60 protein-coding genes (2 of these 60 only partly in view) are annotated in these 55404 nt (G+C 74.9%); 22 read left to right on the plus strand and 38 right to left on the minus strand.

What is annotated here, in order from left to right; all coding sequences use genetic code 11:
• A protein-coding gene (locus AWH51_RS12480) for a proline dehydrogenase family protein (protein ID WP_063072391.1) crosses the window boundary here: on the minus strand, positions 1 to 203 show its start. The gene continues 3448 nt to the left of window position 1, outside the view; the window shows 203 of its 3651 coding nt (coding positions 1-203); it begins with the start codon at positions 201 to 203; its stop codon lies beyond the left edge, outside the window.
• Between the two features lie 175 nt (positions 204 to 378).
• On the opposite strand from AWH51_RS12480, the gene AWH51_RS12485 reads away from it, so the two are divergent.
• Complete coding sequence (locus tag AWH51_RS12485; RefSeq protein WP_063072392.1) at positions 379 to 1281, plus strand: LysR substrate-binding domain-containing protein; 903 nt, start codon at positions 379 to 381, stop codon at positions 1279 to 1281.
• An 83-nt stretch (positions 1282 to 1364) separates the two neighbouring features.
• Here the strand turns inward: AWH51_RS12485 and AWH51_RS12490 are convergent, their stop codons facing one another.
• The 4 genes from AWH51_RS12490 to AWH51_RS12505 form a co-directional block, all read right to left on the minus strand.
• Positions 1365 to 2234 carry a copper resistance CopC family protein gene (locus AWH51_RS12490; RefSeq protein WP_081235111.1) on the minus strand — a complete coding sequence of 290 codons (870 nt, stop codon included), beginning with the start codon at positions 2232 to 2234 and terminating at the stop codon, positions 1365 to 1367.
• A complete protein-coding gene (locus AWH51_RS12495) occupies positions 2231 to 2995 on the minus strand; it encodes a YcnI family protein (protein WP_063072393.1) in 765 nt (254 codons plus the stop codon). Before AWH51_RS12495 ends, AWH51_RS12490 begins: the two co-directional genes overlap by 4 nt.
• 141 nt (positions 2996 to 3136) lie before the next feature.
• The gene (locus AWH51_RS12500) at positions 3137 to 3784 is read right to left on the minus strand and encodes a hypothetical protein (protein WP_063072394.1); all 648 of its coding nucleotides are present in this window, start codon (positions 3782 to 3784) and stop codon (positions 3137 to 3139) included.
• A 72-nt stretch (positions 3785 to 3856) separates the two neighbouring features.
• Complete coding sequence (locus AWH51_RS12505; protein WP_063072395.1) at positions 3857 to 5422, minus strand: glycoside hydrolase family 68 protein; 1566 nt, start codon at positions 5420 to 5422, stop codon at positions 3857 to 3859.
• A gap of 265 nt (positions 5423 to 5687) precedes the next feature.
• Between AWH51_RS12505 and AWH51_RS12510 the strand changes: the two genes are divergently transcribed.
• The gene (locus AWH51_RS12510; RefSeq protein WP_063072396.1) at positions 5688 to 7376 is read left to right on the plus strand and encodes a glycoside hydrolase family 32 protein; all 1689 of its coding nucleotides are present in this window, start codon (positions 5688 to 5690) and stop codon (positions 7374 to 7376) included.
• 25 nt (positions 7377 to 7401) lie between these two features.
• On the opposite strand, the gene AWH51_RS12515 is transcribed toward AWH51_RS12510, so the two are convergent.
• Positions 7402 to 7905, minus strand: coding sequence for a MarR family winged helix-turn-helix transcriptional regulator (locus AWH51_RS12515; RefSeq protein WP_063072397.1), 504 nt, complete (start codon positions 7903 to 7905; stop codon positions 7402 to 7404).
• A 49-nt stretch (positions 7906 to 7954) separates the two neighbouring features.
• On the opposite strand from AWH51_RS12515, the gene AWH51_RS12520 reads away from it, so the two are divergent.
• Positions 7955 to 8200, plus strand: a complete 246-nt coding sequence (locus AWH51_RS12520) for a hypothetical protein (protein ID WP_063072398.1) — start codon at positions 7955 to 7957, stop codon at positions 8198 to 8200.
• A gap of 49 nt (positions 8201 to 8249) precedes the next feature.
• Here the strand turns inward: AWH51_RS12520 and AWH51_RS12525 are convergent, their stop codons facing one another.
• Positions 8250 to 8702, minus strand: a complete 453-nt coding sequence (locus AWH51_RS12525) for a VOC family protein (RefSeq protein WP_063072399.1) — start codon at positions 8700 to 8702, stop codon at positions 8250 to 8252.
• Between the two features lie 64 nt (positions 8703 to 8766).
• Positions 8767 to 9720, minus strand: a complete 954-nt coding sequence (locus AWH51_RS12530; RefSeq protein WP_063072400.1) for an aldose 1-epimerase family protein — start codon at positions 9718 to 9720, stop codon at positions 8767 to 8769.
• A gap of 75 nt (positions 9721 to 9795) precedes the next feature.
• On the opposite strand from AWH51_RS12530, the gene AWH51_RS12535 reads away from it, so the two are divergent.
• The gene (locus AWH51_RS12535) at positions 9796 to 10596 is read left to right on the plus strand and encodes a thioredoxin domain-containing protein (RefSeq protein WP_063072401.1); all 801 of its coding nucleotides are present in this window, start codon (positions 9796 to 9798) and stop codon (positions 10594 to 10596) included.
• A gap of 55 nt (positions 10597 to 10651) precedes the next feature.
• On the opposite strand, the gene AWH51_RS12540 is transcribed toward AWH51_RS12535, so the two are convergent.
• The gene (locus AWH51_RS12540) at positions 10652 to 11617 is read right to left on the minus strand and encodes a DNA-3-methyladenine glycosylase family protein (protein WP_063072402.1); all 966 of its coding nucleotides are present in this window, start codon (positions 11615 to 11617) and stop codon (positions 10652 to 10654) included.
• A gap of 98 nt (positions 11618 to 11715) precedes the next feature.
• Entirely contained in the window at positions 11716 to 12423 is a 708-nt protein-coding gene (locus tag AWH51_RS12545) for a nucleoside/nucleotide kinase family protein (RefSeq protein WP_063072403.1), read from the minus strand.
• Between the two features lie 38 nt (positions 12424 to 12461).
• On the opposite strand from AWH51_RS12545, the gene AWH51_RS12550 reads away from it, so the two are divergent.
• The 5 genes from AWH51_RS12550 (at position 12462) to AWH51_RS12570 (ending at position 16752) form a co-directional block, all read left to right on the plus strand.
• A complete protein-coding gene (locus AWH51_RS12550) occupies positions 12462 to 13487 on the plus strand; it encodes a 6-phosphofructokinase (RefSeq protein WP_063072404.1) in 1026 nt (341 codons plus the stop codon).
• Positions 13488 to 13554: 67 nt separating this feature from the next.
• Complete coding sequence (locus AWH51_RS12555; protein ID WP_063072405.1) at positions 13555 to 14580, plus strand: MDR family oxidoreductase; 1026 nt, start codon at positions 13555 to 13557, stop codon at positions 14578 to 14580.
• A gap of 84 nt (positions 14581 to 14664) precedes the next feature.
• Entirely contained in the window at positions 14665 to 15057 is a 393-nt protein-coding gene (locus tag AWH51_RS12560) for a DUF1304 domain-containing protein (protein ID WP_063072406.1), read from the plus strand.
• Positions 15058 to 15136: 79 nt separating this feature from the next.
• Positions 15137 to 15796 carry a heme oxygenase (biliverdin-producing) gene (locus AWH51_RS12565; protein WP_063072407.1) on the plus strand — a complete coding sequence of 220 codons (660 nt, stop codon included), beginning with the start codon at positions 15137 to 15139 and terminating at the stop codon, positions 15794 to 15796.
• Between the two features lie 134 nt (positions 15797 to 15930).
• Positions 15931 to 16752, plus strand: a complete 822-nt coding sequence (locus AWH51_RS12570) for a DNA/RNA non-specific endonuclease (protein ID WP_063072408.1) — start codon at positions 15931 to 15933, stop codon at positions 16750 to 16752.
• 20 nt (positions 16753 to 16772) lie between these two features.
• Here AWH51_RS12570 and hemL read toward each other — a convergent pair whose 3' ends face one another.
• The 13 genes from hemL to hemE all read right to left on the minus strand — a co-directional run bounded on the left by hemL (position 16773) and on the right by hemE (position 29259).
• A complete protein-coding gene (gene hemL / locus AWH51_RS12575) occupies positions 16773 to 18140 on the minus strand; it encodes a glutamate-1-semialdehyde 2,1-aminomutase (RefSeq protein WP_063072409.1) in 1368 nt (455 codons plus the stop codon).
• Positions 18141 to 18221: 81 nt separating this feature from the next.
• A complete protein-coding gene (gene hemB, locus AWH51_RS12580) occupies positions 18222 to 19202 on the minus strand; it encodes a porphobilinogen synthase (protein ID WP_063072410.1) in 981 nt (326 codons plus the stop codon).
• Positions 19199 to 20038, minus strand: a complete 840-nt coding sequence (locus AWH51_RS12585) for a uroporphyrinogen-III synthase (protein ID WP_063072411.1) — start codon at positions 20036 to 20038, stop codon at positions 19199 to 19201. The genes hemB and AWH51_RS12585 overlap by 4 nt, the downstream gene beginning before the upstream one ends.
• Positions 20035 to 21021: a hydroxymethylbilane synthase gene (hemC, locus tag AWH51_RS12590; RefSeq protein WP_063072412.1), complete on the minus strand. Its 987-nt coding sequence runs from the start codon at positions 21019 to 21021 to the stop codon at positions 20035 to 20037. Before hemC ends, AWH51_RS12585 begins: the two co-directional genes overlap by 4 nt.
• Positions 21018 to 22268 (minus strand): ferrochelatase, encoded by a 1251-nt coding sequence (locus AWH51_RS12595; protein ID WP_063072413.1) that lies wholly within the window; start codon positions 22266 to 22268, stop codon positions 21018 to 21020. The genes hemC and AWH51_RS12595 overlap by 4 nt, the downstream gene beginning before the upstream one ends.
• Positions 22268 to 23008 carry a hydrogen peroxide-dependent heme synthase gene (hemQ, locus tag AWH51_RS12600; protein WP_063072449.1) on the minus strand — a complete coding sequence of 247 codons (741 nt, stop codon included), beginning with the start codon at positions 23006 to 23008 and terminating at the stop codon, positions 22268 to 22270. Before hemQ ends, AWH51_RS12595 begins: the two co-directional genes overlap by 1 nt.
• Positions 23009 to 23136: 128 nt before the next feature.
• The gene (locus AWH51_RS12605) at positions 23137 to 23700 is read right to left on the minus strand and encodes a TIGR03086 family metal-binding protein (protein ID WP_063072414.1); all 564 of its coding nucleotides are present in this window, start codon (positions 23698 to 23700) and stop codon (positions 23137 to 23139) included.
• Positions 23701 to 23847: 147 nt separating this feature from the next.
• On the minus strand, positions 23848 to 25494 hold the full coding sequence (gene mptB / locus AWH51_RS12610) for a polyprenol phosphomannose-dependent alpha 1,6 mannosyltransferase MptB (RefSeq protein ID WP_254654575.1): 1647 nt from the start codon (positions 25492 to 25494) through the stop codon (positions 23848 to 23850).
• A 25-nt stretch (positions 25495 to 25519) separates the two neighbouring features.
• Complete coding sequence (locus AWH51_RS12615; RefSeq protein WP_063072415.1) at positions 25520 to 25795, minus strand: DUF3618 domain-containing protein; 276 nt, start codon at positions 25793 to 25795, stop codon at positions 25520 to 25522.
• The gene (locus AWH51_RS12620; protein ID WP_063072416.1) at positions 25785 to 26201 is read right to left on the minus strand and encodes a phage holin family protein; all 417 of its coding nucleotides are present in this window, start codon (positions 26199 to 26201) and stop codon (positions 25785 to 25787) included. Before AWH51_RS12620 ends, AWH51_RS12615 begins: the two co-directional genes overlap by 11 nt.
• A 32-nt stretch (positions 26202 to 26233) precedes the next feature.
• Positions 26234 to 26575: a hypothetical protein gene (locus tag AWH51_RS12625; RefSeq protein ID WP_063072417.1), complete on the minus strand. Its 342-nt coding sequence runs from the start codon at positions 26573 to 26575 to the stop codon at positions 26234 to 26236.
• Between the two features lie 127 nt (positions 26576 to 26702).
• Positions 26703 to 28142, minus strand: a complete 1440-nt coding sequence (gene hemG / locus AWH51_RS12630; RefSeq protein ID WP_063072418.1) for a protoporphyrinogen oxidase — start codon at positions 28140 to 28142, stop codon at positions 26703 to 26705.
• Complete coding sequence (hemE, locus tag AWH51_RS12635) at positions 28135 to 29259, minus strand: uroporphyrinogen decarboxylase (RefSeq protein WP_063072419.1); 1125 nt, start codon at positions 29257 to 29259, stop codon at positions 28135 to 28137. The genes hemG and hemE overlap by 8 nt, the downstream gene beginning before the upstream one ends.
• 149 nt (positions 29260 to 29408) lie before the next feature.
• Between hemE and AWH51_RS12640 the strand changes: the two genes are divergently transcribed.
• The 4 genes from AWH51_RS12640 to AWH51_RS12655 are packed head-to-tail and all read left to right on the plus strand — an operon-like array spanning position 29409 to position 32565.
• Complete coding sequence (locus AWH51_RS12640; protein WP_063072420.1) at positions 29409 to 30728, plus strand: glutamyl-tRNA reductase; 1320 nt, start codon at positions 29409 to 29411, stop codon at positions 30726 to 30728.
• Positions 30725 to 31360 carry a GNAT family N-acetyltransferase gene (locus tag AWH51_RS12645; RefSeq protein WP_254654576.1) on the plus strand — a complete coding sequence of 212 codons (636 nt, stop codon included), beginning with the start codon at positions 30725 to 30727 and terminating at the stop codon, positions 31358 to 31360. Before AWH51_RS12640 ends, AWH51_RS12645 begins: the two co-directional genes overlap by 4 nt.
• 14 nt (positions 31361 to 31374) lie before the next feature.
• A complete protein-coding gene (locus tag AWH51_RS12650; RefSeq protein ID WP_063072452.1) occupies positions 31375 to 31992 on the plus strand; it encodes a GNAT family N-acetyltransferase in 618 nt (205 codons plus the stop codon).
• A gap of 9 nt (positions 31993 to 32001) precedes the next feature.
• On the plus strand, positions 32002 to 32565 hold the full coding sequence (locus AWH51_RS12655) for an NUDIX hydrolase (RefSeq protein ID WP_217491921.1): 564 nt from the start codon (positions 32002 to 32004) through the stop codon (positions 32563 to 32565).
• On the opposite strand, the gene AWH51_RS12660 is transcribed toward AWH51_RS12655, so the two are convergent.
• Entirely contained in the window at positions 32555 to 32890 is a 336-nt protein-coding gene (locus AWH51_RS12660; RefSeq protein ID WP_063072421.1) for a hypothetical protein, read from the minus strand. The genes AWH51_RS12655 and AWH51_RS12660 overlap by 11 nt on opposite strands.
• 165 nt (positions 32891 to 33055) lie before the next feature.
• On the opposite strand from AWH51_RS12660, the gene AWH51_RS12665 reads away from it, so the two are divergent.
• The gene (locus AWH51_RS12665; RefSeq protein ID WP_015489305.1) at positions 33056 to 33229 is read left to right on the plus strand and encodes a CsbD family protein; all 174 of its coding nucleotides are present in this window, start codon (positions 33056 to 33058) and stop codon (positions 33227 to 33229) included.
• 92 nt (positions 33230 to 33321) lie between these two features.
• Here AWH51_RS12665 and AWH51_RS12670 read toward each other — a convergent pair whose 3' ends face one another.
• Together AWH51_RS12670 and AWH51_RS12675 are read right to left on the minus strand one after the other, a co-directional pair.
• Positions 33322 to 34509 (minus strand): AMP-binding protein, encoded by a 1188-nt coding sequence (locus AWH51_RS12670; protein ID WP_081235113.1) that lies wholly within the window; start codon positions 34507 to 34509, stop codon positions 33322 to 33324.
• A gap of 19 nt (positions 34510 to 34528) precedes the next feature.
• Positions 34529 to 35440, minus strand: coding sequence for a 1,4-dihydroxy-2-naphthoyl-CoA synthase (locus tag AWH51_RS12675; protein ID WP_063072422.1), 912 nt, complete (start codon positions 35438 to 35440; stop codon positions 34529 to 34531).
• A 103-nt stretch (positions 35441 to 35543) separates the two neighbouring features.
• Between AWH51_RS12675 and AWH51_RS12680 the strand changes: the two genes are divergently transcribed.
• Positions 35544 to 36530, plus strand: a complete 987-nt coding sequence (locus tag AWH51_RS12680; protein ID WP_063072423.1) for an o-succinylbenzoate synthase — start codon at positions 35544 to 35546, stop codon at positions 36528 to 36530.
• Positions 36531 to 36554: 24 nt separating this feature from the next.
• Here the strand turns inward: AWH51_RS12680 and ccsB are convergent, their stop codons facing one another.
• Genes ccsB through AWH51_RS12705 form a run of 5 tightly spaced genes read right to left on the minus strand, consistent with a single transcriptional unit; the run spans position 36555 to position 41182 of the window.
• The gene (gene ccsB / locus AWH51_RS12685) at positions 36555 to 37553 is read right to left on the minus strand and encodes a c-type cytochrome biogenesis protein CcsB (protein WP_081235115.1); all 999 of its coding nucleotides are present in this window, start codon (positions 37551 to 37553) and stop codon (positions 36555 to 36557) included.
• Positions 37550 to 39208: a cytochrome c biogenesis protein ResB gene (locus AWH51_RS12690; RefSeq protein ID WP_063072424.1), complete on the minus strand. Its 1659-nt coding sequence runs from the start codon at positions 39206 to 39208 to the stop codon at positions 37550 to 37552. The genes ccsB and AWH51_RS12690 overlap by 4 nt, the downstream gene beginning before the upstream one ends.
• The gene (locus tag AWH51_RS12695; RefSeq protein WP_063072425.1) at positions 39192 to 39932 is read right to left on the minus strand and encodes a cytochrome c biogenesis CcdA family protein; all 741 of its coding nucleotides are present in this window, start codon (positions 39930 to 39932) and stop codon (positions 39192 to 39194) included. The genes AWH51_RS12690 and AWH51_RS12695 overlap by 17 nt, the downstream gene beginning before the upstream one ends.
• Positions 39933 to 40538, minus strand: a complete 606-nt coding sequence (locus AWH51_RS12700; RefSeq protein ID WP_063072426.1) for a TlpA family protein disulfide reductase — start codon at positions 40536 to 40538, stop codon at positions 39933 to 39935.
• Positions 40538 to 41182 carry a histidine phosphatase family protein gene (locus tag AWH51_RS12705; RefSeq protein ID WP_063072427.1) on the minus strand — a complete coding sequence of 215 codons (645 nt, stop codon included), beginning with the start codon at positions 41180 to 41182 and terminating at the stop codon, positions 40538 to 40540. Before AWH51_RS12705 ends, AWH51_RS12700 begins: the two co-directional genes overlap by 1 nt.
• 316 nt (positions 41183 to 41498) lie before the next feature.
• Here AWH51_RS12705 and AWH51_RS12710 point away from each other — a divergent pair, with 316 nt between their 5' ends.
• The 4 genes from AWH51_RS12710 to AWH51_RS12725 all read left to right on the plus strand — a co-directional run bounded on the left by AWH51_RS12710 (position 41499) and on the right by AWH51_RS12725 (position 46527).
• Entirely contained in the window at positions 41499 to 42545 is a 1047-nt protein-coding gene (locus AWH51_RS12710; RefSeq protein WP_063072428.1) for a sigma-70 family RNA polymerase sigma factor, read from the plus strand.
• 249 nt (positions 42546 to 42794) lie between these two features.
• Complete coding sequence (locus AWH51_RS12715) at positions 42795 to 43007, plus strand: hypothetical protein (protein ID WP_063072429.1); 213 nt, start codon at positions 42795 to 42797, stop codon at positions 43005 to 43007.
• 72 nt (positions 43008 to 43079) lie between these two features.
• Positions 43080 to 45575 (plus strand): excinuclease ABC subunit UvrA, encoded by a 2496-nt coding sequence (locus AWH51_RS12720; protein ID WP_063072430.1) that lies wholly within the window; start codon positions 43080 to 43082, stop codon positions 45573 to 45575.
• Positions 45576 to 45693: 118 nt separating this feature from the next.
• Complete coding sequence (locus AWH51_RS12725; protein WP_063072431.1) at positions 45694 to 46527, plus strand: DUF2510 domain-containing protein; 834 nt, start codon at positions 45694 to 45696, stop codon at positions 46525 to 46527.
• Between the two features lie 51 nt (positions 46528 to 46578).
• Here AWH51_RS12725 and AWH51_RS12730 read toward each other — a convergent pair whose 3' ends face one another.
• Genes AWH51_RS12730 through AWH51_RS12740 form a run of 3 tightly spaced genes read right to left on the minus strand, consistent with a single transcriptional unit; the run spans position 46579 to position 48925 of the window.
• On the minus strand, positions 46579 to 47511 hold the full coding sequence (locus AWH51_RS12730) for a biotin-dependent carboxyltransferase family protein (RefSeq protein WP_081235117.1): 933 nt from the start codon (positions 47509 to 47511) through the stop codon (positions 46579 to 46581).
• On the minus strand, positions 47508 to 48128 hold the full coding sequence (locus AWH51_RS12735) for a 5-oxoprolinase subunit B family protein (RefSeq protein ID WP_063072432.1): 621 nt from the start codon (positions 48126 to 48128) through the stop codon (positions 47508 to 47510). The genes AWH51_RS12730 and AWH51_RS12735 overlap by 4 nt, the downstream gene beginning before the upstream one ends.
• On the minus strand, positions 48125 to 48925 hold the full coding sequence (locus tag AWH51_RS12740) for a LamB/YcsF family protein (protein WP_063072433.1): 801 nt from the start codon (positions 48923 to 48925) through the stop codon (positions 48125 to 48127). The genes AWH51_RS12735 and AWH51_RS12740 overlap by 4 nt, the downstream gene beginning before the upstream one ends.
• 106 nt (positions 48926 to 49031) lie before the next feature.
• Here AWH51_RS12740 and aspS point away from each other — a divergent pair, with 106 nt between their 5' ends.
• The 3 genes from aspS (at position 49032) to AWH51_RS12755 (ending at position 51687) form a co-directional block, all read left to right on the plus strand.
• Positions 49032 to 50348 (plus strand): aspartate--tRNA(Asn) ligase, encoded by a 1317-nt coding sequence (aspS, locus tag AWH51_RS12745; RefSeq protein ID WP_175345525.1) that lies wholly within the window; start codon positions 49032 to 49034, stop codon positions 50346 to 50348.
• Positions 50349 to 50629: 281 nt separating this feature from the next.
• On the plus strand, positions 50630 to 51166 hold the full coding sequence (locus tag AWH51_RS12750) for an AAA family ATPase (protein WP_063072434.1): 537 nt from the start codon (positions 50630 to 50632) through the stop codon (positions 51164 to 51166).
• 179 nt (positions 51167 to 51345) lie between these two features.
• Positions 51346 to 51687 carry a hypothetical protein gene (locus AWH51_RS12755; RefSeq protein ID WP_063072435.1) on the plus strand — a complete coding sequence of 114 codons (342 nt, stop codon included), beginning with the start codon at positions 51346 to 51348 and terminating at the stop codon, positions 51685 to 51687.
• Positions 51688 to 51757: 70 nt separating this feature from the next.
• Here the strand turns inward: AWH51_RS12755 and AWH51_RS12760 are convergent, their stop codons facing one another.
• The 4 genes from AWH51_RS12760 to AWH51_RS12775 all read right to left on the minus strand — a co-directional run.
• Complete coding sequence (locus tag AWH51_RS12760; protein WP_063072436.1) at positions 51758 to 53311, minus strand: hypothetical protein; 1554 nt, start codon at positions 53309 to 53311, stop codon at positions 51758 to 51760.
• Positions 53308 to 53949, minus strand: a complete 642-nt coding sequence (locus AWH51_RS12765; protein ID WP_063072437.1) for an ABC transporter ATP-binding protein — start codon at positions 53947 to 53949, stop codon at positions 53308 to 53310. The genes AWH51_RS12760 and AWH51_RS12765 overlap by 4 nt, the downstream gene beginning before the upstream one ends.
• Positions 53950 to 54022: 73 nt before the next feature.
• Positions 54023 to 55237 carry a GDSL-type esterase/lipase family protein gene (locus tag AWH51_RS12770; protein ID WP_063072438.1) on the minus strand — a complete coding sequence of 405 codons (1215 nt, stop codon included), beginning with the start codon at positions 55235 to 55237 and terminating at the stop codon, positions 54023 to 54025.
• Positions 55234 to 55404, minus strand: the final stretch of a protein-coding gene (locus tag AWH51_RS12775; protein ID WP_254654577.1) for an alpha/beta hydrolase. The gene runs 672 nt beyond the window's last position; 171 of the gene's 843 nt are visible here — the last part of the coding sequence; the start codon falls outside the window, past its right edge; the stop codon is at positions 55234 to 55236. Before AWH51_RS12775 ends, AWH51_RS12770 begins: the two co-directional genes overlap by 4 nt.

Consider the following 55404-nt stretch of genomic DNA (forward strand, 5'->3'; position numbering starts at 1 on the left):
AAGTCGAGGCCGTTCTCGTCCTTGAGGACGCCGGCGAGGCGCTCGGCGGACGGGTCGGCCGGGTGCTCGGCCGCCTCCGCGAGCCAGGTGCGCACGAGCGCGACGGACCGGTCGGCGAGGTCGTCGCGGTCCGGGGCGGGAACGACCCCGGCGAGCGTCGGGATCGCGGCGGTCTCGGGGGCGGATGCGGTCTCGGCGGTCATGCGGGAACCTCTTCGTCTCGTGTGGGCCTTCGGCCCCGTCGTCGTCGGCCGCGCGGCGAGCGCGTCCACCCAGTGTGCGACCATGCTCTCGTCGGATGCGCTGAACGTTTCCGATGATCATCGTGCGGCCCTGCCGATGATTCCATGCTCGCCTGGGTTCCCGCGGGAGGCGCACGTGCTCGAGATGCGACGGCTCCGGCTCCTGCGCGAGCTCAAGCTCCGCGGCACGATCGGCGCGGTCGCCGACGCCCTGTCGTTCAGCCCGTCGTCGGTGTCGCAGCAGCTGTCGCAGCTGGAGCGCGAGGCGGGCGTCACGCTGCTGCGCCGCGTCGGGCGGCGGGTCGTGCTCACGCCGCAGGCCGAGATCCTCGTCGAGCACACGACGGCCCTGCTCGAGCGGCTGGAGCGCGCCGAGACCGAGGTGAACGCGTCGCTCGCGAACGTGTCCGGCACGATCCGCATCGCCGCGTTCCAGTCGGCGCTGCTCGCGCTCGTGCCGCCCGCGCTCACGATCCTCCGCGACGACTACCCCGACCTCCGGGTCGAGATCACGATGCGCGAGCCCGAGTCGGGCCTGCACGACGTGTGGGCGCGCGACCACGACCTCGTCATCGCCGAGCAGTACCCGGCGCACGCGGCGCCGCGGCCGGCCGACCTCGACCGCGAGGAGCTGTGCGTGGATCCGCTCCGCCTCGGCCTGCCGCCCGGCCACGACGACGTCCGCTCCATCTCGGACGCGCGCCGCCTGCCGTGGGTGATGGAACCCGCGGGCACCGCGTCGCGCCACTTCGCCGAGCAGGTGTGCCGCGTCGCGGGCTTCGAGCCGGACGTGCGCTACGTGACGGCTGACCTGCAGGCGCACATCGACCTGGTGCGCGGCGGGCACGCGGCCTCGGTGCTGCCGGACCTGGTCTGGGCCGGCCGCGAGCCCGACGTGCGGCTCGTCGGCCTGCCGGGGTCGCCGCGGCGCACGGTGTTCACGTCGTCGCGCGTCGGGAGCCTCGACCGGCCGGGCATCCGCGCCTGCCGCGACGCCCTGGCGCGCGCGGTCGAGCTGATGGGACCGGCCGCGGGCTGACCCGTCGCCTGCTCCGCTGGGCCGTGCGACGACGGGCCAGGATCCCTGGGGGATCCGGGCCCGTCGCGGTCCGTGGCGCGGGGTCAGGCGGTCGGCGGCCCGTCGCCGTCCGCGTCGCTCGTGCCGGGCGTGCCGGGCGTGCCGCCGGCGGGCGCACCCGCGCCGGCCGGCTTCCGCCGCCCGGTCACCACGATGAGCACGACCGCGGCGGCCGCGAGCACGACGATGCCGATGCCCACGCCGACGATGACGCCGAGGTACGGCGCGACGCCCTGCTCCTGGCCTGCCGCGGTGCCTGCCTCGCCGGTCGCGGATCCGCCCGCGGAGCCGGAGCCCGCTCCCGCTCCCGCTCCCGCTCCCGCAGCGCCCTCCTGGGCCGCCGCGCAGGCGGGCCCGGACGCGGATCCCGCCGCCGTCGCCGCGCCCGCGGGCGCCTGGTACGTGAACGTGATCGAGTCGGACACCGGATGCCCGTCCGCGGAGACCACCCGCCACGTGACGGTGTACTGGCCGCTCCCGCCGAGCGCGACCGGCACGGAGACCGTGCGGCCGGCGTTCACGGCGCAGCCGGTCTCGAAGTGCGTGCCCTGGCCGTCGGGGCCGGTGACCTGCACGATCGAGGATCCGCCCGCCCCGGCCGACGCTCCGCCGGCGTCGCCGCCGCCGGACGCGCCGAGGTCGAGGATCACGTCGTTGAAGGTCAGCGAGACCTCCGACGGCGGCGCGTCGATGGTGGATCCGGCTGCGGGTGAGCTCGACACGAGGTAGTCGTGCGCCGAGGCGGGGAGCGCGGCGTCCGGCCCGCTCCCCTGTCCGATGCCGACGAGCGCGAGGGCGGCCGTCGCGAGGGCCGCGCCGGAGAGCGCGGCGGCGACCCGCACGAGGCGGCGGCGCGGAGCCGCGGGCGCTCCCGCGGGACGGGGGCCGCGGCGGATCCGGTGTCCGGGCGTCACGCCTGTCCGCCGCCCTCGCGGCGCACGCGGGTCAGCGCGAAGACCGCGACGACGAGCGCGACCGCGCCGAGCGCGAGGCCGCCCACGCCGAGGCCCACCGCGACCGCGCTGCCCGCGGCGTCCGAGGAGGATGCCGTGGTCGTCGCGGCGGCGGCGTCGGGCGCCGGGGAGCTCATGGCGCTCATCGCGTCGGCGGGCGGCGCGTCCTGCACGTAGAGCGTGGGCGCGGGGTGCTCCGGCTCCTCGCCGGACGCGGGCGTCGCCTCGTCCCAGTCGACGACCGACCCGTCCGAGTAGCCCTGGTGCGCGGGCAGCATGATGCTCCCCTCCGCGGGCACGGGCCCCACCGAGACCGTGAAGCGCTGGAACTCGCCCGCCTTGATGCCCACGCCGTCGTCCGCGGTCCAGGTCACCTCGATGGGCGCGTCGGTGATGGTCGCGTCGTCGGTCTTCACGGGGGTGTCGAGCTTCTCGGTGGTGACCTTGGCGGTCCAACCGGGGACGGGCTCGGTGGAGAGGCTGGAGAAGGGGGTGTCCTTCGGCAGGTCGACCGTGACGCTCGTGGTGGTCGCGGTCGCGGACTCGGTCGGGACCTTGAACGTCAGCGTGCTGTAGCTGCCTGCCGCGGCCTGGTCGGGCGAGACGCGCACGTGCGCCGAGGCGGCGAGCGGGAGGGCGACGGCGAGCGCGACGCCGCCGACGAGCGCGGTGGCCGAGCGGAGGATCCGACGGCGGGGAGCGGGGGTGGATGAGGTGGTCATGGCTGGTGTCCTGTTCCGGGCCGCGCGGTGGCGGCCCCGGGAGCGGGCGCGGCCGTGGCGGCGTCCGGAGGGAGGAAGAGAGGGAGGGGTGAGGGCGGCGCAGGCGCGGGCATGCGGCCCCGGTGCGACGACGGTCGCGGGTCAGGCGGCGACGAGCACGCGCGGCGGACCGCGGTGGCGCAGCCGTCCGATCCGGGCGACGAGGTCGCGCAGCGGTCGGGGCGAACGGGCGATGCGGGCGAGCGCGTCGGCCGGCCGCCCGTCGGGGCGCAGGAACGGGATCGCGAGGGCGAGCAGCACGCGCAGGCCGGATGCCCGGACGAGCGCGCGGAGGGCCGCCTCGCCGTGCCGGAGCGCGAGCACGGTGACCGCGAGCGCGGCGCCGTGCGACAGGAGCATGCCGGCGTCGAGCGCGGACGCGGTGCCGACGGGCACGCCGTCGAGGCCGGGGACGGCGAGCGGCAGGGCGCCGTGCCCCGCCATGCCCGCGTGCGGATCCGCGGCGGTGAGCGTCCCGGAGGCGTCGCCCGCCGCCGTGAAGAGCCCGTGGAAGAGGAGCTGGCTGACGCCGACCGCGGCGGTGAGCCGCCAGAGCGACGCGCGCGTGCCGGCGAGCGCGATGGCCACCAGCGACGCGAGCGCGAGGCCGAACGCGACGACGGCCCACGAGGGGGCGGCCCCGCCGCCGGCCTCGTGGAACAGCGCGGCCACGAACGTGGCGGTGGTGGATGCGGCGAGCCCCCGGATCACGCGCTGGACGCGCGGGGCGATCGAGGGCGGGACAGGCATCGAGTGGAGTGTAGATGACGGGGCAGGGAGCGCGCGGCGACGACGGGGAGCCCGCCGTCGCCGCGCGCGGTCCTACTGCGGCGGGTGCGCCGGGTCGTAGGCCTTCGTGGTCGGGATGTCGGCGTACGCGCCGAGCCCTCCCTCGCCGTAGCCCCGGTCGAGCTTCGACGTGTCGCCCGTGATGTCGAGCTTCACGGTCGGCCCGAGCGTGCCTCCGCGGCGGAAGGAGTCCTTCGAGCCGACGGCGTCGATGAACGACTCCACCAGCCCGCCCGGGAGGATGTAGCTCGAGTACGCCTGGAACGCGCCCGGCGTCTGGTTGTAGTCGGGCCCGTACGCGGTGCCGCCCGCGTAGTTCAGGTTCGTCGGGTTGCCGAGCACGAGGCCGAATCCGCTGTTCATCGGCTTGTAGTCGCTGCGGAGGCCGTTGCCCACGAAGCCGTACACGCCCTCCGGGCCGTCGATCCCCTTCGCGAAGGTCGACCGGTGGCTGATCGTGAACAGGTAGTACTTGCCACCCTGGATCACGACCTCCGGCCGCTCCGTCTGGTCGGTGACGCACCCCGACTCGAGCAGCGGATCGAGGAAGTGCCACTTGGTGAGGTCGTCGTCGTCCGCGACCGCCAGGCCGATGGACGCCATCTGGTAGTTCGCGCCCGAGGCGGTCACCTCCTTCGGGTCCTCCGCCGCGGGGTCGCCCTTCCGGTAGCCGAGGTCGGTCGCGTCGCACTGCTGCTCGCCGCGCTTCCCGGCCACGTTGGCCTCGAACACCATGTAGGTCTTGCCCGGGTGCTTCGGGTCCTTGAACGTCGACGGGTCGCGGAAGTTGACGCCCGCGTTCTGCTCCTTCGTCTGGTACTTCTGGCCGTCGGGGCGCAGGAGCGGGGTCACCGTCTCGAAGCCGGCGACCTTGACCGCGCCGTCCGTCTTCTCGATGCGCCCCTGGCTGAGCGAGATGACGGGGTCGGCCGCCTTCACGTCCTGCCCCTTCGCGTCACGGTAGAAGGCCACGTCGGTGAAGAACATCTTGATCGTGCCGTCCGGCATGATCCGCGTCGATCCCGACCACTCGGCCTGCTGCGAGAACGACTGGTCGGGGAAGACCCCGTCCGTCACGCCGTCCTCGAAGACGTTGCCCTGGTAGGTCCAGCCGCCGTTCTCAGGCCGCTGCTCCGCCGGGATCCCCGTGGGCCGCGTGAAGTAGCCGATCTTGGCCGCCGTGTGACGGTCGTCGAAGGACAGCGTGCGCGGGGCCGTGAGCGCGAAGATCACGTCGTAGCCGTCGACGCTGTAGGTCTGGCCGGACGCGTCCGTGAGGGGCCAGGTGTCCCAGACGTACGCCTTGTCCGTCATGGTCGGGAAGTCCTTCGGCACCTGCGGCATGGTCTGGGCCGCGGGCATGGAGTTCTGGCGGGGCGCAGCCGTGGGGTCGGACAGCTTCGCGATCTGCTTCGCGTCGGCCCGGGTCCAGTGGGCCGTGAAGTCGTCCTCCGGCGCGTACGCCTTCTGGGTGTGGACGGTGGGCCGCGGCGGGGTCGAGCCCGCAGCCTGGGCGGATCCGCCGGCGATCAGCGCGGACGCCACCACCAGGGTCGCCACAGCGGACGCGGACAACCCGCGCCTGATTCTCTTGGTCACCTGTTCTCACTCTCGTTCTCGTATCGATGAGTCCGATCGCGTCGCGCGGTGCACGCTCCCCCGGTCGGGGAGCCTAGGGGGTGTCGGGGCCCGAGCGCGCCCCGGACGGGGTCGGCGGCGGATCCCGGGCGTGTCCCCCGAACGGGGTGGACGCGACCGATCCGAACCGGTACGGTCGCAGCTCGGTCGTGCGGCGGTGCATGCTCTCCCGCTCCGTCCCGCCACCCGTCTGCCCCCCGATCGACCACGCGAGGAGCTCGACGACATGACCTCCATCCCGCCGCGCCCGGAGCACGCTCAGCCCGCGACCGCATCACCCGCTCCATCCGCGCCGCCCGCCGCCGGCCTCGCGCTCCGCATCCGCGACCGCGTCCGCCCCCTCGCCCGCCGCCACCGGCGCGCGCTCGTCACGGTCGTCGCGATCCTCCTGGTCGCCGCCCTCGTCGTCGCCGTCCGCGGCATCACGGGCGCCGACCGCGGTCCCGTCGCGCCCCCGCCTCCCGCGCCGCGGTCCGCGCCCGACGGCATCCGCATCGCCCCGTCCGACGAGTTCATGAACGACCCGCAGCGGCCGTTCCAGCTCGACGGCGTGTGGCACGCCTACGCGCTCGTCAACGGCGACCACCCCGGCGGGAACGGATCCTCGTGGCGGCACTTCACGTCGCCGGACATGGTGACGTGGCACGACGAGGGCATCGCGATCGACAAGTACGACACCCCGCTCGGCGACGCCGAGACCGGCAGCGTCGTGGTCGACACCGCGAACACCTCCGGGCTCGGCGCCGGCACGGTCGTCGCGATCCTCACGCAGCAGTCGGACGGCGTGCAGCGCCAGTCCCTCTACTACTCCACCGACGGCGGATACCGGTTCGCGGCGTACACGGGGAACCCCGTGATGGAGAACCCGGGCGGCCCCGACTTCCGCGACCCGAAGGTCGTGTGGGACGCCGCGCACGGCCGCTGGAGCATGGCGCTCGCGGAGGGCCGACGGATCGGCTTCTACACGTCGCCCGACCTGCTGCGCTGGACCTACCGCTCCGACTTCGCCCGCGACGACCTCGGGACGCTCGAGACGCCGGACGTGTTCCCCCTCACGAGCCCGGACGACCCCGGCCGCGTCCGCTGGGTCCTCGCCGCCGGCGCGGACGGCGCCGCCCAGGGCCGCGGCACGGGCACCGCGTACTGGGTCGGTGACTTCGACGGCGAGCGCTTCACGCCCGATGACGACGCCCCGCGCTGGCTCGACCGGGGAGCGGACCTCTACGCGGCCGTGACGTGGGCGGATCCCGCCGGCGACGCCGCGGCCCCCACCCGCCGGTACGCGATGGGCTGGGCAAGCAGCTGGGCCTACGCGGGCCGGCTGCCGCTGCGCGACGGCGGTTCCGGCGGCGCCCAGTCGATCGTGCGGGAGCTCCGCCTCGTGCGCGACGGCGCCGGATGGGCGCTGCGGTCCGCGCCCCTCGACGCCCTGGCCGGACGCGAGGGCGAGGCCCGGCCCATCGCCGACGCCCGGGCGTCCGGCACGATCCCGCTGGCCGAGGCGCCGCGCGGCCCGTCGCGTCTCCGCCTCACCCTCGTGCCCGACCCGGCGGATCCGGCGCGCGAGACCCGCGTGCGCCTCTCCTCCCCCGAGGGCGGCACGGTCACCGTCGGCTACGACGCGGAGCGGCGGCAGGCGTTCGTCGTGCGCGACGACGACCCCGACGGGATCATGCCGGACGCCTACGATCGGCCCGCGACGGCGCCGCTCCCCGACTCCGCGCCGGGGGATCCGGTGACGCTCGACCTCGTCGTGGACGACCGGGTCGTCGAGGCCTTCGTCGACGGCGACACGGCCGTGCTCACGACCGCCACGGTCGGCTCGCTCGACGCGGCCGCCCTCTCCGTGGAGGCCGTGGACGGCACGACGCGCGTGACCGACGCGAGCTGGACGCCCTTCGACCCGGCCGGCTGACCCGCCCCGCGGTACCGCACCGGGGTCAGGCCGCCCGGTCGTCCTCGCCGCCCGCGCCGTCGCCCCGCCCGCATCCCGCGTCGGCCTCGGCCGCCGCGCCGTTCAGGCGGCCGACCACGTCGTCGAGCGCGTCGCGCAGCGCCTCGAGCTCCGCGATGGAGAGCCCCGTGCGCGCCGCCGCCTGGGCGGGCACGTGCACGGCGCGCCCGCGCAGCTCGCGTCCGGCGTCGGTCAGCGAGACCACGACCACGCGCTCGTCGACCGTGCTGCGCGCGCGGCCGACGAACCCCGCGCCCTGCAGGCGCTTGAGCAGCGGGGTCAGCGTCGCCGGCTCCAGCTGGAGCGCGGCCCCGAGGTCGGAGATCGAGCGGTCGTTGCGCTCCCAGAGCGCGAGCATCACGAGGTACTGCGGATGCGTCAGCCCGAGCGGCTCGAGGATGGGCCGGTACACGGCCACCACGGACCGCGCGGCGACCACCGCCTGGAAGCACACCTGGCTCTCGAGCGCCAGCGGATCCGTCGTCGTCATCGCGTTCTCCTCGACCGCCATCCCGTGGACTGCTACGTACACTGGGTAGATGTTACGCAAGCGGGGAAATGCCGATGGCCCGGAGGGCGGGAGCCGCGCCGGCGGCTTCGGCCGCGCCGTCGAGCGCTTCAACCAGCGCCTGCGTCCCTACCTCGGCGCGCCGCCCCTCGGCCCGTACGACGACGAGCCCGTGCAGGAGCCGATGAGCCGCCTCTGCCCGATGTGCGGCGAGCCGATGCCCGATCACGTCATCGACCGGTCCGGCCCCCGCACGCAGGTCCGCTGCCCGGTCTGAGCCGGAGCGCCGACGCACGCGCGGCGGAGCGGATCCGCGGCGAGCGGGCTCAGCCGGCGACGACGAGCTCGACGTTGATGTCGTCCGGGTCCTGCACGGACAGGATCGACATGCCCGTCGGGAAGTCGACGACCTCGCCGTGGGAGATGCCGCGCTCCGTGAAGAGCGCGGCCGCGCGCACGAGGTCGTCGCGCGAGCCGACCTGCAGGCTCACGTGGTCGAGGCCGCGTGCCTCGGGGTCGAACGCGGCGTCGTCGCCCGCGATCGGACGGAGGCCGAGCAGCTGCGAGCCGATGCCGTAGATGACGCCGCCGAAGTACTGCGCCGGATCCTCGCGCACGGCGGGGTCGCTCGGGTCGCCCTCGCTCTCGATGGCGGGGGTGAGCCCCAGGACGCCCTCGTAGAAGGCGCGCGACCGGGCGAGGTCGGTGACGGAGAGGCGCACGTGGTGCACCCCGGTGATGGCGTCGAGGGGAGCGGTGGTCGCGGTGTCGTCGGTCATGCTCCGACGCTAGGACGGTCGTCCGCGCCCGTCGCCCGCGCGTTCGGTTTCCGACCAGCGCGGATCAGTCGTGCAGGTCGATGCCCCAGGTGCCGGTCCACTCTGATCCGGGTTCCAGGGTGATGAGGCCGTCGCCCGAGTTGAACGCGTCGGCGGGCGCCGTCATCGGCTCGACCGCGACCGCCCACACGTGGCCGTCCGCGACCGGGTACCACGGCGTCACGAAGACCTGCCAGTAGGTGAACTCGCCGTCGGCCCAGATCTCGGTGCGGCGGCCGTCGGGCGCCTGGACGCCGTGCCGGGTGACGCCGTCGACCACGCGGGCGTCGGCCCACGCGTCGTCGAGCTGGGCGTCGCGCACGCGCACGCCCTGGCGCAGGTCGAACCGGGTGCCCGCGACCGGGGTCTGGACGCCCGTGGGGTTGAGGCGCACCGGGTCCACCTCGATGTGGGTGGGCGCGTCGATGACGACCTCGAGGTCCTCGGTGGGCACGTCGCCGACGCGGAGGAAGGGGTGCGTGCCGACGGCGACGGGCGCGTCCTGGACGCCGACGTTGCGGATCCCGTGGGTCACCCGGACGCCGGACCCCGTGAGCTCGTAGCGCACGCTCGTCTCGAGGGCGAAGGGGTAGCCGTGCTGCGGGTGGACGTCGGCGGCCAGCGTGATCGACACGTCGTCGCGCTCCACGAGGCGGTACGGGGAGTGCTGGAGCAGGCCGTGGATCGCGTTCTCGCGGTCGACCTCGGTGATGTCGAGCTGGTGCACCACGTCGCCCTGCTGCCAGACGCCGTCGCGGATCCGGTTGGGCCAGGGCGCGAGCACGATGCCGCTGCAGAAGGGCGGGCGCGCCTCGTCGGGGTAGGACTGGACGAGGTCCGCGCCGTCGACCTGGAGCACGCGGAGGGCGGCGCCGACCTCCGCGATCACCATGCGCTGAGTGCGGCCGTCCACCTCCGCGACGAGCTCGTGCTGCTGGCCGGTGGGGAGGCGGGGGGAGTACGACACGTCTTCGGGCACCCGCCGAGCCTATCCGCACGAGGCGCTGTGGCGCCTCCCAGGGGCACCAGCGCGCGGATCCCTAGGATCGTGCGCATGGCCCGTCATGAGAACGAGAAGGTACGCGCGATCCGCGAGAAGGCACGCATCGAGCGGGCCCTCGACGACCGGCGCCGCAAGCGCCGTCGCCTCATCACCCAGTTCTCCGTGGCGGGCGGGCTCGTCGTCGTCATCGCGGCCATCGCCGGCGGCGTATACCTCCTCGGCCAGTCGCAGGCGGCGAGCGCCGCGGGCCCGAAGCAGGACACGACGGCGCAGCTGTCCACGGGCGACACCGTGCGCGTCGCGACCGAGCCGCACGGCGTGAGCGTGGGCGCGGCCGACGCCCCCGTCACCCTGGACGTGTTCGAGGACTACTCGTGCCCCCACTGCGCGCAGTACGAGGCCGAGTCCGGCCCCCTGCTCGACAGGATCGCGGCCACGGGCCAGGTGCGCATCGTGTACCACCCCATCCAGATCGTCACGAAGTACGGCCAGGTCGCCGGCAGCGCCGCCGCGTGCGTGCTCGCCGAGGAGCCCGACAAGTGGCCCGCCGTGCACTCGGCCCTGTTCGACAACCACTCCACGGTCACCGACTCGTGGACCCACGCCGACTTCGTCACCTGGCTGACGACCCAGGGCGTCTCCTCCGGCGACGCGCGCACCTGCGTGGCCGAGGGCAAGTACTCGTCGTGGATCACCGATAACACCTCGGACGCGACCGCCGCCGGCGTCACCGGCACGCCGACGCTCCGCATCCAGGGCGACATCGTGAAGACGGTCGCCGGCCAGGACCTGGTCGACGCCCTCACGAAGGCCGGCGCGAAGCTCCCCGACGGCATCGCCGCCGACAGCTGAACCGCGCGCGGCACCGGTCGGTCCCGATGCCGGTGGGGATCGGCGCCTCCCGCGGTCAGTGCCCGCGGTGGTCCTGCACGGTCATGCGCGGGCCGAACCGCGGCTTCCGGAAGCCGCTCGCCTCGATGAGGCGCATCACCCGCTGACGGTGCCCGCGCCACGGCTCCAGCAGCTCGAGCATGCCGTCGTCGTCGACCGGATGGCCCACGAGCGCCCACCCCACGGTGTCGTGCACGTGGTAGTCGCCGACGCTCACCGAGTCCGGATCCCCGTGGGCGCGCTGCGTGGTCTCCGCCGCCGTCCAGATCCCGACGCCCGGGATCGACCGCAGCCGCCGCGAGATCTCGTCGCTCCCCCGCCCGAGCGCGAGCGTGCGCTCGAGCCCCGCGGCCGAGGTGGCGACGGCGATGAGGGTGCGCGACCGCTTCGGATCCACGCCCGCGCGGTGCCACTCCCACGACGGGATGAGCCGCCAGCGCTCGGGCGACGGCAGCACGCGCATGCCGACCGGGGTCGGGCCGGGCGCGGGATCGCCGTGCGCCAGGATCAGCTGCCGCCACGCCCGCCGGGCCTCGAGACCGGTCACCTTCTGCTCGAGCACCGCCGCGGCCATCGCCTCGAGCACGTGGTTCGTGCGCATCAGCCGGAGCGCGGGCAGGCGGCGGCGGGCGTCGCGGAGGAGCGGATGCGCGGACACGTCGAGGTCGGACCAGTCGTCGCCCTCCCCCAGCAGCTCGGGCACGCCGTCGATCGCCCACTCGGCGCCCGGCCCCCAGGCGCGGGCGTCGACGCCGCCGTCGGGCCGGGCATCGAGACGCAGCGACGCGTCGCCGAGCGGCGTGCGGGCCGTGCGCCAGACGCCCGCGCGACGGGAGCCGGGCGGGGCCGGATCCCAGCGGCAGGTCGGATCCGCGGCGCCGCGGAAGAGGGGGCGGAGCACGAGCCGGAGGTCGACCTCGCGGTCGGGCACGTAGGCCGTGCGCGCGTCGGGGGCGGTCGCCTCGCCGCCGCCGTCGTCCATCCCCTCAGGGTACGCACGGCCCCCGACCCTCCTCGGCCGCGTGCGCGTCCGCGTCCGCCGAGCGGATCCGGGCCGTCGTCGCGCCCGTCCGCGCGCCGCTACCCGTCGACCGCCGCCGGGACGCCCGGCGCCGTGCCCGCCACCACGAGGTCGGCCCGGCCGCGCGTCCCCTCGATGAGCACGGCGTTCGCGCCGTCGACCTCCCGGGCCCAGGCCTCCGCGGCATCCGGCGCCCGACCGCCCGTGGTGTGCCGGTCGACCAGGCGCGCGAACCGCTCCTCGCCCGGCGTCGCGCAGAACCACGCCTCGTCGAGCTCGGCGGCCAGCAGCGCCCACGGATCCTCGTCCACGAGCAGGTAGTTGCCCTCGATCACGACGAGCCGCGTGCCCGCCTCCACCGCGACCGCCCCCGCGACGCCCTCGTCGACGGTCCGGTCGAACGACGGCGCGTACACCGCGTGATCGGTCTCGGACCGGATCCGTCGCACGAGCGCGAGCACGCCCCAGCCGTCGAACGTGTCGATCGCGCCCTTGCGGTCGTGCCGGCCCAGCCGGTCGAGCGTCGCGTTCGCCAGGTGGAAGCCGTCCATGGGCACGTACGCGGCGGTGCCCGCACCCGCCCGGGCGTCGACGCGCGCCGTGAGCGCCCGCGCGAGCGTCGTCTTGCCGGCGCCGGGGCTGCCCGCGATGCCGAGGACCGCCCGGCGGCCGTCGTGCACGAGGCCGAGCGCACGGCGTGCGAGCACGTCGAGGTCGTCGACCGGGCGGGGCGAGGGGTGCGGGCGTCCGCCCGGGTCCGTGTGCATCCGCCCAGTCTCGCGGGGCCGTGCCCCATGATGGACGTGTGCGCATCGGAATCCTCACCTCAGGCGGAGACTGCCCCGGACTCAACGCGGTGATCCGCGGGGCGGTGCTCAAGGGAACGACCATCCACAAGCAGGAGTTCGTGGGCTTCCGCGACGGCTGGCGGGGCGTCGTCGACGGCGACGTCATGCCGCTCGCGCGCCGCGACATCCAGGGCATCGGCAAGCAGGGCGGCACGATCCTCGGCACGAGCCGCACGAACCCGTTCGAGGGCGACGGCGGCGTGGAGCGGATCCAGGAGAACCTCGACCGGCTCGGCATCGACGCGATCCTCGCCATCGGCGGCGAGGGCACGCTCGCGGCCGCGAAGCGCCTCACCGATGCGGGGCTCAAGATCGTCGGCGTGCCCAAGACCGTCGACAACGACCTCGACGCCACCGACTACACGTTCGGCTTCGACACCGCGGTGCAGATCGCGACCGACGCCATGGACCGCCTCCGCACCACGGGCGACTCGCACAGCCGCTGCATGGTGGCCGAGGTCATGGGCCGCCATGTCGGCTGGATCGCGCTGCACTCCGGCATGGCCGCGGGCGCGCACGCGATCCTCATCCCCGAGCAGAAGACGTCGATGGACCAGATCATCGGCTGGGTGCGCGCCGCCTACGACCGGGGTCGCGCGCCGCTCGTCGTGGTCGCGGAGGGCTTCATCCCCGAGCACGCCTCCGACGCCCACGGCGAGCGCGGGCTCGACGCCTTCGGTCGCCCGCGGCTCGGCGGCATCGGCGAGCAGATCGCGCCGATCATCGAGGAGCGCACCGGCATCGAGACGCGCGCCACGACCCTCGGCCACATCCAGCGCGGCGGCACCCCGTCGTCGTACGACCGCGTGCTCGCGACGCGCCTCGGCCTCGCCGCGGTCGACAGCGTGCGGGACGGCCACTGGGGCCGCATGGTCGCGCTCCGCGGCACCGACATCGTCCACGTCGGCTTCGAGGAGGCGCTCGGGCGCCTGAAGACCGTGCCGCAGCACCGCTACGACGAGGCCGCGATCCTCTTCGGCTGATCCGGCCGGGTCACGCCGCCGCGCGCGACGCCTCGCCGGCCCCGACCGCCGGGCGTAGCGTGACGGCATGACGTATCGCGCGCTCGTGGCCGAGAAGACCGTCGCCGACGACGGCACGACGGGCATCGGGGTCGCGCTGCGCGACCTGCCCGACGAGCGGGCGACCGGCGGCGCCGACGGCCCGGGCGACGGCGAGGTCGTGCTCGACGTCCTGTTCTCGAGCGTGAACTACAAGGACGGCATGCTGCTCGGCGGCCGCCCGGGCATCGCGCGCACGAGCCCGCTCGTGGCGGGGATCGATGCGGTCGGCACGGTCGCCGCGAGCGGGTCCGCCTCCATCTCCCCCGGCGACCTGGTGGTGCTGAATGGCGCCGGCCTCGGCGAGAGCCGCGACGGCGGGCTCGCCGAGCGCGTGCGCGTGCCGGCCGACGCCCTCGTCCGCGTGCCCGACGGCATCTCCGCGGCGCGCGCCGCCGCGATCGGCACCGCCGGCTTCACCGCGATGCTCTCGGTGCTCGCGCTCGAGCGCGGCGGCGTGGAGCCCGGATCCGGCGACGTGCTCGTCACCGGCGCGGGCGGCGGGGTCGGATCCATCGCGGTCGCCCTCCTCGCGCGCCTCGGCCACCGCGTGGTCGCGTCCACGGGCCGCGTCGACGAGCTCGGCGACCGGCTCCGCGCGCTCGGCGCCGCCGAGGTGATCGACCGGAGCGCGCTCGGCGAGCCCGGCAAGCCGCTGCAGAGCATCCGCTGGGCGGGCGCGGTCGACAGCGTCGGCAGCGCGACCCTCGTCAACGTCCTCGCGCAGACCCGGTGGGGCGGCGTCGTCACGGCGGCCGGCCTCGCCCAGGGGCCGGACCTGTCGGGCACCGTGCTCCCGTTCATCCTCCGGGCCGTGACGCTCGCCGGCATCAACTCCGTCGAGGCGCCGGCCGCGCTCCGCCGCGAGGCCTGGGCCAGGCTCGCGACCGACCTCGACCTCGCGCTCCTCGACTCCGTCACCACGACCGTGCCCCTGGGCGACGCCATCGCGGCCGGCGAGCGGATCCTCGCGGGCGCCTCGAGCGGCCGCGTCGTCGTCGACGTGCGCGCCTAGCACCCGCCGACGCCGGGCCCCGTGCCCGTCCCCCGCGCGCTAGCCTGGGCGCGACGCGGCACGCTGCCGCCGGAGTGAGGGATCATGACCGCAGTAGCCGCCACCGGGACCATCTTCGTCGGACTGGCGGCCCTGCTGCACGTGTTCTTCTTCCTCCTGGAGAGCGTCTGGTTCGAGAAGCCGTTCGCCTGGAAGCGCTTCGGCGTGGCCGACCAGGAGAAGGCGCTCATCATCAAGCCGTGGGCGTACAACCAGGGCTTCTACAACCTGTTCCTCGCGCTCGGCGCCGGCCTCGGGCTCATCCTCTACTTCGTCGGCAACGTGCCCGCCGGCCTCACGCTCGTGCTCTTCACGACCGCGTGCATGGTGCTGGCGTCGATCATCATCGCGAGCACCGGCAAGAAGTACCTGATCCCCGCGCTCGTCCAGGGCGTCCCGCCGCTGCTCGGCCTCGTCTTCTTCGCCGCGGCCTCCTGAGCTCCGGCCCGGGGTCGGCCGGACAGCACGCGTGGGCCCTTCCGCCCGGCCAGCAGATGAGGTTAGGCTCACCTACATCATGACCGTCGTCCTGCTCACCGAGGCCCTCCGCGACCGCGCGCGACCGCGCGCCGAGGCGACCGACGCGGACGAGTTCATGACGGCGCTGGTCACCGGCCGCGGCTGCCGGGACGACTACGTCGCCCTCGTCGCGCAGCACTACTTCATCTACCGGGCCATCGAGGCGGCGACCGAGCGCATGGCGGCGGATCCCGTGGCCGCGCGCTTCATCGACCCGCACCTCACCCGCCTCCCCGCCATCGAGGCCGACCTCGACTTCCTCGTCGGGCCCGACTGGCGCGACGTCGTCCGCCCGCTCGCGAGCACGGCCGCGTACGTCGAGCGGATCGAGCGGGTCGCCTCCGTCTGGGTCGGCGGCTTCGTCGCGCACCACTACACGCGCTACCTCGGCGACCTCTCCGGCGGGCGCCTCCTCCGCACCCTCCTCCAGCGGCAGTTCGGCTTCGACACCAACGGCGTCGGCCTCTACCTGTTCGCCGAGATCGCGGAGCCACGCCGCTTCTGCAGCACCTACCGCGAGGCGCTCGACCAGGTGCCGTGGGACGACGACGAGCGCGCCCGCGTCGTCGCCGAGGTCGAGCACGCGTACCGGCTCACGACCGACGTGTTCGCGGAGCTGGCGCGCGGGCGCACCACGGCGCCGTTGCGCCGGGCCTGACCCGCGCGCTCGGTCCCCCGCTCGCGCGGCGCCCGCCCGTCGCGTCGGGTGCGTGGACGCCCGTCGCCCGCCGTCCCCCGCGCGTCCACCCCGCCGCCCGGTCGTGTGTCCGAGGGCGGGCATAGGCTCCGGGCATGGACGGCTACGACCTCGACTTCCTGCCCATCCCGCTCCCGCTGCCCGATCCCCCGGCCGACGCCCGGCCGGTGCGCCTCGACTACCTGCACTTCTCCGTGCTCATGGACACCGACCGGCGGCTCGCCGCGCTCACGGCCGTGAACATCGACGGCGCGCGCCTCGTCGACGTGGAGCGCACCGACGACTGGCACCTGGATCCGCGTCTCCCGGAAGAGCAGCAGTGCGGCCCGGAGCTCTACGCGCGCAACGACATCGACCGCGGTCACCTGGTGCGGCGGCGGGATCCGGTGTGGGGCGGCATCGCGGACGCGGCCCGCGCGAGCGCCGACACCTTCGCGTACACGAACGCGGCCCCGCAGGCCGCGGAGTTCAACCAGTCGAAGGAGCTGTGGCTCGGCCTCGAGGACTTCGTGCTCGAGAACGCCGACCTCGGCGACCGGCGCATGACGGTCCTCACCGGCCCCGTGTTCTCGGCGGACGACCCCGTGTACCGGGGCGTGCGGATCCCGCTGATGTTCTGGAAGATCGCCGCCTGGGTCTCGGGCGGCCGGCTGGCCGCGACGGCGTACCTCCTCGACCAGGCGCCGCAGCTGGGCGACCTCGACCGGAAGCCGGCCACCGCGGGAGCGCCCGAGCTCGGGCCGTATCGCACGTATCAGGTGGCCGTGGGGGAGATCGGCGCGCTCACCGGCTTCGACGTGGCGCAGCTCGCCGCCGCCGACCGCCTCGGGGTGCCCGCGACCGCGCGCGTCGGCACGCCGGAGGACGGCCGCGACTCCTGGGTCGAGCTGGAGCGGTACGCGGCGATCACGCTCTGACGCGCCTCGCGCACGACGGATCAGGCTGGCGGGCGGGCGTCCGCGGCCGCGCGGGCGGCGGCGGGGAGCGCCCGGATCACGCGGTCGAGCGAGGCCTCGTCCATGGCGGCCGAGACGAACCACGCCTCGAACACCGACGGCGGCAGGCTCACGCCCTGGTCGAGCATCGCGTGGAAGAAGGCCGGGTAGCGCCAGGTCTCCTGCGCCTGCACGGTGGCGTAGTCGACGATCCCGCGCTCGGGCGGCGTGCCGAAGGTGAAGCTGAAGAGGCTGCCCGCGCGCTGCACCGAGTACGCGAGGCCGGCGCGGTCGAAGGCGAGCTCGACCGCGTAGATGAGGATGTCCGCCGCGATGTCGAGCGCGCGGTACACGTCGGCGTCCGCGAGGCGCAGCGTCGTGAGGCCCGCGGCGACGGCGACCGGGTTCCCGGAGAGGGTGCCCGCCTGGTACACGGGGCCGAGGGGCGCGAGGTGGTCCATCACGTCGGCCCGGCCGCCGAGCGCGGCGACGGGGAGGCCGCCGCCGATGACCTTGCCGTACGTGACGAGGTCGGGGGTCCAGGCGTCCGGGTGGTCGGCTGCGAGGCCGGAGTTGTCGAGGCCCCAGTAGCCGGCGGGGTGCACCCGGAAGCCCGTGAGCACCTCGTCGGAGATGAGCAGGGATCCGTTGTCGTGGGCGATGCGCGCGAGCTCGGCGGTGAAGCCGGGCAGCGGCGGGACGACGCCCATGTTGGCGGCGGCGGCCTCCGTGATGACGGCGGCGATGCGCGGGCCGTGCTCGGCGAACACGGCGCGCACGGCGTCGAGGTCGTTGTACGGCACGACGACGGTCTGCGCGGCGATCGCCTCGGGGATGCCCGCCGAGCCGGGCAGCGCGAGCGTCGCGACGCCGGAGCCCGCCTCGGCGAGGAGGCTGTCGGAGTGGCCGTGGTAGTGGCCGGCGAACTTCACGAGCAGGTCGCGGCCGGTGAACCCGCGGGCGAGGCGGATCGCGGTCATGGTGGCCTCGGTGCCCGTGGACACGAGGCGGAGCTTCTCGATCGGGCGGCGGTCGGCGGAACCGTCGACGCCCGCGACGCGCACGCGCTCGGTGACGAGCTCCGCGAGCTCCGTCTCCGCGGGCGTGGTGGCGCCGAAGCCGAGGCCGAGCGCGGCCGCGTCCTGCACGGCCCGGACGACCTCGGGCCGGGCGTGGCCGAGGATCGCGGGGCCCCACGAGTTGACGAGGTCGACGTACTCCACGCCGTCCGCGTCGGTCACGTAGGGGCCGGCGGCCTTCACCATCATGCGGGGGGTGCCGCCGACGGAGCCGAAGGCCCGGACGGGCGAGTTCACGCCGCCGGGGATGACGTCGCGTGCGCGGTCGAAGAGGTCCTGGGAGTGGGTCACGGTGAAGTCCTTCGGTGCCGGGCGCGGATCCGCTCGGGTCGGGGCCGGATTCGCGTCCGGCGAGGAGGAGGGTGGGACGGCTCAGCGCCGGGCGAGGCGCTCGGCGAGCTCGACGGCCCAGTAGGTGAGGATCGCGTCGGCGCCGGCGCGCTTGATGCCGAGGACGCTCTCGTCGATGGCGCGCTCGCGGTCGATCCAGCCGTTCTGCGCGGCGGCCTCGATCATCGCGTACTCGCCCGAGATCTGGTACGCCCAGACCGGCACGCTGCTCGTGGCGGCGACGTCGGCGAGGATGTCGAGGTAGCTCATGGCGGGCTTCACCATGACGACGTCGGCGCCCTCCTCGATGTCGAGCTCCACCTCGCGGAGGGCCTCGCGCCGGTTGCCGTTGTCCATCTGGTACGTGCGGCGGTCGCCCACGAGCTGGGAGTCCACGGCCTCGCGGAACGGGCCGTAGAAGGCGCTCGCGTACTTGGCGGCGTAGGCGAGGATCGCGACGTCGTGGTGCCCGGCGTCGTCGAGGGCCTCGCGGACGGCGCCGACCTGGCCGTCCATCATGCCGCTGAGGCCGAGGAGGTGCGATCCCGCCTCCGCCTGGGCGAGGCCCATCGCGCGGTAGCGGTCGAGGGTGCGGTCGTTGTCGACCACGCCGTGGGCGTCGAGGACGCCGCAGTGGCCGTGGTCGGTGAACTCGTCGAGGCACAGGTCGGTCTGCACGACGAGGGCGTCGCCGACCTCCTCGACGGCCACGCGCGTGGCGACGTTGAGGATGCCCTCGGGGTCGCTCGCGCCCGAGCCCTCAGCGTCGCGCACGGCCGGGATGCCGAACAGCATGACGCCGCCGATCCCCGCCTCGGCCGCCTCGACGAGCGCGCGGCGGAGGCTGTCGAGCGAGTGCTGCGAGACGCCCGGCATCGACGTGATGGGCGACGCCTCCGTGAGGCCCTCGCGCACGAACATCGGCAGCACGAGGTCGGCCGCGTGCAGTCGCGTCTCCGCCGTGAGCCGGCGCATGGCCGGCGAGGTGCGGAGGCGGCGCGGGCGGTAGTAGGGGGAGGTCATTCCGTGGTGTTCCGATCGAGGAGGTCGGCGAGGCCGCTGAGCCCCGCGGTGTCGGTGCGCGGCTCCTGATGGCGGGCGAGGTCGACGAGGGACTGGATGAGGGACGCGGCCGAGCGCTCCGGCGCGACCACGTCGACGCGGACGCCCGAGCGGCGGGCGTCCTTCGCGGTGCGCGGGCCGATGCAGGCGATGACCACGCCGTCCGGCACGTCGCCGAGCTGCTCGTGCACCTGCTCCGCGACGCTGCCCGACGTGACGAGGATGGCCCGGACGCGGCCCGACGACACGTCCTCGCGGATCCGGTCGCTCACCGGCACGCCGACGGTGCGGTACGCGACGACCGAGCGCACGTCGTGGCCGCGCGCGATGAGCCCGTCGGTGAGCGTGGGCTTGGCGATCTCGGAGCGGAGCGTGAGCACGCGGCGGCGCGGGGACCCGGCCGCCATCTCCGTCCACTCCTCGAGGAGCGCGGTGGCGGAGGACTCGATGGACGGCACGAAGTCGACCGTGTAGCCCGCCGCGACGAGGGCCGCCGCCGTGGTCTCGCCGACCGCCGCGATGCGCGTGCCCGCGGGCACGACGGCGCGGTGCGAGGCCAGCACGTCGACCGTGGTGGCGCTCGTGACGGTGAGCCAGTCGAAGGAGCCGGCCGCGAGGTCGGCGAGGGCGCGCTCGAGCCCCTGTGCGTCCTGCGTGGCGGCGAAGTTGATCATGGGCGCGACCACCGGGGTCGCCCCCTGCGCGCGCAGGTCGTACGCGACGCCGTCGCCCCACGGCCCGCCGCGGGGCACGAGCACGCGCCAGCCCTTCAGGGGCTTCTGGTCCGTCGAGGTCATCGGGTCCCTCCCAGCGGCGCGAGTCCGGCCGCTCCGGCGTCGAGCAGCTCGCGGGACACGGGCCCCGAGAGCGTCGAGGCGTACGCGGTCAGCTGGTCGATGCCCATGCCAGCGGTGTCGAGCTCGTGGCTCGCGGTCATGCGCTGCGACCCGTCGGGCCGGTACACGACCGCGGTGAGCTCGAGGCGCGCGCTCGTGACGGTGGCCCGCGCGCCGATGGGCGCCGCGCAGCCGGCCTCGAGGGCGGCGAGCACGCCGCGCTCCGCGAGCACGGCCGCGTGCGTGAAGGGGTCGTCGACGGCCTCGACCGCGCGGCCGACGACGGAGTGCGTCTCGGCGTCCTCCGTGCGGATCTCGAGCGCGAGCGCCCCCTGACCCGGGGCGGTGGGCCAGCGGTCGAGCTCGAGGTGCTCGGTGACGGCGTCGAGCCGGCCGATGCGCTGGAGCCCGGCGGCCGCGAGGACCACGGCGTCGAGGTCGCCCGCGGTGACGCGGGAGAGCCGCGTGTCGATGTTGCCGCGGATGTCGACCACGTCGAGGTCCGACCGCTCGGCCAGCACCTGCGCGCGACGCCGCGGCGATCCCGTGCCGACGCGGGCGCCGCGCGGCAGGGTCGCCAGGGTGAGGCCGTCGCGCGCGCAGAGCACGTCGCGGGGATCCGCCCGCACGGGCACCGACGCGACCGTGAGCCCGTCGTAGGGCGCGGTCGGCAGGTCCTTCAGCGAGTGGACCACGAGGTCGCACTCGCCGCGCAGCAGCGACTCCCGCAGCGCGCTCGCAAACACGCCGGTGCCGCCGAGGCTCGCGAGCGACTCGCGCGACGTGTCGCCGTGGGTGGTCACCGGCACGAGCTCGACCTCGAGTCCCGACGCGTCGGTGATCTCCGCGGCGATCGCGCGCGTCTGGGCCAGGGCGAGCGCGCTCCCCCGGGTCCCGATGCGCAGCGTGCCGCGATCCTCCGACGTGAGGGGACCGTCCGTCACGGTGCCAGCCCGGAGACCGCCGGCTTGAAGCCCAGCCGGACGTTCTCGCAGCAGCCGGGACGGCAGACGTCGTACCAGGGGCCGAGGTCGGTCATGTGCGGGCGGTCCTCCGCCTTCACGCCGTCGCGGCGCTCGAGCACGAGGTCGATGAGGCCGTCGACGTACGCGGCGTGCACGCCCGGCGTGGGCACGCGCACCGAGTACAGGCCGTTCTCCTGGGCGGACTCGGTGGCCTCGTTGTCGAGGTCCCACTTGACCTCCATGTGGTCGCTCACGAAGCCGAGCGGCACGATCACGACGGCGCGGCGGCCCTGCGCGGGCAGCTCGGCGATGGCGTCGTTCACGTCGGGCTCGAGCCACGGCATGGAGGGCGGGCCGGAGCGCGACTGGTAGACGAGCTGCCAGGGCACGTCCTGGTCGATGCCGAGCTCCTTCCGGACCTCGTGCATCACGACCTCGGCGACGGCCAGGTGCTGCGCCGCGTAGGCGCCGTCCTGGTCGAAGCCGCGCTCGGCGGGGCCGGACTTCGAGGCGTCCGACGACGGGATGGAGTGCGTGGAGAAGAGGATCTCGACGTCGGTCGACAGGTCGACGGGCGCGCCCTCCGCCTCGAAGTGCGCGATGACGTCGCGGATCCCGTCGCGCGTGCCCTCGATGAACGGCGTGACGAAGCCGGGGTGGTCGAAGAACTGGCGCACCTTGTCGATGCGGACGACGCCCTGCAGGCTCGTGTCCTCGAGCGCGTCCGCGAAGTCCTCGCGGTACTGGCGGCAGGAGGAGTACGAGCTGTACGCGCTCGTGGCGACGGCGATGAGCTGGCGGTAGCCCTTCTCCTCGGCCTCGCGCAGCGCGTCGTTGAGGTAGGGGCCCCAGTTGCGGTTGCCCCAGAGCACGGGCAGGTCGATGCCGCGCTCGGCGAGGCGCGCCTCGAGGGCGGCCTTCAGCTCGCGGTTCTGCTCGTTGATGGGGCTGATGCCGCCGAAGGCCCGGTAGTGGTGGGCGACCTCCTCGAGGCGCTCCTCGGGGATCCCGCGGCCGCTCGTGACGTTGCGGAGGAACGGGATGACGTCGTCCTGGCCCTCGGGACCGCCGAAGGACGCGAGCAGGATCGCGTCGTACGCGACGGGCTCCTCGACGTGGGGCGGACCCATCTTCGCGGCCTCGCTCGCGGCGGAGACGAGCGCGCCCGGCGCCCGCGGGGCGTCGGTGGCGGGGGCGGGCTTGCGACCCAGGTTCACTGCGGCCATTACTGGAGGACCTCCACGAGCTCGGCGGTGGTGATGCGGCGGCCCGTGTAGAACGGGACCTCCTCGCGCACGTGACGGCGCGCGTCGGTGTTGCGCAGGTCGCGCATCATGTCGACCAGGTCGACGAGCTCGTTCGACTCGAGCGGGAGGATCCACTCGTAGTCGCCGAGGCCGAACGACGAGACCGTGTTGGCGACGACGCTGCGGAAGGCCGCGCCCTGGCGGCCGTGCTGGGCGAGCATGCGCCCGCGCTCCTCGGGCGGCAGCAGGTACCACTCGTAGGACCGGACGAAGGGGTAGACGCAGAGCCAGTCGCGCGGCTCCTCGCCCCGGAGGAAGCCGGGCACGTGGCTGCGGTTGAACTCGGCGTCGCGGTGGACGCCCGCGGCGCTCCACGACGGGATGAGCGCGCGGATGAGGCGCGCGCGGCGGATCTCGCGGAACGCCCACTGGAGCGTCTCCATCTGCGGGCCGTGGATCCAGACCATGAGGTCGGCGTCCGCGCGCATGCCGGAGACGTCGTAGAAGCCGCGGACGGTGACGCCCTCCGCCTCGACGATGTTCACGATGCCGTCGAGCTCGTCGACGGCGCCCGGGACCTCGCGGCCGTCGAGGTCGTCGGGGCGCTGGGGATCGCGACGGAGGACGGCCCACAGGGCGTAGCCGCTGGGGGACGCTTCCGCGGGGGGCTCGATCGGGGGGACCTGAGATGCCGCCGACTCGGCAGCCGGGATGCTCATGGTCTCCATGGTACGTCGCCCGGGCACCCCGTCCCGCATCGGGCGGGCGGCCGTCAGATCATCCGCAGGTCGGCGCCCTGCCGGCCCGTCAGCGCGCGTCGCGGCCGGTCAGCGCGCGTCGCGGCCGGTCAGCGCGCGTCGCGGCCGGTCAGCGCGAGGAGGCGGACCTGCAGCGGCGCGTCCTCACCGACGGGCACGGGCGAGGCGAACAGGCCGCTCGCCTCGAGGGTGTCGCGCTGCGGCTCGAAGACGGTCCAGGTCGCGCGGACCAGGTCGTCGTCGATGCGCTCGTCGGCGCCGATGGCGCGCGCGAGGTCCCAACCGTGGATCACGACGTCGGACAGCTGCTCGCGCAGGTACTCGCGCGTGGGGACGCGGTCGGTCGACAGCGCGACCGGGCGCTCGGGATCGGCGTCGCGCCAGGCGGCGAGCGCCTCGCGGGAGTAGCGGCCCCACTCGGCGACGAGGTCGTCGTCGAGCCGGCGGATCAGCGCCTGCCCGGTCTCGGCCGTGTGACCGGCGAGGAGGAGCGGCACCCACTGCTGCTCCTCGATCACGTGGGCGACGAGCTCGCGGACGTCCCACTCGACGTCGGGGGTGGGCGCCGACCAGTCGGTGACGGCGCGGAGGCGGTCGCCGAAGCCGTCGTGCGCGCGGCGGATGAGGTCGGTCCAGTCGTGCTCGGTGTCCATGGTCGCGCTCCCGTCGGTGGTGTCCCGGGGGAACGTCCGGGGCGGTCGCGCGCATTCCCGGAGCCGGTCCGGGGAGCGGGGCGGTGCCGCCGCACGGCGCGGTCGCGCCGGCACGGATCAGCCCGGCACGGATCAGGCCGGCGTGGATCAGGCTGGCGGCACCCGCGCGGCGGAGAACTGGTGGCGGGGCGCCCGCAGCGCGCGGAAGGGATCCGTCCCCGCGAGCCCCTGCAGCCCCGGCGCGAGGACCCCGAGGACGCCGACCACCGCGACCAGCACGACGACCAGCCGCGGCCACCCGGAGGCGACCGTGTGCGTGACCGCCATGGGCTCGAGCAGGTTCACGCCCACGAGGAAGACCGTCGCCGAGACCGCGAGCGACATGGCCGCGCCGTCCGCGATGCCGACGACCGCCAGCACGACGAGCACCCACAGGCCGTACCAGGGGTAGACGACGGGCGACATCGCGACGATGCACGCGAACGCGAGCGCCAGCCGGGCCTCGCCGGAGAGCGTCCGGGTGGTGAGGATGCACCACGCCGCGCCGGCGAAGCCGATGAGGATGCCCGCGGTCTTGATCCCGCCCTCCACCGCTTCGCCGGGGCCGCCGAGCACGTCCACGAGCGGACCGATCGCGCCCGCCGCGAGGCCGAACGGCATGAACCAGGACACGACCGACACGGGGCTCGAGAGGGCCGAGATCCAGCCGAGGCCGACGCCGAGCAGCTCCCCGCCGAGGGCGAGGAGCCCCATCGCGACGATGCCCGACGCGGTCCAGGCCGCCCAGACGCGCGGGTCGCGCGTGGGCGCGCGGAGGCCGACGACGGCGCCCGCGGATCCGTCCACCGCGACGCCGGCGGGCGCGCGGTCGTCGACGCGGCGCGCCCGCATCTCCGCGTGCACGATCGCGACGACAGGCAGCGCGACGAGGGCGATGGGCTTCACGGCCACGGCCGCGGTCACCAGTAGCACCGCCAGCACGGGCCGCGAGTCGATGGCCGCCAGGAGGCCGGCGACGAGCAGGCCCATCATGAGCGCGTCGTTGTGCGCGGCGATCACGAAGTTGAAGCTCACGAGCGGGCTCGCCGCGAGGAACCAGAGCGCCCGCACGGGATCGATGCGGCGCCGGCGGGCGATCCGGTAGCCGCACCACACCATCAGCACGACGCCCGCGACCGACACGAGACGCGCGGCCACCACGGCCCACTCGATGCCGATGGCCGTGTCGATGGCGCCGAGCGCCCGCTCCACGACGAGGTACAGCGGCCCGTACGGCGCCGGGTTGTGCGCCCAGAGCGGGTCGACGCCCGTCGAGCGCCAGTCGGCGAGCACCGCGGGACCGTGCTCGTAGGGCGAGAGCCCGGCCCCGAGCACCCGGCCCTGCGCGATGTAGGAGTACACGTCGCGGCTGAACAGCGGGAGGCTGAGGAGCAGGGGCGTCGTCCAGAGGGCGGAGAGGCCGATGATCGCGCGGATCGCCCGGTTGCCCAGTCGCGGGAGGAGCGCTCCGAGGAGGAGCCACGCGGCGATCATGAGGATGCCCCCGACGACCACCGCGACCGACGCTATCCCGGTCGCCGTCGGCGACACCCGCAGGCTGCCGAGCACGGCCAGGTGCGAGAGGCGGGACTCCGTGGGCGCGTGGCCGACGATGAAGGACGACACCGCGAGCGTGAGGGCGCCGCCGAAGCCGACGAGCCCGGGCAGCACCAGCGGGTGCCGCCCGAGGGCGTCGGGATCACGCGGGGTCCGCGACGCGGGTAGGTCCACGGCGGCGCGGGAGTGCGCGGGCACGACGAGGGGTCCCGTCCGGTCCGGGTCAGCGGCGCGCGGCGCGCGACACGGCCCAGACCACGCCGCCGATCACCACGACCGCGCCCACGCCGACGGCCACGAGCAGCAGCGGGTCCTCGTCCGCCGTGCGGCGGATCCGGCGACGCAGGTCGGCGATGCCGTCCTTCGCGCGGCGCCGCACGTTCAGCTTCGACTCCAGCGCGTCGAGCGTGGCGGCGATCTCCTCGCGGGTGTGCTGGATGTCGAGCTTCAGCTCCGCGCGCGAGCGCGGGCCGACGGGGCGGGGGCGATCAGTGCTCATACTTGCCGGTCCCCTTCACCGCGTCGACGTCCTCCTTGAGGCTGTCCACGGTCTCCTCGGGCGTCGGCGGGACGCCCTTCTTGAGCCACCGGATGCCGAGCAGCGCGAGCACCACCGTGATCAGGAGGAAGACGCCCGCGACGATGAGCGCGGAGAGCCACGGCGAGAAGGCCTCGGACAGGCCGAGGATCGCGGCGGCGACGAGCACCAGGAACGCGATGAACGCGAAGAAGAGCGCCACGACGAGGAAGCCGGCGCCGATCCCCGCGTGCTTGAGCTTGGAGACGAGCTCGTTCTTGAACGACTCGATCTCGTCCTTGACCAGCTGGACGATGAGGGTCGGCAGGTCGGCGACGAGCCGGACGAGCGAGCGCTTGCTCTTCGGATTGAGATCCTGATCCGTCATGCGGGGTTCCCTCCTGGGGATGGGCGGGCGGGTCAGCGGGAGGTGCCGGAGCCGTTCGGCTCGGGCGAGGCGGGGTCCATGGTCGGGTACGTCGTGGTGGAGGCGCTGGACGGCGTGGATCCGGTCGAGGAGTCCTTCTTGCCGCCCGTGACGGTGCCGACGACCTTCTTGGCGCCGCCGACGACCGCGTGCGCGACGTCGGGGGTGTGGTCCTTCACGAAGCCGGCCGCGTTGTCGACCTGGCGCTGGACCTTCGGGTCGTCCCAGACCTTCTTGGCGTTCGTGCGGATCTGCTCGTAGCGCTTGCGTCCGGCGCGGGCACCGAGGACGTAGCCGACACCGGCTCCGGCGACGAAGAGAAGCTTGCCTTTCATGGGAGATCTCCGATCGTTGAGGGGGCACGTGGGGCGCACGTCCGTTCAGCGTATCCCTCCGGCGCACCCGCGTGGTCGGGGGCGGCCGGGCGGGCGCTGCCCGGCCAGGGGGCCGGCGCGGACCGCATCAGCGGCCGAGGACGCGGTCGGCGGCGGCCGTCGCGTCGGCGACGACGGAGGCGAGGCCCGTGCCCGCGACGGCGGATCCGGTGATCTCGAGGCCCGGGTGCTCGGCCGCCTCGTCGCGCACCGCCTGCACGCGCTCGCGGTGCCCGGAGGCGGCGAACGGGAGGGCGTTGGTCCAGCGCACGCGGGCGGATCCGGTGGCCCGGCCCTCGAGATCCGTCCCGAGCAGGGCCGACGCGTCGCGCACCGCGATCGCCGTGAGCTCGTCGTCCGGGACGCCCGCGGTGTCGTCCTGGCCGCCCGCGCGCCCGTAGGAGAGGCGGAGCACATGGCGGTCGCCCGCCAGCTCCTTCAGCCACGGCCACTTGGCGGTCGCGTGCGTGAGGGCCTTCGCGCGGACGTCGGGCACGTCGGCGGAGACCAGCACGCCCGTGCCGCGCGGGGCGGCGTCGAGCTCCGGCGCGCGGACGACGAGCGTGACGAGCTCGACGGAGGACGGCTCGGGCCAGCCCTCGGTGACGGCGCGCGGCGCGAGGCCGGAGAAGAGGCGGATGAGGCCGGCCGCCGGGATCGCGAGGACCACCGCGGCCGCGTCGATGCCGCGGCCGTCCGCGAGCTCGACGTGCCAGTCGTCGTACGCGGCGGCGCCCTCGTGCGACCGGTGCCGGTGCACCGACCCCGCGGCGAGGGAGGTGCGCACGTCGACGCCGAGGCGCTCGAGGTCGGCGACGAGCGCGTCGACCAGGAGGTGGACGCCGCCCACGATGCCGCTCACGGCGGATCCCGCGGGCGAGGCGGCGCGCATGGACGCGACCGCGCGCCCGAGCGACCCGTGCTCGGCCAGGCCGGCGCGCAGGCCCGGCGCCACGGAGTCGGCGTCGACCTCGTCGGGGTGGGCGCTGTGCACGCCGGAGACGATGGGGGCGACGAGCCGGTCGACGACGCGGTCGCCCATGCGGGCGCGCACGAGGCCGCCGAGCGTGCGCTCCTTCGCGCCGACGGAGGCCGGGAGCACGAGGTCGGCCTTGGCGCGGGCGACGCCGAGGCGTCCGATGGCGGTGGCGATGGTGCTGTCGAACGGATGCGCGGGGATCCCGAGCAGGCCCGTCCGCGGGAGCTGGATGGCGCGCTCGGCGAGCTGCACCCACGCGCCGTCCGGGTTCGGCTGCACGATGCGGTCGGCGAGGCCCAGCTCGCCGAGGTACGCGGCGACCGTGCCGCGGCGGGTGGCGAAGCTCTCCGCGCCGCTGTCGAGGCGGAGGCCGTCGACCACGTGGGATCCGACGGTGCCGCCCAGCGCGGGCGACGCCTCCACGAGGATCACGCGCTTCCCGGCCAGGGCGCAGGCGCGGGCCGCGATGAGGCCGCCCACCCCGCCGCCGACCACGACGACGTCGGTCGGGTCGACCTCGCCAGCCGCCTGCCGCGGGTCGCTAGCCACGGACCAGGTCCACGATGCGCGTGAGCACGGTCGGGTCGGTCTCGGGCGGCACGCCGTGCCCGAGGTTGAGGATGTGCGCGGGCGCCGCCTTCCCGCGCTCGAGCACGTCGCGGACGTGCGCCTCGAGGACGGGCCAGGGCGCGGCCAGCAGCGCCGGGTCGACGTTGCCCTGCACGGGGACGGATCCGCCCAGGCGGCGCGACGCCTCGTCGAGCGGGATGCGCCAGTCGACGCCCACCGCGTCGACGCCCACGTCGTGCATCGCGCCGAGGAGCTCGCCCGTGCCGACGCCGAAGTGGACGAGCGGGACGGTGCGCCCGTCGGCCGCCGTGATGGTGCGCACGTGGTCGAGCGCGAGCGCGGACGCCGGGGCGACGCGCTGCGTGTAGTCGGCGAGCGAGAGGCCGCCGGCCCAGGAGTCGAAGAGCTGCGCGGCGGAGGCCCCCGCCATGACCTGCGCGCGCAGGAAGACACCCGTGATCTCGGCGCACCAGCGCATGAGCGCGTCCCAGGCGTCGGGATCCGCGTGCATGAGGCCGCGCGCCGCGATGTGGTCCTTGCTCGGCCCGCCCTCCACGAGGTAGGCGGCGAGGGTGAAGGGCGCGCCCGCGAACCCGATGAGCGGGGTGTCGCCGAGCTCCGCCACCGTCCGCGCGACGGCCTGGCGGATGGGCTCGAGCGCCGCCGGGTCGAGCGCCGGCAGCGCGGCCACGTCGGCGGCGGTGCGGACGGGCTCCTCGAGCACCGGGCCGCGGCCCGCGACGATGTCGACGCCGACGCCCGCGAGCTTGAGGGGGATGACGATGTCGCTGAAGAAGATGCCCGCGTCCACGTGGTGTCGGCGGACGGGCTGCAGCGTGATCTCGCTCGCCATCTCCGGGTCGAGGCACGCGTCGAGCATGCGGGTGCCGACGCGCAGCTCCCGGTACTCCGGCAGCGAGCGGCCGGCCTGGCGCATGAACCACACGGGTGCGCGGTCCCCGCGACGGCCGCGGTACGCCTCCACGAGCAGCGACGACGCGGTGCGGGTGTTGAGCGGGTGCTCCGCGGGGAGCGGGAGGGCGGCGGATGCGGGCGCGGGGGCGGAGGATGCGGGCGTGATCACGGAGGAGATCATCGCATCCCCCGCCTGCGCGCCCGCTCGACTGGGGACGCGGCAGGAGGACGGGACGGCTGCGGGCGGCCGACGGCCGGGTCCGGCGGCGGCGGCGAGGCAGGGCACCCTCACCGGCCCCGACCACACGGCCGGGAGGTTTACCATGGACTGTGCTCATATGTCTGACGGCGAGTCATCACAACGCCAGCTTCGAGGTCCTCGAGAAGCTGTCCGTGGCCGCACCCTCCGTCGCCGGCACGCTCATGGAGCAGAACGACTTCATCGCGGGGGCCGTCGTCCTCGCCACCTGCAACCGCTTCGAGGCCTACCTCGACGTGGAGGAGCCCCTCACCGCCGCCCGCGCGCTGGCCGTCGAGGCCACGGTAGACGTGGTCAGCGGCGCCAGCGGCATCGACCGCGACGACGTCCGCGGCAGCGTCGACGTGAAGTGCGGGGACGCCGTGGCCGAGCATCTCTTCGCCGTCTCCTCGGGCCTCGAGTCCGTCGTCGTCGGCGAGGGCGAGATCGCCGGCCAGGTGCGCCGCGCGCTCGAGGGCGCCCGCACGGGCGGCACCACGAGCACCGGCCTCGAGCGGCTCTTCCAGACCGCGTCCAACACGTCGCGCGGCGTCAAGACCCGCACGGGCCTGCAGAGCGCCGGGCGCTCCATGGTCCGCCTCGCGCTCGACCTCGCCGAGAGCCGCATCGCCGACTGGTCGGCCACGCGCGTCCTCCTCGTCGGAACGGGCGCCTACGCGGGCGCGAGCCTCGCGGCGCTCCGCGACCGCGGCGTCGTCGACGTGCACGTCTACTCCCCCTCGGGCCGCGCGCAGAAGTTCGCCGGCCCCCACGGCATCCCCGCGGTCGAGGGGCGCGACCTGCTCCGCGCGCTCGCCGCCTCCGACATCGTCGTCACCTGCAGCACCGCGCCCAAGTCCGTGCTCGCCGCGCACCACCTGCAGGCCGCGGCCGCCGTGTCCGGCGACGGACGCCGTCGCCTCGTCATCGACCTCGGGCTGCCGCGCAACGTGGATCCGGACGTCGTCACGGTCGACGGCGTCGAGCTGCTCGACCTCGAGACCATCAGCCTCCACGCCCCGCTCCGCGACCTCACCGCCACGGACGACGCGCGCGAGATCGTGAGCACGGCCGCCGCCGAGTTCCGCGCCGCGAGCGCCGAGGACGAGGTGGCCCCCGCGGTCGTCGCGCTCCGCACCCACATCTTCGACGTCCTCGAGGGCGAGCTGGAGCGCGTCCGCAAGCGCGGCGACTCGTCCGAGGCCACCGAGAAGGCGCTCCGCCACCTCGTGAGCGTCCTCGTGCACCAGCCGTCCGTCCGGGCCCGCGAGCTCGCGCGGCAGGGCGAGGGGGCCCGCGTGGTCGACGCCGTGCAGGCGCTCTTCGGTCTCGACGTGGAGATGCCCGCCGCGGTGTCCTCCCCCGTCGCCGTCGCGCTGCCCCGCACCGGTGAGGCGGGCTCGGCGTCGTGAGGCCCCGCGTCCTCCGCGGCCCGCGCCTCGACGCGCCGCTCCGGATGACGGATCCCGTGCGCACCGAGCGCCTCGTGCTCCGGCCCTACACGGCCGACGACCTCGACGACTTCGCCGACATCCAGCGCCGCCCCGAGGTGGTCGAGTACATGTTCTGGCCGCTCCGCGACCGCGCCGCCTCGAAGCGGCACCTCGCCGACCGCCGCCGCAAGACCCGGCTCGAGCAGGGCCACGACTTCCTCGGTCTCGCCGTGGAGCTGCCCGACGAGCCGAGCCTCGCCCCGCGGGCGGGCACCGGCCGCGTCATCGGCGACGTGTCCCTCCTCCTCCGCAACGTCCCGTCGCGGCAGTTCGAGGTGGGCTGGGTGATGAACCCGGACTTCGCCGGCCACGGCTACGCCACGGAGGCCAGCCGCGCCCTCATCGACATCGCCTTCCGGCGCGCCGGCGCCCACCGTGTCGTGGCGCAGCTCGACTCCCGCAACTCGTCCTCCGCGCGCATGGCCGAGCGCCTCGGCATGCGCCTCGAGGGGCGCTTCCGCGAGGAGCACCTCGTCAAGGGCGAGTGGGTCGACAGCCTCTACTACGCCGTGCTGGCCGACGAGTGGGCGGCCCTGCCGCCGGCACCCTGACCCGGAGCCGCACCGTGCACGGAGACCTGCCCGCGATCGACCCCGTCGACGTGCGCGGCCCGATCCGCACGTCCCGCCTCGTCCTCCGCCCGTTCGCGCCCGACGACCTCGTGGCCGTCGACGGGTACGCGACCGCCCCGGGGGCACGGGCGCACCTCGCCGGTCCCCCGGCGGGCGCGCGACCCGACGCGGCGCGCCTGCTCGCCGATCGCCTGGCGTGGACGCGGCTGGCCGCGGTCGGCGACCGGTTGGCCCTGGCCGTCGAGCTGCCGGCCCAGGGCCCGCGGCCCGCGCATGTGGTCGGCGAGGCGCACGTGCGGCTGCGCGAGCCCGCCGCCCGCCAGGCCGAGCTGAGCGTCGTCCTGCACGAGGACGTGCGCGGCGCCGGCATCGCGGGAGAGGCGGCCGACCGGGTCCTCGAGCTCCTGTTCGAGGAGGTGGGCGTGCACCGCGTCACCGCCCGGGTGGACGCGCGGGACGCGGCCGCCCTCGCGCTGGCCACGCGCCTCGGCATGCGCCGGGAGGCCCTGCTCGTGCACGACCGATGGGCCGAGGGCGCGTGGGCCGATACCGTGGTCGTCGCCCTGCTCGACGTCGAGTGGGCGGCTCGCACGAGCCTCGACGGACTGTAGGAGGACCGCGTGACCTCGACCCCCGACCCGGCCCGCGGGCCCGTCATCCCCGTCCTGGACGACGACGACGATGACGACCTCGACGAGCTCGACGACCTCGACGACCTCGACCGGACGGACGGCTCCGGCGCCCGCGGATCCGACGGGCCGCTCGGCGCGCCGCGGGAACGGCCGCTGCGCGTGGCCGCGCTGGCCCTCATCCGCGACCGGCGGGTGCTCATGGTGCGCGTCACGGGCCAGGACGTGCTCTACCTGCCCGGCGGCAAGATCGAGCCGGGCGAGGGCGCACGGCAGGCGCTGATGCGCGAGGCCGCCGAGGAGGTCGGGCTCGACATCGACCCGGCGACCGTCGAGGACCTCTTCACCGTCCTCGCCGACGCCCACGGCGTGCACGCCGGACGGCTCGTGAGCATGACCGTCTACCGGGCCGAGCCGCGGGACCGGTCGCAGCAGCCCGTCGCCTCCGGCGAGATCGCCGAGGTCGAGCTCGTCGGATCCGCCGACGCCGACCGCTGCCCGCCCGCCGGACAGGAGGCCCTGGAGCGCCTGGTGGCGCTCCGGCTCATCGACTGAGCGGCGCGTCCCCGTCGGCGGAGGGGCCGCCCGCGTCCGCGGCGTCCGCGGAGCCGGGCGCCACCGGGTCCTCCCCCGCGGACGGCGCCGCCAGCTCGGCCGCGCGCGTGGCGCGCACCTTCCGCCGCTGGTCCACGAACGCGAGCACGGCCGCGACCGTGGCGATGCCGCCCGCGACGAGCGTGCCGGTGACCTCGCCGACCCCGTCCACCTTCATGGCGGCCACGAGGATCGCGACCGTGAAGCCGGCGATGACGACGCCGACCGCGAGGATCAGCCAGGAGAGGAGGCCCTTCGCGCGCGCGTCGGGGGTGCGGGTGGCCATGCGCCCATCCTCCCACGCGGGTGCCGGGCCGTCCGGGAGCGCAGGTCGCGGGCACCCCGGGCGAGGGCGATCCTCCGGCCCGAGCGTCCGGTGTGAGCCGGGTGACGCCCGCGCCCGACCGGCGTAGCGTCGGAGACGTCACATCCACCGAACGAAGGAGCGCCCATGAGTGCGGACGACAAGGCCCAGAACACCGGCGAGAAGCTCGCGGGGAAGGCCGAGGAGGCCTTCGGGAAGCTGACCGGCGACGACAGCAAGGTCGCCGAAGGCGAAGCGAAGCAGGCCGGGGCAAGCGCCAAGCAGGCCGGCGAGAACGTGAAGGACGTCTTCAAGAAGTAGGACCTTCGGAGGGACGTCCCTCCTGAGAGGCGAGGGGCCGGATGCCGAGCATCCGGCCCCTCGTCATGTCCGGGCGCGGGAGGCGCGGCGGATCAGGTGCCCGGATCGGTGTCGGCCAGCGTCCGGAGCGCGCGGCGGTCCGGCTTCCCGGACGGGAGCGTCGGCAGCTCCTCGACGCCGCGGACGGACGACGACCCGGCGACGCGGCCGAGGCGCGCGGCCAGCTCGCGGCGCACGCGATCGGCGAGCCCGGGATCCACCCCGCCGGGCACGAACACCACGGGACGCTGGCCCCACCCCGTGTGCTCGCCGGGCACCGCGACGGCCTCGCCGAGGCGCGCGTCCCATCCGGCGAGCGACCGCACCGCCTCCTCCACCGCGGCGAGCCGGAGCTTCTCGCCGCCGGAGATCACGACGTCGTCGAGCCTGCCGCTGATGCGCAGCACGCCGTCGACGAGCTCGCCGCCGTCGCCCGTGCGGTACCAGCGGCGGCCGTCGTGCTCCCCGAAGGCCGCGTCCGTCGCGGCGGGGTCGCCGAGGTAGCCCTCCGCGAGCATCGGGCCCGCGAGCTCCACCTGCCCGTCGACCACGGCGACCTCGGCCGTCGCGACGGGCACGCCGTCGTAGACGCAGCCGCCCGCGGTCTCGCTCGACCCGTAGGTGCGGACCACGCGCCAGCCGAGCGCAGCGGCCCGGTCGACGAGCTGCGGCGGCGTGGCCTGGCCGCCCACGAGGATCGCGTCGAGGCGGCCGACGCCGTCGCGGATCCGGCGCGCGTCGTCCCCCGCGGGCGCGGCCTCCGCGGCGTCCACCAGCCGGTGCAGCTGCGTGGGCACGAGCGACGTGAAGCGGGCGACACGCGCGTCGAGCTCCGCGGCGGCGTCCGCGAACGCCCGCGGGTCGAACCAACCGGGCGGCAGGACGACCGGCGCCGTCCCGGCGGCGATGGACCGCACGAGCACCTGGAGGCCGGCGATGTAGTGGGTGGGCAGCGCGAGGATCCACTGCCCCGGCGCCCCGAGCGCGGTCTGCGACGCGGCGGCGCTCGCCAGCAGCGCGTCCGCGGAGAGCGCCACGCGCTTGGGACGCGAGGTCGTGCCGGACGTCTCGACCACGAGCGCGACGCGGCGCTCCACCTCGACGGGCGGCGGCGGATCCCCGGCGGCCGCGGCCGCGTCGACCGGCCGCGCGAGCAGCGCCGGCCCGTCGCCCGCGAGGGCCGCCCGGAGGAGCGGCACCACGTCCGCGCCGGATGCCGTCAGCCGCTCCAGCCGCCTCACGGCACCAGGCCCGCGCGGATCAGAACTGCCACGGGAACGGCGACCAGTCGGGCGCGCGCTTCTCGAGGAAGGAGTCGCGGCCCTCGACGGCCTCGTCCGTGCCGTAGGCGAGGCGCGTGGCTTCGCCCGCGAAGACCTGCTGCCCGACCATGCCGTCGTCGACCGCGTTGAAGGCGAACTTGAGCATGCGGATCGCGGTGGGCGACTTGCCGAGGATGGTCTCGGCCCAGTCGAGCGCCGTCGTCTCGAGCTCGGCGTGCGGCACGACGCGGTTCACGGCGCCCATCTCGTACATGCGCTGGGCGCTGTGCTCCTCGGCGAGGAAGAACACCTCGCGCGCGGCCTTCTGGCCCACCTGGCGGGCGAAGTACGCGGATCCGTACCCGCCGTCGAACGAGCCGACGTCGGCATCGGTCTGCTTGAAGCGGCCGTGCTCGGCCGACGCGATGGTGAGGTCGCACACGACGTGCAGCGAGTGCCCGCCGCCGGCCGCCCAGCCGGGCACGACCGCGATGACGACCTTGGGCATGAAGCGGATGAGCCGCTGCACCTCGAGGATGTGCAGGCGTCCGGCGCGGGCGGGATCCACGCCCTCCGCGGTCTCGCCCTCGCCGTACTTGTAGCCGTCGCGCCCGCGGATCCGCTGGTCACCGCCGCTGCAGAACGCCCAGCCGCCGTCCTTCGGGCTCGGGCCGTTGCCGGTGAGGAGCACGACGCCGATGCGCGGATCCTGACGGGCGTCGTCGAGCGCCTGGTACAGCTCGTCGACGGTCCGCGGGCGGAAGGCGTTCCGCACCTCCGGCCGGTCGAACGCGATGCGCGCGATCCGCCCGGTGAGGTCGTGGTGGTACGTGATGTCGGTGAAGCCCTCCGCGAGGGGCACGTCGCGCCAGCGGGTGGGATCGAGGATGTCGGAGACCTGCTTCACCATGACGCCCAGCCTAGGCGCCGGGTGCCCGGCCGTCCGCGGCCGGGCACCGGTCGCCGGGCACCGGGCACCGGTCGCCGGTCGCCGCGGGTGCGAGGCTGGACCCATGCTCCCCGCCCTGGACGATCTCCTCGCCACCGCCCGCGTCGTCGCCCTCCCCCTCCGCACGCGCTTCCGCGGCCTCGACGTCCGCGAGGCCGTCCTGATCGAGGGCCCGCACGGCTGGAGCGAGTTCTCGCCGTTCGTCGAGTACGACGACGCCGAGGCCGCCGCCTGGCTGGAGGCCGCGATCGACTTCGGCTGGACCGAGCCGCCCGCGGCGCTCCGCGACCACGTGCTCGTGAACGCGACGATCCCGGCGATCCCGGCCGAGGGCGTGGCCGGGGTGCTCGCGCGGTTCCCCGGCTGCCGCACAGCCAAGGTCAAGGTCGCCGAACGCGGCACGACGCTGGCGGACGACGTGGCGCGGGTCACCGAGGTGCGCCGCCTGCTGGGGCCGGAGGGCCGCGTGCGCATCGACGCGAACGCGGCCTGGAACGTGGACGAAGCCGAGCACGCGGTGCACGCCCTCGCCGAGCACGACCTCGAGTACGTGGAGCAGCCGTGCGCGACGGTCGAGGAGCTGGCCGAGCTGCGCGAGCGGATCCGTCACCTCGGTGTGCCCGTGGCCGCCGACGAGAGCGTGCGCAAGGCCGACGACCCGCTGCGGGTGGCGCGCGCCGGCGCCGCCGACCTGCTCGTGATCAAGGCGCAGCCGCTCGGCGGGATCCACCGCGCGCTCCGCATCACGCAGGACGCGGGCCTGCCGGTCGTGGTGTCCAGCGCGTTGGACACGAGCATCGGCATCTCGATGGCCGCGCACCTCGCGGCCGCGATCCCCGAGCTGCCCCACGACTGCGGCCTCGGCACGGTATCGCTCTTCGTCGAGGACGTGGTGGCGGAGCCGCTCGTGCCGGTCGACGGCCGGATCCCGGTGCGCCGCGTGACGCCGGACGCACGGCTCCTCGACGCCCATGCCGCGGACGCGGACCGCCGGGAGTGGTGGCTCGACCGGATCCGCCGCACGCACGCCGTGCTCGCGACGCGCGCCTGAGCCGGCTGAGCGGCTGGGCGCCGCCTACAGGCCGCTGTAGGTGTGCAGGCCCTTGAAGAAGACGTTGACGACGCCGAAGTTGAACATGACGGCGGAGAACCCGATGACCGCCAGCCATGCCGACCGCGATCCGCGCCAGCCGCGGGTCGCCCGCGCGTGGATGTAGCCGGCGTAGAGCACCCAGATGATGAAGGTCCAGACCTCCTTGGTGTCCCAGCCCCAGTAGCGACCCCACGCGCGCTCGGCCCAGATGGCGCCGGCCATGAGCGTGAAGGTCCAGAAGATGAAGCCCACGATGTTGAGGCGGTACGCCATCGACTCGAGCGTGACGGAGTCGGGCAGGGTCGCGAGGAAGCGCATCTTCGCCGCCTTCGCATCGGCGGCGAGCGACTCGCGCCGGAACTGCAGCAGCTGCACGCCGGAGAGCGCGAAGGCGAGCGCGAAGAACCCGGTGCCGAGGGCGGCGACGAAGACGTGGATCACGAGCCAGTACGACTGCAGCGACGGCGGCAGCGGCGACACCTCGACGCGGTACTGCACGACGGCGACGCCCAGGAGGATGAGGATGAGCCCCGTGACGAACGTGCCGAGGAACCGCAGGTCGCGGCGCGTGAGCACGATGAGGTAGACGCTGAGGATGAGCAGCGTGCCCGTCATGGCGAACTCGTACATGTTCGCCCACGGGACACGCGAGGCCGCGAGCCCGCGGAGCACGGTCGCGACGGCATGCGCCACGAAGCCGACGACGAGCAGCACCATGGCGACGTTGAGGCTGAGGGACCTGCCGGCGGCCACGGGCGCGTCCGGCCCGGAGGAGGCGGGCTCGCGCTCCAGGGTGGCGGTTCCGCCCCCGCGGGCCGCGGTGGCGCCGACGGCGGAGGGCTGCCGCGCGGTGGCCGCGTCGGCGACGAGCGCCGAGCGGCGGGCGAGATCGAGGGCGAACGCGATGAACGCGGCCGCGTAGAGGCCCATCGCGACGAGGAGCGCGATGAGGGAGACGTCGTCGAGCATGGCCGTGTTCACGAGGGGAGCCTAACTTCTGCATCTGACACCGTGCCCGGCGCGAGGCCGGCCACGTGCTTGTCCGCCAGCGCCGCGACCGCGGCCTCCAGCGTGGGGTCCTCGCCGCGGGCGAGCCCGGCGTACTCGAGGGTGGTGGATCCGTCCGCCTGCGGCACCGCCTTGACCCAGACGCGCCGACGCGGCACGAACAGGGACGTGAGCAGGCCGCCGAGGATCAGGATCGCGAACAGCAGCACCCAGCCCTGGGTCGGGTCGTGGTGCACGTCGAACGAGACGAAGCGCGGCACGGCGTCGAGGCTGACGGTGCCGAGCCCGTCGGGCAGGTCGACGGTCTGCCCGGGCGACATCCGCAGCGCCTGCACGCCCGTCCGCCCGCCCGTGAGCTGGGTCAGCTCGTTGACCTGGAGGTTGTAGACGGAGGTGGGCACTCCCGCGTTGATCCCGAGGTCGCCCGTGTAGACGTTGAGCGTCAGCACGGGGTTGTCGAGATCCGGGTAGGAGGACCTGAAGGGCGTCTTCGAGTCGTCGAGCGTCGGGTAGAAGAACCCGATCATGCCGACCTGCTCGCGCAGCCCGTCCGGCACCTTGACGACGCCCTGGGACATGAGCTTCGCGTCCTGCGGGAGGAACGGCACGTCGGCGCTGTAGACGCTCTTGCCCTCCGGATCCCGCACCGTGACATGCGGCGCGTACCCGTTGCCGAGCAGGTACATGTCGGTGCCGCCGATGGCGAGCGGGTCGTTCACCTTGACCTCGCGGTCCTGCGGCTGGCCTCCGGGCACGTCGGCGGTGACGTCGGCCGTGAAGTCGAGCGGCTGGCCGATGGCGTTCGGGTTCTCCTGCTCGTACTGCACGTGCAGCGCGTTCAGCTTCACGCGGTACGGCGTGAGCGCGGAGTCGTCGAAGAACCGGCCGGGGTTGAACGAGTCGAAGGTCGAGAGCGTGTTCACGAACGACTGGCCCTCGACGAGCACCTTCTGCCCGGAGTACCCGAAGCCGCCGCCGACGCCGACCGTGATGAGGATCCCCACGAGCGCCGAGTGGAACACGAGGTTGCCGGTCTCGCGCAGGTACCCGCGCTCGGCCGAGACGGAGAGCACGCCGCCGGAGGCCGACGCGTCGTCGACGAGCAGGGTGCGGTAGCGCTGCTTCGTGAGGAGCGCGCGGGCCTGGCGGATCGCCTCGACCGGATCCCCCGTGGTCGTCCGCGTCGTGTAGCCGGCCAGGCGGGACAGGCGCGCCGGCGTCTTCGGGGGCGCTTGGCGGAGCGCGTCGAAGTGGTGCTTGGCCCGCGGCACGACGCAGCCGATGAGGCTGATGAACAGCAGCAGGTAGATGGAGGAGAACCAGACCGAGCTGTAGGTGTCGAACACCTGCAACCAGTCGAGGACCGGGTAGAGGTCCGGGTTGTCCAAGCGGAACTGCGTGACGCCGTTGGGGTCGGAGCTGCGCTGCGGCACCAGGGATCCGGGGATGGCCGCGAACGCGAGCATGAGCAGCAGGAATAGCGCCGTGCGCATGCTCGTGAGCTGCCGCCAGGCCCAGCGGAGCGTGCCGAGGAAGCCGAGCTTCGGCTGCTCGATGGCCGCGCCGGCGGCGGAGGACGGGCGCGAGGCCCGCTGCGGCGAGTCGACGTGGTCAGATGGCCGGGACATACGTGGCGATCACCCCCTGGAGGCGGAGCATCCACGCCGACCAGAGGCCGGAGACCATGAGCACGCCGATGAGGACGAGCAGCGCTCCCCCGACGAGGTTGACGGTGCGGATGTGGCGGCGGAGGAACCCGACGGTGCGCGTCATCCAGCCGAGGCCGAGGGCCACGAGGAGGAACGGCACGCCGAGCCCGATGCAGTAGGCGACGCCGAGCAGCACTCCGCGGCCCGCATCGGCGGACGTGAGGCTCATCGAGATGACGACGGCGATGGTCGGGCCGATGCAGGGCGCCCAGCCGATGCCGAACACGACGCCGAGCAGCGGTGCGCCCGCGAGCCCGGTGGCCGGCCGCCACGAGCTCTTCACCTGCCGCTGGAGGAAGCCGAGCCGCCCGGTGAAGACGAGCCCCATGACGATGAGGACGACGCCGAGGATCCGCGTGATGAGGTCCTGCCAGCGCATCAGCCAGAAGCCGGCGGTGGCCGAGACGAGCGTGGTGACGATGAAGACGGCGGAGAAGCCGAGCACGAACAGCGCCGTGCCGAGGAGCAGGCGGCGACGCGTCGCGGATCCGCCCTTGGCCTCGGCCATGCCGCCGATGTAGCCGAGGTAGCCGGGCACCAGCGGCAGCACGCAGGGGGAGGCGAACGAGACCAGGCCCGCGAGCAGCGCCAGCGGCACCGCGACGAGGAGCTGGCCCGAGAGGGCGCTCTGGATCTGATCCACCTAGCCCGCCGGCTCCGCGACCGTGTCGGAGACGAGCGTGCGGAGCACCCCGGGGTCGATCTTCCCGAGCACCCGCGAGGCGACGCGACCCTGGCGGTCGAGCACGATGGTGGCGGGCACGGCGTTCGGCGCGATGGTGCCGGCGAACGCGAGCTGCATGCTCGTGTCCTCGACGTCGAGGACGGACGGGTAGGTGATGCCGTAGGTGGAGTCGAACGACTCGACGTTCGGTGCCCGGTCGCGCGTGTTCACCCCGAGGAACTTCACGCCGTCGGGCGCGTGCTCTACGCTCGCGGCCTGCAGGTCCTTCGCCTCGAGGCGGCAGGGCGGGCACTCGGCGTACCAGAAGTTGACCACCGTGACGGATCCCCGGTACGCGTCGGACGACACCTCGGTGCCGTCGGCGAGGGTGCCGGAGAAGTCGACCGGGGCGGCGCGGTCGGACAGCGGCACCTCCGTGAACGTGCCGTCTCCCGCGATGTAGCGCTTGTTGTCGCCCGCGCGGAACTCGGCCGCGAGCGGATCCTGCGTGCAGCCGGTGAGCGCGACCGCGGCGAGAGCGGCGGACCCGACGGCGGCGAGGACGGTGCGGCGGCGGACGGGCATCAGACCGCGCCCTCGTCGACCGCGAGGTCGGACAGGCCGGCCGCCGCGTCGATGTAGCCGGTCTCGACGAACCGGTCGCCCACGCGCTCCACCGTGGTGATGCTCGACAGCGCGCAGCGGCGCTTGCGCGGGTCGTGGAAGAGGCGCTCGCCCGCGAGGGAGAGGTGCACCATCCAGATGGGCAGCTGGTGGCTGACGATGACGACGTCGCCGTCCGGCACCGAGCGGTGCGCGGCCTTGACGGCCTCCGCCATGCGGGCGGCGATGGAGCGGTACGACTCGCCCCAGCTCGGCTTCACCGGGTCGACGACGAGCGGCCAGAGGCGCGGGGAGCGCGCGATGCGGGAGGGCGAGGGGAAGCGCGAACCCTCGAAGCGGTTGGTGGGCTCGATGACGCGCTCGTCGGTCGCGACCTCCAGGGCGAAGCGCTCGCCCCAGGGTGCGGCGGATTCCTGCGCGCGCTGCAGCGGGGAGGCGATGACGCGGTTGACGGGTGCTCCGGCGTCCTCCAGGGCCCGCGCGGCCGCGTCGGCCATGCGGTGGCCGAGGTCGGAGAGGCCGTATCCCGGGATGCGTCCGTAGAGCACTCCGTCGGGGTTGTGCACCTCGCCGTGACGGACGAGATGGATTCGTGAGGCGACCACCCGTCAAGTGTAGGTGTCGCGCGGATGTACAACCGCCGAGCAGCGAGCGCAACCCCATGCGCGAATCATTCGTCCGCAATACGATTGGGCGCACCGGCGGGGGCCGGTGCTTCGCCTCCGGCTCCGACCGGTTCTTACATGCGTATACGAATGATTGGGCCCCAAAGGAATCGCACGCTAAGTTAGGTGCGCGAGGTCGTGATCCGACCTCCCGGCGAGAGCCCCGTGGCACACGGGACCTCGCAGAGACCCCCGTCTAACGGACGCGGGCCCGCATGACGATGCCGTCCGGGACGGCGCGGAAGGAACGGGCACCATGACGATGACACCGACCAGGCCCACGGCCACCGACACCACCAGCACCGATTCCGCCCTCGATCCGATCGAGGCCGTCGGCCCCGTCGATCCGTACGCGGACTCCGACCTCCCCGAGCCCTCGCTCGTCACGCCCGGCGCCAGCACCGACGCCGTCAAGGACTACCTCCGCCAGATCGGCCGCGTGCCGCTCCTCACCGCCGAGCAGGAGGTGAGCGTCGCCCGCCGCATCGAGGTGGGCGTGCTGTCCCAGGAGGTGCTGGACACCCGCACCGACCTGACGCCCGCCGAGCGCCGCGAGTACCAGACGCTGGCCCAGGACGGCATGCGCGCCAAGCAGCACCTCGTGAACGCCAACCTGCGCCTCGTCGTCAGCATCGCCAAGCGCTACACCGGCCGCGGCCTGCCGTTCCTGGACCTCATCCAGGAGGGCAACATGGGCCTCGTCCGGGCGGTCGAGAAGTTCGACTACCAGGCCGGCTTCAAGTTCTCGACCTACGCGTCGTGGTGGATCAAGCAGTCCATCACCCGCGGCATGGCGGACACGAGCCGCACCATCCGGATCCCCGTGCACACCGTCGAGCACATCAACCGCATCAACGCGGTGCAGCGCGAGCTCGCGGTGGAGCTCGGCCGGGACCCCTCCATGGAGGAGATCGCGCGCGAGTCGGACACGCCGGTCACCAAGGTGCGCTACCTGCTCGACCGCGCGCAGGAGCCCATGTCGCTGCAGGTCCTCGTGGGCGGCAGCGGCGGCGACGGCGACACCGAGATGGCGGACCTCATCGAGGACGCCGACGTCACGCAGCCCATCGACGTGGTGACGCAGCAGCTCATGGCCGCGCACGTCACGCGCCTCATCGACGGGCTCGCCGAGCGCGACGCCGAGGTCGTGCGCATGCGCTTCGGCCTCGCGGGACTCGAGCCGCGCTCGCTCGCGTACGTGAGCCAGCAGCTCGGCGTGACGCGCGAGCGCGTGCGCCAGATCGAGAAGAAGTGCCTCGCGAAGCTCCGCATCCCGGAGCTGGAGACGTACATCCGCGGCTGATCCCGCCGCATCCCGAAGGCCGTCCGCGCTGCGTCGCGGGCGGCCCTCGCGCGTGCGCGGCGCATCGACGCCCGGGTCCGGGCCGGATCCGCATGCCCACGGGCGCCCGTGTTCCTGCGGATCCGCCGAGTACTACGCCCGCTAGTCGTTAGTGCGCATACAGTTGTTCCCCACCCCTCCGACGGCGCGCATCCACGCCGCGGACGACACGAAGCGAGCTCGACGACGAGCCGCGAAGAAGGAGGAGCCATGGCTCTCACGCAGGCCGCACCCGGCGTCACCGACGTCCCCCGCATCAGCTGGTCCCCCGTCGCCGCGGGGCTCTGGGTCGCCCGACGCGGCGACGAGTTCGCCGGCATGAGCGAGGAGCGGTGGGGCGCGGGCTTCCACGTCACCGACCGCCTCGGCCGCGACGTCGGCGACTTCCCCACCCTCGCCGAGGCGCGCGCCGCCCTGTCCTGACCGCCCTCCCGACCGCGCTGCCCCTCCGGCGGCCGGTCGGCACCGCGGGTCGCCGGGGATAGGGTCGAGCAGGTGCCTCCCTCCGGAAAGACCCCGCCCGCCTCCGCCGCCGACGACCGCGCGGACGGCTTCGTGCGTGTGCGGGGCGCGTCGGAGAACACGCTCCGGGACGTGGACGTGGACATCCCGCGCGACCGCATCGTCGCCTTCACGGGCGTCTCCGGATCCGGCAAGTCGTCGCTCGCGTTCGGCACCGTCTACGCCGAGGCCCAGCGGCGGTTCTTCGAGTCGGTCGCGCCGTACGCCCGTCGGCTGATCCGGCAGGAGCAGACGCCGCACGTCGAGAGCATCACCGGCCTGCCGCCCGCGGTCGCGCTCCAGCAGCGCCGCGGAGCGCCGAGCACGCGCTCGACCGTCGGCACCGTGACCACGCTGTCCAACTCGCTGCGGATGCTGATGTCGCGCGCGGGCGCCTACCCCGCCGGGCAGGGCCGGCTCGACTCCGACGCCTTCTCCCCCAACACCGCCGCGGGCGCCTGCCCCGTGTGCCACGGCCTCGGCGTCGCGCACACCGTGACCGAGGCATCGCTCGTGCCGGATCCGTCGCTGTCGATCCGCGACGGCGCGATCGCCGCGTGGCCGGGCGCCTGGCAGGGCAAGAACCTGCGCGACATCGCCATCGCGCTCGGCTACGACGTGGACGTGCCGTGGCGCGAGCTGCCGCAGGAGCGACGGGACTGGATCCTCTTCACCGAGGAGCAGCCCGTGGTGCAGATCACGCCGCAGCGCGACCGGGTGGCGAAGCCGTACAACGGGCGCTTCTGGAGCGCGCGCTCCTACGTGCTGCACACGCTGGCCGACTCGTCGAGCCCGCGTCTCCGCGAGGCGGCGCTCGCGCACATGGTGTCCGGCACGTGCGAGCGGTGCGGCGGGAGCGGGCTGACGGCCGAGGCGCTGGCCGTGACCTTCGCCGGCCGCAGCATCCAGGAGCTCAACGCGCTGACGCTCGCGGACCTCGCGACGGCCATCGCGCCGACGGACGGCATGGGCGACGTGGCCGTGACGATCACGACCGACCTCGTCGCGCGCCTCGCCGTGCTGGTGGACCTCGGGCTCGGCTACCTCAGCCTCGGTCGCGTGACCACGACGCTGTCGCCCGGCGAGATGCAGCGGCTCCGTCTGGCGACGCAGCTGCGGTCGGGGCTGTTCGGGGTCGTGTACGTGCTCGACGAGCCGTCCGCCGGGCTGCACCCGGCCGACGCCGAGCCGCTCCTCGAGGTGCTCGAGCAGCTGCGCGACTCCGGCAACTCGGTCTTCGTGGTCGAGCACGACATGGACGTCGTGCGGCGGGCCGACTGGATCGTGGACGTGGGGCCGGGCGCCGGGCAGGCGGGCGGATCCGTCGTCTACAGCGGGCCGGTCGACGGGCTCCGCGAGGTGGAGGGATCCGCGACGCGGCCGCACCTCTTCCCCGACCTGGCGCCGGCGCGGGCGGAGCGGACGCCGCGGACGCCCACCGGGAGCATCCGGGCCACGGGCGTGACGCTGCACAACCTCGTCGACCTCGACGTGGAGATCCCGCTGGGCGTGATGGTCGCGGTGACGGGCGTCTCCGGATCCGGGAAGTCGACGCTCGTGAGCCGCGTGCTGCCGGACCTGCTGCGGGCCTCGCTCGCGCCCGACCGCGTGGTGGTCGAGCCGGGGGACGACGCGGACGGGGACGCGCCCGACGACGCGTCCGGACCCGCCCGCATCGCCCGGGTCGAGGGCGCCGAGGCGGTGGACCGGCTCGTCGCGGTCGACCAGCGCCCCATCGGCCGCACGCCGCGCTCGACCCTCGCCACCTACACGGGGCTCTTCGACGCGGTCCGGCGCACCTACGCGGCGACCGACGAGGCGCGGGCGCGCGGCTACGGCGCCGGGCGGTTCTCCTTCAACGTCGCGGGCGGGCGGTGCGAGACCTGCCAGGGCGAGGGATCCGTGACCGTCGAGCTGCTCTTCCTGCCCGGCTCCTACGGACCGTGCCCCACCTGCCACGGCGCCCGATACGAGCCCGGGACGCTCGAGATCGAGTACCGCGGGCGCTCGATCGCGGACGTGCTGGCGATGACGGTCGACGAGGCGCACGGGTTCCTCGCCGACGTGCCGCTCGCGGCGCGCGCCCTCGCGACCCTCCGCGACGTGGGCCTCGGCTACCTGCGGCTCGGCCAGCCCGCCACGGAGCTGTCGGGCGGAGAGGCGCAGCGGATCAAGCTGGCCACCGAGCTGCAGCGCGCGCCCCGCGGCCACACCCTCTACCTGCTCGACGAGCCGACGACGGGGCTGCATCCGGCGGACGTCGTGCTGCTCCTGCGCCAGCTGCAGGGACTCGTCGACGCGGGGAACACGGTCGTGGTGGTGGAGCACGAGATGGACGTGGTGGCGGACGCCGACCGGGTCATCGACCTCGGGCCGTCGGGCGGCGACCAGGGCGGACGCATCGTGGCGCAGGGCACCCCGCGCGAGGTCGCGGACACGGCCGGCAGCCGCACCGCCCCCTACCTCGCCCGCCGGCTCGACGCGTCCTGAGCGGCGGCCCCGCGTGCCATCGCGGCCCCCGGCCCGCGTCGGTAGTCTGACCTGCGGCGTCCGCGCCCGCGCGCGTCGACGCCCGACGGCATCCGCACCTCTTCCCTAGGAGCACCTCGTGACTGACTCGACCGGAACACCCTCCACGCCCGCGGGCTGGTACGCGGACCCCGCCGGATCCGACCGCCTGCGCTGGTGGGACGGCACGCGCTGGACCGACCACCTGACGGATGCGCCGGGCGCTGGTGCCGGTGCGGGTGCCGGTGCCGGTGCCGGTGCGGCGCACTCGACGGGTCGCACCGGATCGGCGGAGGAGGCCGCGCCGGCAGCGTCCGGCGCGTCGGACGGCCAGGCGGCGTCGCAGCCGTACGCCCAGCAGACGTACGCCCAGCAGACGTACGCGCAGCAGCCGTACGCGCAGCAGACGTACGCGCAGCAGCCGTACGCGCAGGCCGCCTACGCGGCACCGACCCCGCCGCCGCAGGTGCCCGCGAGCACCTCGCCGTGGACCTGGGCCATCTGGGTGCTCGCGGCGCTGCCGGTGGTCTCGCTCGTGATCTCGCTCAGCGTGGACTACCGCAGCCTGCTGGACTCGAGCCCGCGCGGGATCAGCCCCGAGGCCGCCGTGACGTCCGCGCTCCTCAACTTCCTGCAGTTCCTCCTGTGGGGCGCGACGGTCGTCCTCGCGTTCTTCGACTGGCGGGACCTCACGCGCCGCGGCATCGTGAAGCCCTTCCACTGGGCGTGGGCGTTCATCCCCGTCAACGGCGGGGTGTACCTCATCGGCCGGTCGATCGTCGTGCGCCGCCGGATCGAGGGCGCGCCGTCCTCCGCGCTCACGCCGATCTGGGTCTGGATCGGGCTCAACGCGCTCGTGTCCATCATCGCGATCGCGAAGGGCGTCGGTGTCCTCCTGGACACGATGCAGCGGTACAGCCCCCGCGGCTACTGATCTGCGGGCACCCGCCCGCCGCACGCCCCGCGCCCCGGTCGGCGCGTCCGCTCACACGAGCCGGATGCGCTGGCCGGGGCGCAGCTGCGCGGCCAGCCGGACGTCGTCGCGGGCGACCACGCCGATCACCGGGTAGCCGCCCGTCATGGGGTGGTCGGCGAGGAACAGGATCGGCCGGCCCGATGGCGGCACCTGGAGCGCGCCCGTGACGACGCCCTCGCTGGGGAGCTCGCCGGGGATCCGCCGCTCGAGCGGTGCGCCGTCGAGCCGGACGCCCACGCGGTCGGCCTCCGCCGTGACCTCCCACGTCCCGTCGAGGAGGGCGTCCCAGGATCCGTCGACGAACCAGTCGAGGCGCGGGCCGGGCGAGACGCGGAGGACGACCTCGCCGTCGGCGGGCGCGGAGACCGGCAGCGAGTCGACGGGCGGGACGGGGCCGGCGACCGCGGATCCGACGGGCAGCGCGTCGCCGGGTGCGACCGGCGCCGGACCCACGCGGGAGAGCAGGTCGGTGGCGCGGGATCCGAGGACGGGCGGGACGTCGATCCCGCCCCGGACGGCCAGGTACCAGCGGATGCCGCGCTCGGCGGCGCCCACCTCCAGCGCGTCGCCCGCGTCGAGCAGCATCGCCCGGGCGTAGGGCGCGGGACGCGCCTCCCGGCCGACCGTGCGCGCGAGCGGGCCGACGGCGCCCGTCACGGCGACCCACACGGCCGCGGTCGCGCGCAGCACGGCGCCGCCGAGCACGATCTCGAGGCCCGCGGTGCCGGGCGCGTTGCCGACGAGGAGGTTGGCGTCGGCGAGGGCGCGCGGATCCAGCGCGCCGGAGGGCGAGACGCCGATGCCGCCGTGGCCGGGTCGTCCGGCGTCCTGCACGAGCATCAGCGGGCCGGTGCGCTCGACGACGAGCGCGGGCGCGGCGGCGGTCGTCGCGCGACGGCCGCGGCGCCCGGGGGCCGGCCCGACGGTCCCGGGCGCGCTCACGCCCCGACCTCGCGGAAGCGCACGGCGGATCCGGGCACGAGGAGCGCCGCCGGCTCGCGCTCCGGGTCCCACAGCACCGCGTCGGTCGTGCCGATGAGCTGCCAGCCGCCCGGGGAGGCGCGCGGGTAGATCCCGCTGAACTCGCCCGCGAGCGCGACGGCGCCCGCGGGCACGCGCGGCCGCGGCGACGCGCGGCGCGGCACCACGAGTCCGGGGACGCCGGCGAGGTACCCGAAGCCCGGCGCGAACCCGCCGAACGCGACCGTCCAGGTGCCGGAGGTGTGACGCCGGACGACCTCGCGCGCGTCGATGCCGAGGAGCGCGGCGACGTCGGCCAGGTCCTCGCCGTCGTAGACCACGTCGATCTCGACGGGCTCGCCCCCGCGCGCCCCCGCCTCGTCGGCGGGCGTCGCGGCGAGGGCCCAGGCGCGGGCGGCGGCCACCGGGAGCACGTGCGGATCCACCGTGACGAGGATGCTGCGTGCGCCCGGCACGACGTCGACCACGCCCGCCGGCCGCGTGGCGTCGAGCACGGGCTGGAGCCGGAGGACCTCGTCGAGGGAGTCGAGGTCGAGCATGACGGCGGCGTCGCCGCACGGCAGGAGGCGGAGGGTCACAGCGCGCGCCGGTCGCGGACGGGGAGGGCGCGGTCGGCGGCGTCGGGCACGGGGCGGATCTCCACGCCCGCCTCCTCGAGGGCCGCGCGCACCGCCCGGGCGAGGCCCACGGCGCCGGGGGTGTCGCTGTGCAGGCAGATCGAGTCGGGGTCGAGCCGCACGACGGATCCGTCGACCGCCACGACCGTGCCCTCCGTCGCCATGCGCACCGAGCGGGCCGCGACCTCGGCCGGATCGTGGACCACCGCGCCCTCCTGCCGCCGCGACACGAGCGCGCCCGCGGGCGTGTAGGCGCGGTCGGCGAAGGCCTCGACGCGCGTCGGCAGCCCGGCGGTGGCGGCGAGCCGGAGGACCTCGGAGCCGGGGAGCCCGAGCACGGGGAGCGTCGGATCCAGCGCCACGACCGCGTCCACGACGGCCTGGGCCTGCACGGGATCGTGCGCGATGCGGTTGTACAGGGCGCCGTGCGGCTTGATGTAGGAGACGCGCGCGCCGACCGTGCGGGCCATGCCGCTGATCGCCGCGAGCTGGTAGAGCACGTCGCCCGTGAGCTCGGCGGGCGAGGCGTCGAGGTCGCGGCGGCCGAACCCGGCGAGGTCGCGGTAGGCGACGTGCGCGCCGACCGCGACGCCGTCCCGCGCCGCCCGTTCGAGCGCGTGCAGCATCACGAGCGGATCCCCCGCGTGGAACCCGCAGGCGACGTTCGCGCTCGAGACGATGGCGAGCATCGCGTCGTCGTCGCCCAGGGTCCAGCGGCCGAACGACTCCGCGAGGTCGCTGTTGAGGTCGATCCGCATGGCGTTCCCCCTGCACCCGGTGCGACGGCCGCGGGCCGCGGCGCCGTCCCCACCAGGCTAGGCGTCCCGTGGGGCGACCGGCCGGACAGCGGCGCGGATAGACTCGATGACCGTGACCTCACGCACCCTCATCAAGAACCTGGCCGCCCTCGACGACGGGGACGTGGCCGTCTCCGGATGGGTCGAGACCGTCCGGGACCAGAAGAAGATCCAGTTCGTGATCCTCCGCGACGAGTCCGGCGCGGTGCAGCTCACGTACAAGCGCCAGGGCGACGAGGACCAGACCGCCGACACCATCTCCGGCCTCGCCGCCGGCACGTTCCTCACCGCCACCGGCACGCTCAAGCACGACGAGCGCGTGAAGCTCGGCGGCCTGGAGATCGGCCTGTCCGGCATCGAGGTCGCGGGCGCGGCCATCCCCGAGACCCCCATCGCGGCCGACTCCTCCATCGACAAGCGCCTCGACTGGCGCTTCATCGACCTCCGCGCGCCCCGCAACTCGCTGATCTTCCGCGTGCAGACCACGCTCGTGCACGCGATGCGCACCTACTGGGTGGAGCACGACTTCATCGAGGTCTTCTCCCCCAAGCTCATGGCCACGCCCTCCGAGTCGAACGCCGAGCTGTTCAAGGTCGACTACTTCGACGGCGTCGCGTACCTCGCGCAGAGCCCGCAGTTCTTCAAGCAGATGGCGCAGTCCGCGGGCTTCGGCAAGATGTTCGAGGTCGGCCCGGCGTTCCGCGCCGACCCGTCCTTCACCTCGCGCCACGCGACCGAGTTCACCTCGGTGGACGCGGAGATCAGCTGGGTCGAGAGCCACGAGGACGTCGCCCGCCTCCAGGAGGAGCTCATCGTCGCCGCGCTCACCGCGGTGAAGGAGAAGCACGGCGACGAGATCCGCGAGCTGTTCGACGTGGAGGTGACCGTGCCGAGCATCCCGTTCCCGCGGATCCCGCTGCTCGAGGCCAAGGACATCGTCGCGAAGCGCGGCCACGTGATCGACCGCGCCGACGACGACCTCGACCCCGAGGGCGAGCGCCAGATCGCGGCGCACGTGTTGGAGGAGTTCGGCCACGAGTTCGTGTTCCTCACCGACTACCCGTCGACGATCCGGCCGTTCTACCACATGCGGAACGCCGAGGACCCGTCGATCACGAACAGCTACGACCTCATCTGGAACGGCGTCGAGATCACCACGGGCGCCCAGCGCGAGCACCGCGTCGAGGTGCTCGAGGCGCAGGCCCGCGAGAAGGGCCTCGACCCCGAGGAGCTCGGCTCCTACCTCGACTTCTTCCGCTACGGCGTGCCCCCGCACGGCGGGTTCGGCATGGGCCTCAACCGCGTGCTGATGCTGCTGCTGCACCAGTCGAACCTGCGCGAGGTCACGTACCTGTTCCGCGGCCCGAACCGGCTCGCGCCGTAGGCACCCGCTCCACCGGACGGCCCGATCCCCTCGCGGGGTCGGGCAGTTCCGCGTCTCCCGGACCCCGCGCGACCCGCGCGCTCCCGGATGCGCATCGCGCGGGGGAGCCGCCGGGCCATGGTCGCCACCAGGGCCGAGTACCGGGCGGCGGGGCCGCTCGCGCGACGGGCCTCGACGCGGTCGGCGCGGCGTTCGAGGAGATCGAGGCCCGTCGCGTCCTCCGCCTGGCCATCTGACCGGTCGGCAGCCGGCCCAGCGCACGCGACCGGCAGGATGGAGCCGTGCCCGACCACCTCGCCCTCCCGCCCGCCGTGTTCCTCGACGGCACCTACGGCGTCGGCAAGAGCGCCGTGCTCGAGCACCTCGGCGACCTCCTCGCAGCGGACGGGACGCCGTTCGCGCTCATGGACGTCGACTGGTTCCACCGGTCGTGGCCGACGGCGGCGGGGGATCCGGAGAACGTGGTGATCGAGGCGCAGGCCATGGCCGCCACCTGGGCCGAGTACCGGGCGGCGGGGCCGCGGCAGCTGGTGGTCAGCGGCGTGATCGCCGAGCGCGCCGACCTCGACAGGTACCGCGCGGCGCTCGGGATCGATGTGCGGTGCGTGCGCCTCACGGCGTCCGACGCGGTCGTCGAGGCGCGGTTGCGGTCCCGGTACGACGCGGATCGCGTGGCGGCGCGCGAGTGGCACCTGGCGCGGTTCCGCGACCTCGCCGCGCGCCAGGAGCGGGCGGACCTCGCCGAGGCGGTCATCGCGACGGACGGCGTCTCGCCGCGCGACGTCGCCCGCGCGGTGCGTGCCGCGCTCGGGTTCTGACGCCCGCCGCCGGCCGCCCGGCGTCGGCCGCCCGGCGTCGGCCGCCCGGCGTCGTCCTCCCGGCGTCGTCCTCGTCGGATCGGGCGCCCGCTCGTCGGCGCGCCCGCGGTCCCCGCCCGCACGGCTTTCCTCACGTGCCGTAATGTGCAGCACATCACCACGATCCGGGAGGGCCAGCAGTGGGTCAGCTCATCTACGACACGTCGACGCGCACGACGATCGACGACCGCGCGCTCGCCCACCTCCAGATCGTGATGCTCAACAAGCTCCGCCGGAAGGAGAGCTTCGCTTTCTCGTGGAAGTACCCGGCCGCCGAGGGCGACGGGCGGAGCACCGTCTGGATCGCCCCCGAGCTCCCCCTGCACTTCCGCTTCTCCGGCAGCCGGCCCCCGGCGATCAACCCGGCCTGGGTCGACGTGCTCATGGACAGCGCCAACACCGCGGCCGGCCTGCACCTGGTGCCCGAGCCGCCGCAGCGCGAGGCCGTCCCGCGCGTCGTGCACGAGCTCGGCGTGGACTGACGCCGGCCTCGCGCGCGTCCGGCGGCGGCACCGGCACCGGCACCGGCACCGGCACCGGGGCGCGTCCGGCCTAGTCGCGCGCCGTCGCGATCCGGCGGCGGGCGCGGTAGGCGATCCCGGCCGCGATCGGCAGCGCCACCGCCGCGCCGAGCGGACCCACGGACGCCGTGGCCGCGACGACCGCCAGCGTGGATCCACCCGCGAGCAGGAGCGCGTCCGCCTGCCACGCCGCGACCACGAGCGCCGAGGCGTCGCCGGCCGGGGTGGCCACGGGCGCCATCACCTCGAGCGGCAGCGGCCCCTTCGCGGCGTCGAAGGCGCGCACCGCCACGAGCAGCAACGCGACCCCGGGCGCGGCGGGGAGCCCGGCCGGATCCGCGCCCTGCGCCACCGCGACGCCCGCGCCCGCCAGCGCGCCCACGACCCCGGCCGCGGCGGGCAGGATCGCGTGCAGCGCGAGCAGCCGGCCCGTGGGGATCCCGTACAGCGGTGGCGCGGACGACACGTCGACCACGTGCCGGAAGCCGTCGGCCCACACGCCGAGCGCGAGGAAGCCGACGAGCGCCGCCGCGACGCCCGGGCCCCAGCGCCCGACCCCGTCGCCGCCGACGGCCGCGGCGACCAGCCCCCCGGAGGTCGCGATCCCGATGGCGGCCGCGGCGACGCGGACCGGCGTGCGGAGGGATCCGACGACGTCGCGCCGGAGGATCAGCGCGGGCAGCGAGCGCCCGCCCACCGCGGCGAGCCCGCGCCCGACCCGCGGCACGGGCCGGAAGCCGCCGGCGGCCATCGCCAGGTCGCCCGTGGTGGCGAGCGTCGTCGCCGCCTCCCACCGTCGGGCCTGAGCGACGAGGTCGGGTCCGCGCAACCCGCGGAGCAGCAGCGGGGCCGCCGCGACCGCGACGACGGCGAGCGCGACCAGGACGCCGAGCGCCGCGACCGATCCCGCCGGCAGCCCCGCGGATCCGGTCGCCGGCCCCGGCGATCCCGCGACCGGCCCGGGGAAGAGCGCCGCGAGCGCGCCCCACGGCGCCACGGGCGCGTGCGCCAGGAGGCCGAGCCCCGTGGATCCGAGCAGCACCGCGCCGACCGCGGCTCGCGCCCCGGGGCCCAGCCGCTGGCCGAGGAGCCAGCATCCCGCGACCGCGACGCCCGCGAGCGCCCCGCCCGCGGCGAAGGCGACGACCGGGACCGGATCCGCGTCGCCCGCGATGAGCAGCGCGATCGCCGGCAGCACCGCGACGAGCGCGCCGAGCGCCGCCCAGCCGACGAACGCCTGCGCGGTGGGCCGCCGCAGCACGACCGCCCGCGGGAGCGCGCTGCCGCCGAGGGCCGAGGCGAGGAAGGGCGACAGCAGCGCGGGACCGCGCGCGCCGCCGGCCGCGAGGAGGGCCGTGGCGGCGATCCCCCACGCCGCGGCGGTCGCGGTCGGGCCGTGCGCGCGGAGAGCGGCGGCGGCCGCCGGCTCCGCGAGCTCCAGCACGACCGCCCGCAGCAGAGGGAAGCCGACGATGAGCACCACGAGCGCGCCCGCGTACACGGCGTACGCGACGTCCATGGCGGAGGCGCCGCCGCGCTCGTCCCGGATCCCGCGGACGACGCGGAGCGCGCGGCCCGGCCTCACGCCGCGTCGCCGAGGAGCGCGACGCTCCGGCGGGCCACCGCGTCCCGCAGCACCGGGCTGTGCGTCGCGAGCACGAGCGTGCGCCCGGCCTCGAGCTCCTGGCGGAGGATCCCGATCACCAGCTGGAGCCGGTCGGGATCCAGCCGCTGCTCGGGCTCGTCGAGGAGCAGCACGTCGTAGGGCCGCACGGTCGCCATGGCGAGGGCGGCGAGCTGCGACTGCCCGGAGGACAGCTCGTGCGGGAAGCGGCGGCCGAGCGGCGCCAGGTGCCAGCGCTCGAGGTGGTCGGCGGCCCGGGCGCGCGCCTCCTCCGCGTCCATGCCCCACGAGGCGGCGATCACGGCGAGGTGCTCGGCGAGCGTGAGGTCGCGCGCGACGGGCGGATGGCCGACGGCCCCGGACACGGCCCGCCGGAACTCCGCGCGCCGCTCGTCGACGGGCCGGCCGGCGACGCGGACGGATCCCGTGCTCGGCCGCGTCAGCCCCGCCAGCACCCGCAGCAGCGTCGTCTTGCCCGCGCCGTTCGGTCCGGTGACGGCGACGGCCTCGCCCGCGGAGGCGGTCAGGTCGGTCGGCCGGAGCAGCGGGATCCCGTCGACGACCACCGACACCCGCTCGACCTCGACCGCTCCCGCCATGCGCCCATCCTCCCGCACGACACGCGCCGGGCCGGGTGCCGGCACCGGCCGTGCCCGCATCCGCGTGCGCGCGTCAGGCGCCGACCGATGCGCCCCGGCCCGCGCGCGGCACCAGCCCGCCGTCGCCGAAGACGCGCGCCGCCCATCTGCGCCCCATCTCCGCGTACAGCGCCGCATCCGGATGCAGCCCGTCGGGCAGCGGGAAGCGCTCCACGTCGTCCGGCCCGTACAGCGCGAGGCCGTCGAGGTGGGCGATCCGCTCCCCCGACGCGGTGCGCACCCGCGCGACGTGCGCCACGTGGATCCGCGACTCCGCCAACGTGAGCGCGCCCCGCCCCACGTCGGCCGGGTCGCCCGCCGCGAAGCAGCGCACCGTCCCGTCCTCCCGCAGCTCGACCCCGGGCGGCCCGGGCACGTGCTCGCTCCCGGGCCAGAGGATCGACGACGCGAGCACGATCGGCGTCTCCGGGTGCCCGCGCCGCACCCGGTCGAGGAACCCGTGCAGCGCGGGCACGAACGTGCGCTGGTCCATCGACCGCGCGCCCACGATGTTCACGCCGACGCTCAGCGAGATCACGTCGGCGGGCTCGTCGGCGATGGCATCGGCCACGAAGGGGTCGAGCATGCACTGCCCGCCGAAGCCGAGGCCGACCAGGTCGAGGCCGGCGCGGCGCGCGGCGACGACGGGCCAGGGGCCCGTCGGGTCGGGCGCCTCCACGCCGTGGCTGATGGAGCTGCCGTGGTGGATCCACCGCGGCAGCCCGAGCGGATCCGCGGCGCGCACGGGCCCGGCGCCGCCCACGGCCTCGATCCCTAGCAGGTCGACCAGCATCCCCTGCGGCAGCCAGACCGTGACGGTCGAGAGCTCGCGCCCGAGTCCGCGGAGCACGACGGTCGACGCGCCGCCCTCCGCCCCCGACGCGGTCTCCTCCGCCCGGTCGCCGAGGGGCGAGATGCGCCGCACCACGTCGACGGGCGCCTCCACGGGCGCGAGGTCGCGGCCGTCGACCTCGGCGACGAACGTGTTGCGCGGCCCCGGCAGCTCGTCGTAGTGGATCCGCGTGCACCGCACCCGGAGCCGCACCTCGTCCGCGGCGGTCGTGAACCGGATCCGGACGCCTCCGGCCGTCGAGACCTGCGCCCGCAGGAGCTCGCCCGCGGGCGGGAAGTCGCGCCACCGGTCGACGGGGAGCCGCACCGGACGCACGCCGCCCGGCACCGGCACGAGCCCCAGATGGCCGTGCACGCGGACGGATCCGCCGCCCAGCTCGACGACCTCGCCGCTCACGCCGCCCCGCCCGCCACGTGCGCTCGACCGTGCGCCCGCACGTGCGCCCGCACGTGCGCGACCGTCCGCGCGATCACCTCGTCGCGCTGCGGCAGCTGCGCCCAGCCGTGGTCCGCGCCGTCGACGACCACGAACTCCGCCCGGTCGCCGAGCGCGTCGGGCTCCAG

This window comes from Clavibacter tessellarius, assembly GCF_001618005.1.
GTDB lineage: Bacteria > Actinomycetota > Actinomycetes > Actinomycetales > Microbacteriaceae > Clavibacter > Clavibacter tessellarius_A.

Bases quoted from the DNA above. Each gene is read 5' to 3' on its own strand.
- AWH51_RS12560 (WP_063072406.1), top strand. From the start codon at position 14,665: ATGACCGCAGTAGCCGCCACCGGGACCATCTTCGTCGGACTGGCGGCC.
- AWH51_RS12740 (WP_063072433.1), bottom strand. From the start codon at position 48,925: ATGCGGATCGACCTCAACAGCGACCTCGCGGAGTCGTTCGGCCGCTGG.
- AWH51_RS12675 (WP_063072422.1), bottom strand. From the start codon at position 35,440: ATGGTGAAGCAGGTCTCCGACATCCTCGATCCCACCCGCTGGCGCGAC.
- AWH51_RS12615 (WP_063072415.1), bottom strand. From the start codon at position 25,795: ATGAGCACTGATCGCCCCCGCCCCGTCGGCCCGCGCTCGCGCGCGGAG.
- AWH51_RS12700 (WP_063072426.1), bottom strand. From the start codon at position 40,538: ATGCCCGTCCGCCGCCGCACCGTCCTCGCCGCCGTCGGGTCCGCCGCT.
- hemE (WP_063072419.1), bottom strand. From the start codon at position 29,259: ATGATCTCCTCCGTGATCACGCCCGCATCCTCCGCCCCCGCGCCCGCA.
- AWH51_RS12520 (WP_063072398.1), top strand. From the start codon at position 7,955: ATGTTACGCAAGCGGGGAAATGCCGATGGCCCGGAGGGCGGGAGCCGC.
- AWH51_RS12690 (WP_063072424.1), bottom strand. From the start codon at position 39,208: ATGTCCCGGCCATCTGACCACGTCGACTCGCCGCAGCGGGCCTCGCGC.
- hemB (WP_063072410.1), bottom strand. From the start codon at position 19,202: ATGACCTCCCCCTACTACCGCCCGCGCCGCCTCCGCACCTCGCCGGCC.
- AWH51_RS12620 (WP_063072416.1), bottom strand. From the start codon at position 26,201: ATGACGGATCAGGATCTCAATCCGAAGAGCAAGCGCTCGCTCGTCCGG.
- AWH51_RS12565 (WP_063072407.1), top strand. From the start codon at position 15,137: ATGACCGTCGTCCTGCTCACCGAGGCCCTCCGCGACCGCGCGCGACCG.
- AWH51_RS12555 (WP_063072405.1), top strand. From the start codon at position 13,555: ATGACGTATCGCGCGCTCGTGGCCGAGAAGACCGTCGCCGACGACGGC.
- AWH51_RS12715 (WP_063072429.1), top strand. From the start codon at position 42,795: ATGGCTCTCACGCAGGCCGCACCCGGCGTCACCGACGTCCCCCGCATC.
- AWH51_RS12680 (WP_063072423.1), top strand. From the start codon at position 35,544: ATGCTCCCCGCCCTGGACGATCTCCTCGCCACCGCCCGCGTCGTCGCC.
- AWH51_RS12535 (WP_063072401.1), top strand. From the start codon at position 9,796: ATGGCCCGTCATGAGAACGAGAAGGTACGCGCGATCCGCGAGAAGGCA.
- AWH51_RS12605 (WP_063072414.1), bottom strand. From the start codon at position 23,700: ATGGACACCGAGCACGACTGGACCGACCTCATCCGCCGCGCGCACGAC.
- AWH51_RS12585 (WP_063072411.1), bottom strand. From the start codon at position 20,038: ATGACCTCGACGGACCAGAAGCCCCTGAAGGGCTGGCGCGTGCTCGTG.
- AWH51_RS12540 (WP_063072402.1), bottom strand. From the start codon at position 11,617: ATGGACGACGGCGGCGGCGAGGCGACCGCCCCCGACGCGCGCACGGCC.
- AWH51_RS12710 (WP_063072428.1), top strand. From the start codon at position 41,499: ATGACGATGACACCGACCAGGCCCACGGCCACCGACACCACCAGCACC.
- AWH51_RS12545 (WP_063072403.1), bottom strand. From the start codon at position 12,423: ATGCACACGGACCCGGGCGGACGCCCGCACCCCTCGCCCCGCCCGGTC.
- AWH51_RS12570 (WP_063072408.1), top strand. From the start codon at position 15,931: ATGGACGGCTACGACCTCGACTTCCTGCCCATCCCGCTCCCGCTGCCC.
- hemQ (WP_063072449.1), bottom strand. From the start codon at position 23,008: ATGAGCATCCCGGCTGCCGAGTCGGCGGCATCTCAGGTCCCCCCGATC.
- AWH51_RS12660 (WP_063072421.1), bottom strand. From the start codon at position 32,890: ATGGCCACCCGCACCCCCGACGCGCGCGCGAAGGGCCTCCTCTCCTGG.
- AWH51_RS12765 (WP_063072437.1), bottom strand. From the start codon at position 53,949: ATGGCGGGAGCGGTCGAGGTCGAGCGGGTGTCGGTGGTCGTCGACGGG.
- AWH51_RS12625 (WP_063072417.1), bottom strand. From the start codon at position 26,575: ATGAAAGGCAAGCTTCTCTTCGTCGCCGGAGCCGGTGTCGGCTACGTC.
- AWH51_RS12500 (WP_063072394.1), bottom strand. From the start codon at position 3,784: ATGCCTGTCCCGCCCTCGATCGCCCCGCGCGTCCAGCGCGTGATCCGG.
- AWH51_RS12510 (WP_063072396.1), top strand. From the start codon at position 5,688: ATGACCTCCATCCCGCCGCGCCCGGAGCACGCTCAGCCCGCGACCGCA.
- AWH51_RS12665 (WP_015489305.1), top strand. From the start codon at position 33,056: ATGAGTGCGGACGACAAGGCCCAGAACACCGGCGAGAAGCTCGCGGGG.
- AWH51_RS12495 (WP_063072393.1), bottom strand. From the start codon at position 2,995: ATGACCACCTCATCCACCCCCGCTCCCCGCCGTCGGATCCTCCGCTCG.
- AWH51_RS12595 (WP_063072413.1), bottom strand. From the start codon at position 22,268: ATGGCCGCAGTGAACCTGGGTCGCAAGCCCGCCCCCGCCACCGACGCC.
- AWH51_RS12525 (WP_063072399.1), bottom strand. From the start codon at position 8,702: ATGACCGACGACACCGCGACCACCGCTCCCCTCGACGCCATCACCGGG.
- aspS (WP_175345525.1), top strand. From the start codon at position 49,032: ATGACCGTGACCTCACGCACCCTCATCAAGAACCTGGCCGCCCTCGAC.
- AWH51_RS12515 (WP_063072397.1), bottom strand. From the start codon at position 7,905: ATGACGACGACGGATCCGCTGGCGCTCGAGAGCCAGGTGTGCTTCCAG.